At 60.4% G+C, this 57,671-nt stretch carries 37 protein-coding genes, 1 tRNA gene and 1 pseudogene (1 of these 39 cut by a window edge); 24 read left to right on the top strand and 15 right to left on the bottom strand.

The genetic code is table 11. The features are described 5' to 3' along the window. The 5 genes from gatB to RTCK_RS06445 all read left to right on the top strand — a co-directional run. On the top strand, positions 1 to 459 hold the 3' portion of the coding sequence (gene gatB, locus RTCK_RS06465; RefSeq protein WP_142592203.1) for an Asp-tRNA(Asn)/Glu-tRNA(Gln) amidotransferase subunit GatB. 1,044 nt of this gene lie to the left of the window's left edge; the window shows 459 of its 1,503 coding nt (coding positions 1,045-1,503); its start codon lies beyond the left edge, outside the window; its stop codon occupies positions 457 to 459. Positions 460 to 464: 5 nt separating this feature from the next. Beyond that, complete coding sequence (locus RTCK_RS06460; protein ID WP_142592202.1) at positions 465 to 971, top strand: GNAT family N-acetyltransferase; 507 nt, start codon at positions 465 to 467, stop codon at positions 969 to 971. 6 nt (positions 972 to 977) lie between these two features. Then, on the top strand, positions 978 to 1,439 hold the full coding sequence (locus RTCK_RS06455; protein ID WP_142592201.1) for a GNAT family N-acetyltransferase: 462 nt from the start codon (positions 978 to 980) through the stop codon (positions 1,437 to 1,439). A 115-nt stretch (positions 1,440 to 1,554) separates the two neighbouring features. After that, the gene (locus tag RTCK_RS06450) at positions 1,555 to 1,953 is read left to right on the top strand and encodes an NADH:ubiquinone oxidoreductase subunit NDUFA12 (protein WP_142592200.1); all 399 of its coding nucleotides are present in this window, start codon (positions 1,555 to 1,557) and stop codon (positions 1,951 to 1,953) included. 89 nt (positions 1,954 to 2,042) lie between these two features. Then, on the top strand, positions 2,043 to 2,462 hold the full coding sequence (locus tag RTCK_RS06445) for a DUF2155 domain-containing protein (protein WP_142592199.1): 420 nt from the start codon (positions 2,043 to 2,045) through the stop codon (positions 2,460 to 2,462). A 1-nt stretch (position 2,463) separates the two neighbouring features. Here the strand turns inward: RTCK_RS06445 and aat are convergent, their stop codons facing one another. The 6 genes from aat to RTCK_RS06415 form a co-directional block, all read right to left on the bottom strand. Then, positions 2,464 to 3,081: a leucyl/phenylalanyl-tRNA--protein transferase gene (aat, locus tag RTCK_RS06440; protein ID WP_142592198.1), complete on the bottom strand. Its 618-nt coding sequence runs from the start codon at positions 3,079 to 3,081 to the stop codon at positions 2,464 to 2,466. A gap of 7 nt (positions 3,082 to 3,088) precedes the next feature. Next, positions 3,089 to 4,435 (bottom strand): acetyl-CoA carboxylase biotin carboxylase subunit, encoded by a 1,347-nt coding sequence (gene accC / locus RTCK_RS06435; protein ID WP_142592197.1) that lies wholly within the window; start codon positions 4,433 to 4,435, stop codon positions 3,089 to 3,091. Between the two features lie 8 nt (positions 4,436 to 4,443). Further along, the gene (gene accB, locus RTCK_RS06430) at positions 4,444 to 4,914 is read right to left on the bottom strand and encodes an acetyl-CoA carboxylase biotin carboxyl carrier protein (protein ID WP_142592196.1); all 471 of its coding nucleotides are present in this window, start codon (positions 4,912 to 4,914) and stop codon (positions 4,444 to 4,446) included. A gap of 27 nt (positions 4,915 to 4,941) precedes the next feature. Then, positions 4,942 to 5,379 carry a type II 3-dehydroquinate dehydratase gene (gene aroQ / locus RTCK_RS06425; protein WP_142592195.1) on the bottom strand — a complete coding sequence of 146 codons (438 nt, stop codon included), beginning with the start codon at positions 5,377 to 5,379 and terminating at the stop codon, positions 4,942 to 4,944. A 112-nt stretch (positions 5,380 to 5,491) separates the two neighbouring features. Beyond that, complete coding sequence (locus RTCK_RS06420; protein WP_142592194.1) at positions 5,492 to 6,250, bottom strand: DsbA family protein; 759 nt, start codon at positions 6,248 to 6,250, stop codon at positions 5,492 to 5,494. A 196-nt stretch (positions 6,251 to 6,446) separates the two neighbouring features. Beyond that, a complete protein-coding gene (locus RTCK_RS06415) occupies positions 6,447 to 9,245 on the bottom strand; it encodes an Rne/Rng family ribonuclease (RefSeq protein WP_142592193.1) in 2,799 nt (932 codons plus the stop codon). A gap of 669 nt (positions 9,246 to 9,914) precedes the next feature. Here RTCK_RS06415 and RTCK_RS06410 point away from each other — a divergent pair. The 3 genes from RTCK_RS06410 to prfB all read left to right on the top strand — a co-directional run bounded on the left by RTCK_RS06410 (position 9,915) and on the right by prfB (position 15,009). Further along, the gene (locus tag RTCK_RS06410) at positions 9,915 to 11,087 is read left to right on the top strand and encodes an N-acetylmuramoyl-L-alanine amidase (protein WP_235988602.1); all 1,173 of its coding nucleotides are present in this window, start codon (positions 9,915 to 9,917) and stop codon (positions 11,085 to 11,087) included. A gap of 236 nt (positions 11,088 to 11,323) precedes the next feature. Next, positions 11,324 to 13,780 (top strand): penicillin-binding protein 1A, encoded by a 2,457-nt coding sequence (locus tag RTCK_RS06405; RefSeq protein WP_142592190.1) that lies wholly within the window; start codon positions 11,324 to 11,326, stop codon positions 13,778 to 13,780. A 97-nt stretch (positions 13,781 to 13,877) separates the two neighbouring features. Further along, positions 13,878 to 15,009 (top strand): peptide chain release factor 2 gene (prfB, locus tag RTCK_RS06400; protein ID WP_142592189.1). Its coding sequence is split into 2 segments (ribosomal slippage): positions 13,878 to 13,946 and positions 13,948 to 15,009, totalling 1,131 coding nucleotides; the frame shifts between segments, so codons are not numbered across the junction. Between the two features lie 56 nt (positions 15,010 to 15,065). Here prfB and RTCK_RS06395 read toward each other — a convergent pair. After that, entirely contained in the window at positions 15,066 to 15,839 is a 774-nt protein-coding gene (locus tag RTCK_RS06395; RefSeq protein WP_142520982.1) for an NAD kinase, read from the bottom strand. Positions 15,840 to 16,008: 169 nt separating this feature from the next. On the opposite strand from RTCK_RS06395, the gene RTCK_RS06390 reads away from it, so the two are divergent. Then, positions 16,009 to 16,084 (top strand) — tRNA-Thr (locus tag RTCK_RS06390). A gap of 61 nt (positions 16,085 to 16,145) precedes the next feature. On the opposite strand, the gene RTCK_RS20790 is transcribed toward RTCK_RS06390, so the two are convergent. Continuing rightward, positions 16,146 to 16,283 carry a hypothetical protein gene (locus RTCK_RS20790; protein ID WP_185927952.1) on the bottom strand — a complete coding sequence of 46 codons (138 nt, stop codon included), beginning with the start codon at positions 16,281 to 16,283 and terminating at the stop codon, positions 16,146 to 16,148. Positions 16,284 to 16,556: 273 nt separating this feature from the next. Between RTCK_RS20790 and RTCK_RS06380 the strand changes: the two genes are divergently transcribed. Continuing rightward, positions 16,557 to 16,790: a hypothetical protein gene (locus RTCK_RS06380; protein ID WP_142592188.1), complete on the top strand. Its 234-nt coding sequence runs from the start codon at positions 16,557 to 16,559 to the stop codon at positions 16,788 to 16,790. 31 nt (positions 16,791 to 16,821) lie between these two features. Further along, entirely contained in the window at positions 16,822 to 17,805 is a 984-nt protein-coding gene (locus RTCK_RS06375) for an SDR family oxidoreductase (protein WP_142592187.1), read from the top strand. Positions 17,806 to 17,920: 115 nt separating this feature from the next. Here RTCK_RS06375 and RTCK_RS06370 read toward each other — a convergent pair whose 3' ends face one another. Further along, positions 17,921 to 18,661, bottom strand: coding sequence for a DUF4336 domain-containing protein (locus RTCK_RS06370; protein ID WP_142592186.1), 741 nt, complete (start codon positions 18,659 to 18,661; stop codon positions 17,921 to 17,923). A gap of 395 nt (positions 18,662 to 19,056) precedes the next feature. Further along, on the bottom strand, positions 19,057 to 19,506 hold the full coding sequence (locus tag RTCK_RS06365; protein WP_142520943.1) for a DUF4174 domain-containing protein: 450 nt from the start codon (positions 19,504 to 19,506) through the stop codon (positions 19,057 to 19,059). A gap of 182 nt (positions 19,507 to 19,688) precedes the next feature. Here RTCK_RS06365 and RTCK_RS06360 point away from each other — a divergent pair, with 182 nt between their 5' ends. Next, complete coding sequence (locus tag RTCK_RS06360; protein WP_142592419.1) at positions 19,689 to 21,473, top strand: thiamine pyrophosphate-requiring protein; 1,785 nt, start codon at positions 19,689 to 19,691, stop codon at positions 21,471 to 21,473. A 534-nt stretch (positions 21,474 to 22,007) separates the two neighbouring features. Here RTCK_RS06360 and RTCK_RS06355 read toward each other — a convergent pair. The 3 genes and pseudogenes from RTCK_RS06355 to RTCK_RS06345 form a co-directional block, all read right to left on the bottom strand. Next, positions 22,008 to 22,250: a hypothetical protein gene (locus RTCK_RS06355; protein WP_142592185.1), complete on the bottom strand. Its 243-nt coding sequence runs from the start codon at positions 22,248 to 22,250 to the stop codon at positions 22,008 to 22,010. A 413-nt stretch (positions 22,251 to 22,663) separates the two neighbouring features. Then, positions 22,664 to 23,224: pseudogene (locus tag RTCK_RS06350) on the bottom strand (UvrD-helicase domain-containing protein); the annotation flags it as partial. 468 nt (positions 23,225 to 23,692) lie between these two features. Beyond that, positions 23,693 to 24,400 carry a GntR family transcriptional regulator gene (locus RTCK_RS06345; protein ID WP_211181436.1) on the bottom strand — a complete coding sequence of 236 codons (708 nt, stop codon included), beginning with the start codon at positions 24,398 to 24,400 and terminating at the stop codon, positions 23,693 to 23,695. Between the two features lie 78 nt (positions 24,401 to 24,478). On the opposite strand from RTCK_RS06345, the gene RTCK_RS06340 reads away from it, so the two are divergent. The 12 genes from RTCK_RS06340 (at position 24,479) to RTCK_RS06285 (ending at position 52,130) form a co-directional block, all read left to right on the top strand. Continuing rightward, positions 24,479 to 25,450: a C4-dicarboxylate TRAP transporter substrate-binding protein gene (locus tag RTCK_RS06340; RefSeq protein WP_142523268.1), complete on the top strand. Its 972-nt coding sequence runs from the start codon at positions 24,479 to 24,481 to the stop codon at positions 25,448 to 25,450. Positions 25,451 to 25,514: 64 nt separating this feature from the next. Further along, the gene (locus RTCK_RS06335) at positions 25,515 to 26,030 is read left to right on the top strand and encodes a TRAP transporter small permease (RefSeq protein WP_142523267.1); all 516 of its coding nucleotides are present in this window, start codon (positions 25,515 to 25,517) and stop codon (positions 26,028 to 26,030) included. A 1-nt stretch (position 26,031) separates the two neighbouring features. Next, positions 26,032 to 27,312 (top strand): TRAP transporter large permease, encoded by a 1,281-nt coding sequence (locus RTCK_RS06330; protein WP_142592183.1) that lies wholly within the window; start codon positions 26,032 to 26,034, stop codon positions 27,310 to 27,312. A gap of 25 nt (positions 27,313 to 27,337) precedes the next feature. Further along, on the top strand, positions 27,338 to 28,540 hold the full coding sequence (gene uxuA, locus RTCK_RS06325) for a mannonate dehydratase (protein WP_142592182.1): 1,203 nt from the start codon (positions 27,338 to 27,340) through the stop codon (positions 28,538 to 28,540). A 372-nt stretch (positions 28,541 to 28,912) separates the two neighbouring features. Then, complete coding sequence (locus RTCK_RS06320) at positions 28,913 to 29,698, top strand: amino acid ABC transporter substrate-binding protein (RefSeq protein ID WP_142592181.1); 786 nt, start codon at positions 28,913 to 28,915, stop codon at positions 29,696 to 29,698. A gap of 112 nt (positions 29,699 to 29,810) precedes the next feature. After that, positions 29,811 to 30,491, top strand: a complete 681-nt coding sequence (locus tag RTCK_RS06315; RefSeq protein ID WP_142592180.1) for an ABC transporter permease subunit — start codon at positions 29,811 to 29,813, stop codon at positions 30,489 to 30,491. After that, on the top strand, positions 30,488 to 31,246 hold the full coding sequence (locus tag RTCK_RS06310; protein ID WP_142592179.1) for an amino acid ABC transporter ATP-binding protein: 759 nt from the start codon (positions 30,488 to 30,490) through the stop codon (positions 31,244 to 31,246). Before RTCK_RS06315 ends, RTCK_RS06310 begins: the two co-directional genes overlap by 4 nt. Before the next feature lie 451 nt (positions 31,247 to 31,697). Then, positions 31,698 to 32,363, top strand: coding sequence for a helix-turn-helix transcriptional regulator (locus RTCK_RS06305; RefSeq protein ID WP_142523235.1), 666 nt, complete (start codon positions 31,698 to 31,700; stop codon positions 32,361 to 32,363). 485 nt (positions 32,364 to 32,848) lie between these two features. Continuing rightward, positions 32,849 to 48,439, top strand: a complete 15,591-nt coding sequence (locus RTCK_RS06300; RefSeq protein WP_185927935.1) for a carbohydrate-binding protein — start codon at positions 32,849 to 32,851, stop codon at positions 48,437 to 48,439. Between the two features lie 73 nt (positions 48,440 to 48,512). Beyond that, positions 48,513 to 50,240 (top strand): type I secretion system permease/ATPase, encoded by a 1,728-nt coding sequence (locus tag RTCK_RS06295; protein WP_142523237.1) that lies wholly within the window; start codon positions 48,513 to 48,515, stop codon positions 50,238 to 50,240. Beyond that, positions 50,230 to 51,540, top strand: a complete 1,311-nt coding sequence (locus RTCK_RS06290; protein ID WP_185927934.1) for an HlyD family type I secretion periplasmic adaptor subunit — start codon at positions 50,230 to 50,232, stop codon at positions 51,538 to 51,540. The genes RTCK_RS06295 and RTCK_RS06290 overlap by 11 nt, the downstream gene beginning before the upstream one ends. A 35-nt stretch (positions 51,541 to 51,575) precedes the next feature. After that, complete coding sequence (locus RTCK_RS06285) at positions 51,576 to 52,130, top strand: hypothetical protein (RefSeq protein WP_142523239.1); 555 nt, start codon at positions 51,576 to 51,578, stop codon at positions 52,128 to 52,130. A 1,895-nt stretch (positions 52,131 to 54,025) separates the two neighbouring features. Here RTCK_RS06285 and RTCK_RS06280 read toward each other — a convergent pair. After that, positions 54,026 to 55,762 carry a GMC oxidoreductase gene (locus RTCK_RS06280; RefSeq protein ID WP_142592177.1) on the bottom strand — a complete coding sequence of 579 codons (1,737 nt, stop codon included), beginning with the start codon at positions 55,760 to 55,762 and terminating at the stop codon, positions 54,026 to 54,028. 196 nt (positions 55,763 to 55,958) lie between these two features. Beyond that, a complete protein-coding gene (locus RTCK_RS06275) occupies positions 55,959 to 57,176 on the bottom strand; it encodes a DegT/DnrJ/EryC1/StrS family aminotransferase (protein ID WP_185927933.1) in 1,218 nt (405 codons plus the stop codon). Positions 57,177 to 57,671: the final 495 nt, after the last annotated feature.

Raw genomic sequence — 57,671 nt, 5'->3', positions numbered from 1 at the left:
ATCGCGGACTACTTCGAAGCTGTGGCTGCGGGCCGTGACGGGAAGACTGCGGCGAACTGGGTTATCAACGACTTGCTGGGCGCCTTGAACAAAGCCGGCAAAGCCATTGAAGAGACTCCGGTTTCCCCTGTCCAGCTCGGCGGCATCATCGACCTCATCAAGGCCGAGACGATCTCCGGCAAGATCGCCAAGGATCTCTTTGAGATCGTCTGGAACGAGGGCGGTAACCCGGCCGATATCGTCGAGGCGCGGGGCATGAAGCAGGTGACGGACACCGGCGCCATCGAGGCGGCCGTCGACGAGATCATCGCCGCCAATCCGGACCAGGTCGCCAAGGCCCAGGCGAAGCCCGCCCTTGCCGGCTGGTTCGTGGGGCAGGTGATGAAGGCGACCGGCGGCAAGGCCAATCCGCAGGCGGTCCAGGCGCTGGTGAAGGCAAAGCTCGGAATCGAGGAATAGACCGGATGGTCTACTTCGTCCGTACCGCCGCAGAAGGAGACGTGGAGAAGATCCGCGCCCTCCTGGCGGAGACGTTCCATGCGACCTATGATCCGTTTTACGGCCCGGAAAAGGTCGCGCAACTGGTCCAAAGCTGGCATTCGCCGGCGGCGATACGCGCGCGCATTGTGCGGAAGGACGGCGAGTTTCTCGTGGCCGACAGCGGCAGCGACGTCGGCGGAATCGGCTATGCCGCCATGTATCCGAAAATGGCAAAGACCGTGATGCTGCACCAGCTCTATGTCAGGCCGGCCTGCCAGGGCGAAGGCATCGGCCGCGATATCTTTGCGGAGCTGGAAACCTGCTTCCCCTATGCCGAGATCATGCGCGTCGAGGTGGCCCTGCAGAATCTGCGTGCGGTCTCCTTTTACGAGCGCCTGGGCTTCTCCGAAGTCGATCGCATGGAGGAATGGGGCGGTCCCAATTCGGGCCTGCCTGCCGTCGTCCTCGAAAAGCCGCTGCAGAACCTCTGAGGCTACATGGACGATAGCTTGCTTATCCGCAGAGCGCGTGAGGAAGACCTTCCGGCCCTTGTCGCCCTGTTTGCCGCGGACGAGATCGGCGGGCACGGCGATACCACGGATACCGCGGCCTATGACGATTATCGTCGGGCCTTCAATGCGATAGAGGCATCGGCCAACGAGCAGTTGTTCGTAGCCGAGCTTGGCGGCGAGATTGCCGGGACCTTCCAGATCATGTTCAACCGGACGCTGACGGGCCGCGGCGGATTATCCATGATCATCGAGGCGGTCCAAACCCGCGGCGACCTGCGGGGCAGGGGGATCGGCGCCAAGATGATCGAACATGCCATAAGCGAGGCGAAGCGACGCGGCTGCCGCCTGGTTCAACTGACGTCGAACATGGCTCGGAGCGATGCGCACCGCTTCTACGAGCGGCTCGGTTTCGCAAAGAGCCACTACGGCTTCAAGATGAAGCTTTGACGCGGCGTTCGCCCTCCGGAATCGCTGGACATCCCGCTTCGCAGGTTGCATAAGCGGTCGGACAATCCTTCGGCGCACGGACGCGCTGACCCTTGCCAGAGCTGACGAAGAACACATGAAAAATCTCCTGTTGCAGATATTCACCTGGTGGAATGGACAGACGATCGGCACCCGGTTCTTCACCTGGCGCTCCGGCAAGAAGGTGGGTGAGGACGAATTCGGCAACGTCTATTACGAGGGGCCCGAGACCTCGTTCGGCGTTCCTCGCCGCTGGGTCATCTTCAACGGCCCCGCCGAGGCGTCGGCGATCCCGCCCGGCTGGCATGGATGGATGCACCATCGGACGGACGTCCCGCCCTCGCAGGAGGACTACACGCCGCGCGAGTGGCAGAAGCCGCACAAGCCGAACCTGACCGGTACACCGGGTGCCTATCGTCCGAAAGGCTCGCTTGCGGGAGCCGGCGAGCGGCCGCGTGTGACGGGCGACTACGACGCTTGGACGCCGGGGAACTGACACCTGTTTTGGCCACATTCGGCTTCTAGGCAGGAAGGCGCCGGGTGCGCATTCGGCATTTCCGGATCTGACGCGGAATGGGACTGTTGATGAGGACACTCGCTCGCACGCTGACCATCGGAATTGCCTCGGCAGCCATTTCGGTACTGTCGGCCAATGCCGTCTCTGCTGCCCGCATCTCCAACCCCGTCGCCGTGTTCGCCGGCATTGACAAGATCACCGGCCGGATCACGACCTTCGACGTCTATATCGACGAAACCGTTCAATACGGCGCGCTGCAGGTAACGCCGAAGGTCTGCTATTCCCGAGACGAGACGGAGGCGCAACGGGTAGATGGATTCATCGAGGTGGACGAGATCACCCTCGACCGAAAGATCCGACGTATCTTCACCGGTTGGATGTTTGCTGACAGCCCTGGCCTGAACGCGGTGGAGCACCCGATCTACGATATCTGGCTGACCGGCTGCAAACAGGAATCGGACGTCCCGGCGCCGGAAGCCACCAACTGATCTAGAAGGCAAGATGCGGTGATTCCACCGCGTCCTTCAGCCTCACCAGATAATCTTCCTTGGAAATGTCGATCGCGCCGAATGTTCTCAGGTGTTCGGTCGTGAACTGCGTATCGAGCAGCGTGAAGCCGCTGCGTCTGAGGCGTTCCACGAGGTGAACGAGGCAGATTTTCGAGGCGTTCGTGCGGCGCGAGAACATGCTTTCCCCGAAGAACGCCGAGCCCAGCGAGACCCCGTAAAGGCCGCCGACGAGGTCGTCTCCGTCGAATGCCTCGACGCTATGGGCATGGCCCATAGCATGAAGGTCCGCATACAGCTTCCGGATTGTGGCATTGATCCAGGTGCTCGGGCGATCCTGCGCCGGCTCGGCGCATTTCTCGATCACCTGTTCGAACGCGGTATCGATCCGGATATCGAACGGCTCTCTCCGCAGCGTCTTCCGCAGGCTTTTGGAGATGTGGAAGTCGTCCAGGGGCAGGATGCCCCGGACCTCCGGCTCCACCCAGAATATCTCGGGGTCGTCCGCAGATTCGGCCATCGGAAAGAGCCCGATCGAATAGGCGCGCAACAGAATGTCCGGAGTGATCGCCGGATAATATCTGCCGCGCCGCCCGATCATGCCTCTCCTAGTGTGTCTTGTGGCCCGCCAGATAGTTCTCGAGCCAATGGATGTCGTAGTCGCCGTTGGCGATGTCCTGGTTCGCGACCAGGTCCTGGAACAGCGGCAGGGTGGTCTTCACGCCGTCGACGACGAACTCGTCCAGCACGCGGCGCAGGCGCATCATGCATTCGACGCGGGTCCGGCCGTGGACGATCAGCTTGCCGATCAGGCTGTCGTAATAGGGCGGGATCTTGTACCCCGCATAGACGCCGGAATCGACGCGTACGCCAAGGCCGCCCGGGGCATGGAAATGCGTGATCGTGCCGGGTGAGGGCACGAAGGTCCGGGCATCTTCCGCATTGATGCGGCACTCGATGGCGTGGCCGGAGAAGGCGATTTCCTCCTGCGTCACCGAAAGGCCGGCGCCCGAGGCGACACGGATCTGCTCGTGGACCAGATCGATGCCGGTGATCGCTTCTGTGATCGGATGCTCGACCTGCAGGCGGGTGTTCATCTCGATGAAGTAGAATTCGCCGTTCTCGTAGAGGAACTCGATCGTCCCGGCGCCGCGATACTTCATCTTCTTCATGGCATCTGCGCAGATCTTGCCGATCTTCATACGCTGTTCGACGTTGAGCGCAGGCGAATTCGCTTCTTCCCAGACCTTCTGGTGGCGCCGCTGCAGCGAGCAGTCGCGCTCACCGAGATGGATGGCATTGCCTTCGCCGTCGCCAACGACCTGGATCTCGATATGACGCGGCTTGCCGAGGTATTTTTCCATGTAGACAGCGTCATTGCCGAAGGCGGCGAGCGCCTCGGAACGCGCAGTCGAAACTGCCTCTTCCAACTCGGCCTCGGTCTTCGCCACCTTCATGCCGCGGCCGCCACCGCCGGCGGTGGCCTTGATGAGCACCGGAAAGCCGATCTCGCGGGCGATTTCCAGCGCATCCTCCGGCTTCACTTCGCCGTCCGAGCCCGGAACGACGGGAATGCCGAGCTCAACCGCGGTCTTCTTCGCGGTGATCTTGTCGCCCATCAGGCGGATATGCTCAGCCGTCGGCCCAATGAAGGTGATGCCGTGCGCTTCCAGGATGTCCGCGAACTTGGCATTTTCCGAAAGGAAACCGTAGCCGGGATGCACGGCATCGGCACCGGTGATCTCGCAAGCGGCAACGATCTGGTGAATGTTCAGGTAGCTCTCGCGGGACGGGGGAGGGCCGATGCACACGCTTTCATCGGCCAGTCGCACGTGCATGGCATCGGCGTCCGCAGTCGAATGAACTGCGACGGTCGCGATGCCGAGTTCCTTGCAAGCGCGCAGAACGCGAAGCGCGATCTCGCCGCGATTGGCAATGAGGATCTTGGAGATCATGTCTCGTCCTACTCGATGACGACGAGCGGCTCGCCGTATTCGACGGGCTGCGCATCGTTGACCAGGATTTCCGTGATCTTCCCGGAGCGCGGCGCCGGTATCTGGTTCATGGTCTTCATCGCTTCGATGATGAGGAGGGTCTGGCCTTCCTTCACCGTCGCGCCGACCTCGATGAAGGCGCGCGAGCCCGGTGCCGGTGCCAGATACACGGTGCCGACCATGGGTGCGGTCACGGCGTTGCTGTTGTCACGGGCTGCAGGAGCCGCTGCCACAGCCGCGGCCGGCGCAGGAGAGGCTGCTGCGGGGGCGGGGGCCGGTGCAGCGACTGGCGCCTGCACATAGTGCGTCGTGGAGGCACGCGAAACGCGGATACGCAGGTCATCCTGCTCGACTTCGATCTCCGTGAGATCGGTGTCGTTGAGGATGTTCGCGAGGTCGCGGATCAGCCCCTTATCGATGCCGTGATTCTTGTCAGACATGGCAAACCCTGTTCTTCTGTTATCTTGTCAGTCGGTTATGCTTTTCAAGGCGTGCAGCGCCAGGATATAGCTTGTGGGTCCGAAGCCGCAGATGACGCCCTTGCAGGCGCGTGCGATCATCGAATGGTGCCGGAATTCCTCGCGAGCATGCACGTTCGAGATATGCACTTCGATCACCGGCACGGAGATGGCGCGGATCGCGTCGTGCAGGGCGATCGAGGTGTGGGTATAGGCGCCGGCGTTGATCGCCACCCCGACGGCCCGTTCACCGGCTTCGTGCAGCCAGCCGACGAGCTCGCCTTCATGATTGCTTTGGCGAAACTCCACCTGCAGCCCAAGCTCGCGGCCGGCGGTGAGGCAATCTTCCTCGACGTCCTTAAGCGTCTTTCCACCATAGATCCCGGGCTCGCGCTTGCCGAGCATGTTCAGGTTCGGGCCGTTGAGGACAAAGACGGTCTTGGTCATTATCTCGTGTGTTCCATCAGAAGTCAGGGCACCTATAGCCGTCCGGAGCAGGGAGGAAAAGCCCCTGGCCGCTCAAGCGGAGGGCTTTCCCCACCCCCGGCGGCGCCCGGGCTCAACAGGTGCTCTTGCCGCAGGCGCGGATATTGGCGACCTTTTCGCGAATTGCATCCGCTCCCACCGCGCCGAACAGGGGTTCGTCGCCGACCACATAGGTCGGAGTGCCGCTGACGCCGAGATTTGTTGCCAGCTGGTAGGCTTCCCGGACGAGTTCGTCGTTCGGATTCTCTTCCATCGATCGGCGGATATCCGCTTCCTCGAGGCCGAGCGACTTTGCGGCTGCGATTGCACTTTCTTCTGTCGCCATGCCGGTACTGGCGAGAAGCGACCGGTGGAACTCCGGATATTTTTCTGGAGCAAGCAGGCGTACGGCATTGGAAACCCGATGGGCAGCCAGCGAGTCCGGGCCCAGAATGGGCAGTTCCTTGAGCACGAAACGGACGTTCTTGTCTTCCGACAGGATCTCTTCCATGTCGGCAAGCGCCCGTTTGCAGTATCCGCAGTTGTAGTCGAAGAACTCGACGATGGTGACGTCGCCGTCGGGATTGCCGAGCACCATGTCGTTCTTGGACGCGAAGATGGCCTCGTGGTTGTCAGCGACCGCCTCGCCCGCCTGGGCAACCCGCTGGGCCTGCTGCTTGGCCTCAAGCGCCGCCTGGACCTCCAGCATGATTTCCGGATTTTCGATGAGGTAGTTGCGAATGAACGCTCCCATCTCTTTCTTCTGCGCATCATCGAGCGCGGCTGCCGGCGTAAACAGGGTTGCCGCGGTGAACAGGGCGCCAAGTGCGACGGCTTTCGAGCGGGAATGCATGGGGAATCCTCGTGAATGGGCGGTGGCGACGTGCCTAGTGTAGCTTTGAGGCGAAGCTAAGCCGGGTCAGCGGCAATGGAAACGGAAAATCGCCTGGCGGAACCCTTGCGAGGGTTCAATTCTCCGTTGCCGGCTTCTCAGGCAAGCAAAAAGGAATGGCCGCAGAAGTGTGCGGCCATCCGTTTATCCGGCAGGCTCAGAAGAACCCGCGGCGCTGCCACCAGCCGGCTTTCTTCGGTTTTTCGGCCTCGGCATTGGTGTCCTCGCCCGCAGGTTCGGAGCTTTTGACCACCGGATCGGAGGAGGCAATGTTCGACGCCCTGTTGGCGCGAACCGGCTTGCGTTCCTCGTCTGCGGAGATGTTCTCGCCGGCATCCTCGCCAAGTGCGGCCTCGACCTGCGGTGCGACGGCGGCCTGTATGGCAGGCTCCGCCACCGCTGCTGCCTCTTCCACAGCCGCCTCGACCGAAGCGCTCTCGGCGGGCGCCGCCTTCTTCCGGCTCCGCCGCGGCTTGACTGCAGCCACAGGCGCCTCCTCCGCGGGAGCTTCAACTGCCGGAGCGTCGGCTACCGGCTCGGCTGGTGCCTCTGCCGCGACGGAGAGTTCGCCACCCTCGTCTTCCGCCTCTTCGGAAGGCACGTCGTCGCCGTCGTCCGAAGCGGATGCATCCTGCCCGTCCTCGGCCCGGTTGCGGCGCCCACCGCGCTTGCCACGGCGGCGACGCTTCCGCCGTCCGTTCTCGTCGCCCTCGGAAGACGCCTCGACCCCGTCCGGCGCTCCGCCTTCGGTCTCGTCCTGATCGTTCTCGTCCTCGTCGGAGGCTGCGCCGGCATCATCTGCATTTGCGGCGCTTGCTCCGTCCGGACGGTCGCCGTTCCTGTTGCGGCGGCGGCGCCGACGCTTCCGCTTGCGGCCGTTCTGTTCTTCTCCCTGGGAATCGCCGGAGTGGGCAGCGGCCTTGGCCTCTTCTGCGTCGTCCTCGTCGGCATCCTCTTCGATGATGACATCGTCATCGTCGTCCTCGACCGGAAACGCCGCGAACTGCATCAGGCTTTCGATCTTGACAGGATTTTCCACCGGCTCGCCGCGATCGATCGCGAAGTGGCTGGAGCCGATACCGTCGTCCGACTCGATATAGATCGAGACACCGAAGCGCTTCTCGTAGTCCACCACGGTATGGCGCTTCTGGTTCAGGATGTAGAGCGCGATTTCCGGCGTCGTGCGGACCGTGATGTCGTGCGTGGTGTTCTTCAGCAGATATTCCTCGATGCCGCGCAGGACGTGCAGCGCCACCGACGATTGCGAGCGGACATGGCCGGTACCGCCGCAATGGGTGCAGATCTGGGTAGTCGATTCCAGAACGCTCGCGCGGATACGCTGGCGCGACATCTCGAGCAGGCCGAAATGCGAGATGCGGCCGACCTGGATGCGGGCGCGGTCGTTCTTCAGGCAGTCCTTCAGCTTCTTCTCGACGGCGCGGTTGTTGCGCTTCTCCTCCATGTCGATGAAGTCGATGACGATCAGGCCGGCAAGGTCGCGCAGGCGCAACTGCCGGGCCACTTCCTCGGCGGCTTCGAGATTGGTCTGCAGCGCCGTCTCCTCGATGGAGTGCTCGCGCGTCGAGCGGCCCGAGTTGACGTCGATCGCGACGAGCGCTTCCGTCTGGTTCATGATCAGGTAGCCGCCGGACTTCAGCGTCACCTGCGGCTGGAGCATGCGGTCGAGCTGCGCCTCGATGCCCGAGCGCGAGAAGATCGGATGCAGGTCGCGGTAGGGCTGGACCACCTTGGCATGGCTCGGCATCAGCATCTTCATGAAGTCCTTGGCTTCACGATAGCCTTCCTCGCCGGCGACGATGATCTCCGAGATATCCTTGTTGTACAGGTCGCGGATCGAGCGCTTGATGAGCGATCCTTCCTCGTAGACGAGGCAGGGCGCCGTGGATGCAAGGGTCAGGGTGCGGACATTCTCCCAGAGCCGCATCAGGTACTCGAAGTCGCGCTTGATCTCCACCCGGGTACGGTTCGCGCCAGCCGTGCGGACGATCACGCCCATGCCCTGCGGCACTTCCAGCTCGCGCGCGATCTCCTTCAGGCGCTTGCGGTCCTGCGGGTTGGTGATCTTGCGGGAAATGCCGCCGCCGCGCGCGGTGTTCGGCATTAGGACGGAATAACGGCCCGCCAGCGACAGATAGGTAGTGAGGGCCGCGCCCTTGTTGCCGCGCTCTTCCTTGGCCACCTGCACCAGCAGGATCTGCCGGCGCTTGATCACTTCCTGGATCCGGTACTGCTTGCGAGGCTTGCGGACGATACGGTCCGGCACTTCCTCCATCGCATCCTCGGCGCCGACCGATTCGATCTCTTCCTTCTCGCCGTCGTCGTCGTCGTCGTCGTTGGAGCGCCGACGTCCGCGGATGTCTTCCGAGATCGAATCGGTCTCAACCATCGCGGCCATCTCGCCGGAAGGGCCTTCTTCGTCTGCGCCTTCGGACGACTCGCTGGCTTCGGGCTCAGCGGCCTTCTTGCGCGCGCGGCTGCGGCGCGGCTTCGTCTTAGGCTTCTCCGCTGCCTCGACTTCAAGAGGGCTGGCCTCAGCAGCTTCGGACCCGGCTTCGCTGTCAGAGGAGACGGAAACATCGACATGCGGCTGTTCCGCCTCGGCGAGATCCACGGGATCGGCCGATTCGGCATCGGCAATCTTCTTTTGCTCTTCCGCTTCCGCCTGCATCAGGGCCTGGCGGTCGGCGAGCGGGATCTGGTAGTAATCCGGATGGATCTCCGCGAAGGCGAGAAACCCGTGGCGGTTGCCACCATAATCCACGAAGGCGGCTTGAAGCGAGGGCTCAACCCTCGTCACCTTGGCGAGATAGATATTGCCGCGAATTTGCTTCTTGTGCTGGGATTCGAAATCGAATTCTTCAATACGGTTGCCGCGAACGACGACTACCCGCGTCTCCTCTTCGTGAGACGCGTCGATAAGCATTTTGTCTGCCATGTAAGTTCTGCTCCTCGGCGAAACCATGCAGGTGCAAAAAGGCCTGCCGCAAGGACAGGCCTTTCATGCAGAACGGAGATTGCGCCGGAAAAATTGGTTCCCGAGGAATGGCGCCGCGACGACGACCGGACGGCTGAGGGAGCTACCAACTCCTTCAGGGTATCCAGGGTCTGAAACACTTGCCGCGACATGAAAGTCCAAACGAGAACGACGATATCTTAGGGCTCGAGGCCCGGTGAATGCTCCGTGTGAGCGTGGGCGGCGTGCCGCCCGGTATGATTCCGGCCATGGCCGGATGAGATTGCGTATCAGGAACAAAGTGTAAGGACGGCGGATGAACTTCCCGGTGTCGGCGCCAGGTCTCGTTAGCTGGCAGGCCTCCCGGAAGACTGTCCCGTCAACACTTTAGCCCTCCTGCGCCTTGTATGGTTTCTGTGACATAATAGCAAGGGAAAAGCCGGCGGCGCCATATTGTGGATCAAATTCAAGCGCTACTGGAAAGGCTTGATTCGCCTTGCTTCATGCGGCATCTGCGAGGCGGCCACGAGCCTTCATCTTGAGGCTGCAAACAGGGCGGGCGTCAGCAGGGGCAGAACAGGAATGGGCTTTTTACCGGCGAGCGCCGCCAGGATGGGGCGGCTGTCCGTGCGAATCATCGGATTTGTCCTCATGGCATGGTCGGTGGCGGCATCTGCCTTGCCGGGGAGCGCGCATGCTAAGCCCGAGAAGCCGCTGCTCGCCTATGCCGCCCGTATCGCCGGCGACGAGGCGAGAACCCGCATCGTCATCGACTTCGAGGAGAGGCCCGAGTTTTCGGTTCACTATGTCGGCTCTCCGGAGCGCGTCATCGTCGATCTTCCCGCCACGGCATTCGGCTTTCCCCAGGAGGACCTTGGCGCCCGCGGCCTCTTCAGCGACATCCGCTTCGGCGCGATGGACGAAACCAGCGCCCGGATCGTTCTGACGGCGGAGCGGCCGGTGCAACTGAGCCTGGCCGAGGTCCAGGAAGGAGAGAACGGTGAGTTCCGCCTTGTCCTGGATGCGGAGATGGCGACGCCTGAAGTATTCGCCAGGCTCGTCAGCCAGCAGACCTGGGACGAGGAGGCTCGCCCCGATACGTCTCGCTCGGTTTCGCCCGCCGACGACGGTACCTTCATCGTTGCCATCGATGCCGGGCACGGCGGAATCGATACGGGCGCCATCGGCGCGGCCACGAAGACGCCGGAGAAGGAGATCACATTAGCCTTCGCCCGGGCGCTGGCCGAGCGGCTCGGGAAGCAACCGGGGGTAGAGGTTTTCCTGACGCGCGAAAACGATCGCTTCCTTTCCTTGTCTGAGCGGGTGACGCTTGCACGCCAGGCGAAGGCGGACCTCTTTCTTTCCCTTCATGCCGACACCCTCAGCCAGAAGGACATCCGCGGTGCGACCGTCTACACCCTGTCCGACAGGGCATCGGACCGGATGGCGGAAAATCTCGCCGCCCGTGAGAATCTTTCCGACCAGCTTGCGGGCGTGAGGCTGAAGGACGAACCGCCGGAAGTGGCCGACATCCTGCTCGACCTGACGCGCCGGGAGACCCAGACATTCTCCATCGCCCTGGCCGAGAATGTCTTGAAGTCCTTCGAGGGGCAGATCGGCCTCATCAACAATGCCCACCGCTATGCCGGCTTTCAGGTCCTGCGGGCGCCGGACATTCCGTCTGTGCTTCTGGAACTGGGGTTCCTCTCCAATCCGGAGGACGAGAAGCTGCTTGCGGACGAAGATTGGCGGATCAAGGTCAGCGGCCTCCTGACGGATGCCGTTCTGCGCTACAGGGAGCGGACCGTCGCCAATGGAGGGTAGGGCGGAGTGGTCGGTTGCCGGTTTGCAACATCCTTTTCCTCGTAGTGCTCTTGGGCGGAGCGCCCGGTGCAAAGGCCCTATTTTCCTCACATTCCGTCCGTTAGTCGCAACCATGTGATGGTGTGACTCGATCCTGCGGGCCTCGCTGACTTGCGCTGGCCGGATCGGCGTGCAAAAGCCCCACAATCATGCGATGGTGTCCCGGCACCGAATGAAAGCCGAACGGTAGCTTCAATATGATCAGACTTATCGGGTATTTCTTTGGATTGGCGTGCGTCCTTTTCCTGGGCGTCGCCGTCGTCGCCGCGATTTATCTTGCCGGCGTTTCCAGGGACCTCCCCGATTACGAAGTGCTGAGTGCCTACGAACCGCCGGTTGCCACGCGCGTGCATGCCGGCAACGGCGCCCTGATGGCGGAATATGCCCGCGAGCGGCGCCTCTTCCTTCCGATCCAGGCAGTGCCCGATCGGGTCAAGGCGGCGTTCCTTTCGGCCGAAGACAAGAATTTTTACAATCACCCCGGCATCGATATCGCCGGTCTTGCCCGCGCGGTCGTCAACAACTTCCAGAACCTGGCCTCTGGCCGCCGGCCGGAAGGCGCCTCGACGATCACCCAGCAGGTCGCCAAGAACTTCCTGCTCAGCAACGACCAGACGATCGATCGAAAGGTGAAGGAAGCGATCCTCTCCTTCCGCATCGAGCAGACCTATTCCAAGGACAAGATCCTCGAGCTCTACCTGAACGAGATCTTCTTCGGCCTGAACTCCTACGGTATCGCGGGGGCGGCACTCACCTATTTCGACAAGTCCGTCACGGAACTGACGATCGCCGAATCTGCCTATCTCGCCGCCCTGCCGAAAGGCCCCAACAACTACCATCCCTTCCGCAAGGAAGCCGCTGCCATCGAACGCCGCAACTGGGTGATCGATCGCATGGCCGAGAACGGCTACATCGGTCAGGCCGATGCGGAGGAAGCCAAGAAGCAGCCGTTGGGCGTGAAGCCCCGCCGTGGCGGCACGCATCTCTTCGCTTCCGATTTCTTCGCCGAAGAGGTCCGCCGTCAGATCATCGAGAAATATGGTGACGACACGCTCTATGGCGGCGGTCTGTCCGTCCGGACCTCGCTGGATCCGGACCTGCAGGTGGTGGCACGGAAGGCGCTGCACAAGGGGCTGATCCAGTACGACGAGCGCCGCGGTTTCCATGGCCCTGTGAAGCAGATCAGCATGTCTGGCGACTGGGCGGCGGAACTCGCGAAGGTCCCTGCGCTTCGCGACGTCCCCGAATGGAAGCTCGCTGTCGTCACCGCGGTTTCTGCCAAGGAGGTCAATATCACGCTTCAGCCGGCGACCGACGCTGGCGGAAAAGTGGACGAAAGGCGTGAGACGGGTGTCATCCGCGCCGAGAACATGAAGTGGGCCTACCGGGACGCGAAGGGTGAGCGCAAGACCGCCAAGTCGCCGGAAGGTGTGCTCGCGGCCGGCGACGTCGTATTCGTCGAACCCATCTCTGATGAAGAGGGTAGCTACCGTCTCCGCCAGCCCCCGAAGGTTCAGGGCGGCTTTGTCGCGATGGATCCGAATACTGGCCGAGTTCTGGCTATGGTAGGCGGCTTCTCCTACGCCCAGTCGGAGTTCAACCGCGCCACGCAGGCGATGCGCCAACCGGGCTCGGCGTTCAAACCGTTCGTCTACGCCGCCGCGCTGGACAATGGCTATACACCCGCTTCCGTTATCCTCGATGCCCCCATCGAAATGGTCTCAGGCGGCCAGGTCTGGAGGCCGGAGAACTACGGCGGCGGTTCGGCCGGTCCGCAGACGCTCCGCCTCGGCATCGAGAAGTCCCGAAACCAGATGACCGTCCGGCTGGCCCAGGATATGGGCATGGAACTTGTCGCGGAATACGCCGAGCGCTTCGGCATCTACGACAAGATGCTTCCGGTGCTAGCTATGTCGCTCGGATCGGGCGAGACGACGGTGCTCCGGATGGTGTCGGCCTACGCCGTTCTTGCCAATGGCGGGAAGCAGATCAAGCCGACAGTGATCGACCGTATCCAGGACCGTTACGGCAAGACGATTTTCCGTCACGAGGAACGGACCTGCGACGGCTGCAATGCCCCGCGCTGGGCGGAGCAGGAGGAGCCGATCCTGGTGGACAACCGGGAGCAGGTTCTCGATCCGATGACGGCCTACCAGATCACCTCGATGATGGAAGGCGTCGTCAGGCGCGGTACCGCCGCCGGCAAGATCAAGATCGACGACCGTCCGGTCGCCGGCAAGACCGGTACGACCAATGACGAGAAGGACGCCTGGTTCGTGGGGTATACGCCCAACCTCGTTGCCGGCGTCTACATCGGCTTCGATACGCCGGCGCCGCTTGGTCGCGGTGCGACCGGTGGCTCGCTGGCCGTTCCCGTCTTTGCCGACTTCATGGAAGTCGCCGTGAAGCGTACGCCGCCGGAGAAGTTCCACGTTCCGGAGGGCATGCAGTTCATTCCGGTGAACCGCACGACGGGCATGATGGCGTTCGAAGGCGAGCCGGACACGATCGTGGAAGCCTTCAAGCCGGGGACAGGTCCGGCGGATGTGTTCGCGGTGATCGGCGATACCGAATACCTGCCGCCGGAGCAAATCCTCGAGACCTCGCCGCAGGCACAGCAGGCCGTGACCTCGGGCGCGGCAGGGCTGTTCTGAGACGTCCTCCAGGGCGGGCATACGGTCTTTACATCGGTCGCCGGCGCCACTATGTCGGGGCCATCTTCCTAATCAGAAAGAAAGCAAGAACGTAGCCATGCGGGCTGAAATCATCTCTGTAGTCGACGAAATCAAGCAGGCCGTAAGCCTGCTGAGGAGGCATCTTTGACTGGGACCAGGCGGTAAGACGGCTGGACTGGTTGAACAACAAGGCGGAGGACCCCAACCTCTGGAATGACGCGTCCGAAGCTCAGAAACTGATGCGCGAACGTCAGCAGCTCGACGACAGCATCAGCGGTGTTCGGGCGCTGGAGCAGCAGCTTTCCGACAATATCGAACTCGTCGAGATGGGCGAGGAGGAAGGCGACGACGCGATCGTCACCGAGGCAGAGGATGCCCTGAAGGCGCTCCGGACCGAAGCCAACCGCCGCCAGGTGGAGGCCATGCTCTCCGGCGAGGCGGATGCCAACGACACCTATGTGGAAGTGCATTCCGGCGCCGGCGGAACCGAGAGCCAGGACTGGGCGAACATGCTCTTGCGCATGTATATCCGCTGGGCGGAACGTCAGGGCTACAAGGTGGAGGTTCTGGAGGTCCACGAGGGCGAGGAGGCGGGCATCAAGTCGGCCACGATCCTGGTCAAGGGCCACAATGCCTACGGGTGGATGAAGACCGAATCCGGCGTGCACCGGCTGGTGCGCATCTCGCCCTATGATAGCAATGCGCGCCGCCATACGTCGTTCTCCTCGATCTGGGTCTATCCGGTCATCGATGAGTCCATCAACATCGAGATCAACGAAAGCGACTGCCGCATCGACACCTATCGCTCGTCGGGCGCCGGCGGCCAGCACGTGAACACCACGGACTCCGCGGTCCGCATCACGCACATCCCGACCGGGATCGTCGTCGCCTGCCAGCAGGAGCGGTCTCAGCACAAGAACCGGGCCAAGGCCTGGGACATGCTGCGCGCGCGCCTCTACGAAGCCGAGCTGAAGAAGCGGGAGGAGGCGGCTAATGCCGAGGCGGCATCCAAGACCGATATCGGCTGGGGTCACCAGATCCGCTCCTACGTCCTGCAACCCTACCAGTTGGTGAAGGATCTCCGCACCGGCGTCGAAAGCACCGCTCCCGACGACGTCCTGAACGGCGATCTGAACGAGTTCATGGAGGCGGCCCTGGCGCACCGCATCAGCGGCAAGCCCGACGCGGCCATCGCCGACGTGGATTGACCGATGCTGCCACAGCGAATGGGAAAAGGCGCTCCGGGCGCCCTTTCCGTTTTACCTCAGTTGCTGAACTGCTCGGCAAGAATCCGGTCTGACCAGGTATGGTCGGGATCGGAGAGGATTCGTGCCGTCATCTCCTCCGACTGCTCTATCTGCACGCGAAGCACCGACTTGACTTCCATATTGTCGGCCACCGCGTTCACCGGACGCTTGTCCGCCTCCAGGATGTGGATGTCGACCCTTACATGATTTGGCAGCAGGGCGCCGCGCCAGCGGCGGGGCCGGAACGGGCTCACCGGCGTCATCGCCAGCAGCGGCGCTTCGAGCGGAAGTATCGGGCCGTGTGCCGAGAGATTGTAGGCCGTCGAACCGGCAGGCGTGGCAATCATCAGTCCATCGCAGATGAGTTCGCCGAGGCGTTCGCGACCGTCGATTTCGACGCGCAACTTGGCGGCTTGATAGGATTGCCTGAACAGATAGACTTCGTTGATGGCGAGTGCGATCGAACTCGTGCCGTCGGCGTTGGTGGTCTTCATCTGCAGAGGATGAAGCACGTTGTCGACAGCGGCGTCGATCCGCTCCAGGAGGTTCTCCGTCCGGTAGTCGTTCATCAGGAAGCCGACGGAGCCGCAGTTCATCCCGTAGATCGCCTTGCCCGAATTGATGGTCCCATGCAGCGTGTGGAGCATGAATCCGTCCCCGCCCAGGGCGACGATGACGTCGGCCTCCTCGGGAGAGGTGTTGCCGTAGAGCCGTATCAATTCTTCGCGCGCAGCCACGGCCTCCGGGGCTGAGGATGCGCAGAAGGAAAGGCTCTTGCTGGTGGTAGACATGGCGGTTCCCCGAAACTCGGATCTACCTAGCGGGAAAAACCGTTTAGCCACAAGGCCATGGTGAGAGAAAGCAGTACGATCCATCTCTCCCGCATCGCCGCCCGCCGCACGCCCTGAGACTTTTAGCTTTACAGAAAATCAGAATCTGCTAACTCGGCGTCTCGGAAATGCCCTTGTAGCTCAGTTGGTAGAGCACCTGATTTGTAATCAGGGGGTCGCGGGTTCGAACCCTGCCGGGGGCACCATTTCAACTTCGTTGGCTGCGACGGCTGCTAACACCTTGAACGGCAACGCGGTCTCCGCGGTTCAAAACCCCGATTCCGGGTCGTATTGAAGATGCTCCGTGAAACCGGTTTCCGCACAGCTGGTGACGCCGCCAGTGATGTACGTGCCGCTCTCGTTGATCCTCGTCCTGACGCTGTTCATGCCGTTTATGGAGGTCATACCCACCTCTGGCTCTATCGCTTCGGCGATCATTGCATGTGTCGCAGCAGGGCTGTTGACGCGTGATGGGTGCTTGTTGCGATATCCGTCCCGCTACTCGCCATGGTTCCTGCTGTAGCTTGGTACTTCGGGTTTGGTGGCCAGTAGGGCGCGTACGACACTCATGAATGAGCCTCCTGAAACCTTGGTCGCTTAGCGGTGTTCGTCCATCTGGAACTGCCGATCGAAAGAATTCGTCTCACCGACCGCCGAACGTCAGGAAGGCCGAAGCCAGTGACTGAACAGCCGGATTGCGAGAACAAGACCGAAGCGCGCAAGCTTGCCGAGGAATATGTCCGCCTCGGTGGGCGCCGGAAGTCAAAGATCGACGACAACATCACCGACATCCGCAAATGGGAAGCCGATCCTCCGGAGGCGGAAGCGTTCTGGATGGGTAAGATCCAGCCTCTTGATGAGGAGCGGCGCAAGGAGGTCGAGTTCTTCCTGCCAAGCATCAACAACCCATGAACAGCGACTGCTGCAGCATCGGAGCAAGGACATGAAGGTCGATCTGAAGAATGCGGTGGTGGTGATCACGGGAGCCTCCAGTGGAATAGGCGAGGCGACAGCCCTGGCATTTGCGCGGCAGGGGAGCCGTCTGGTCATTGCGGCACGTGATCTGGATGCTCTCAATGCCGTTGCCGAGGATTGCCAGCGTATGGGCGGCGAGGCCATCGCCGTGGAAACGGACGTCACCGATGCCGATGCCGTTAAACGGCTCGCCGAGCGGGCGATGACCTTCGGCAGGATCGACATCTGGGTCAGCAATGTCGGCGTTGGCGCCGTTGGACGGTTCCAGGAGACGCCGATCGAGGCGCACGAACAGGTCATTCGCGCTAATCTGATCGGACATATGAACGACGCTCATGCGGTGCTGCCGATTTTTCTCCAACAGGGCTATGGCATTTTCGTCAACATGATCTCGCTTGGAGGATTTGCCGCAGCGCCGTTCGCCACCGCCTACAGCGCGAGCAAGTTTGGCCTGCGTGGCTTTTCGGAGGCCCTGCGCGCTGAATTGGCGGACCAACGCAATATCCACATCTGCGACATCTACCCCGCCTTCGTCGATACACCGGGCATCAGCCACGGCGCGAACTATGTCGGGCGAAAGATGAGCGCGCCTCCGCCGCTTGTTGATCCGCGAGATGTGGCAAACGCCATTGTGGGCGTTACCCAAGCACCGAGGGCCACGACCACCGTGGGATCGGTCACCAACGCGGCGCGACTTGCCCACCTGCTGGCGCCCAACCTGTCGACCCGGATCCTCGGGCGGTTCATGGCATCTTACTTCAAACGAGCGGATCGTGTTGCACAGAGCAGCGGAAATGCTTTCGCGCCGCCCTCCGAACCTGGCGGTATCGACGGAGGAATGCGATCGCCGAACCGATTGACCAGCCACCCAATCATGTTCGCCATGCTTGCGATCGCGGCCATGGCGGGTGGTGCAGCGGCGGCAGAAGCATTCCGACGACGTCATAGATGAACGCAAGTAGAGCGATGACGTCAGCCGACGGAGGCTAAAGCTTTACCATTTACGGAGGCCTTGAGGTGAACTGGGGCAGGGCATCTAGCAGCGCCTGCCCCAGTCGGACGCGCCATCAAAGCAGCCAGCTCAGAGACCTCTTCAGTTGCTCGCTCGCATTCTGGTCGAATGGTCGGCCATGCGCAAATATGACGGTTGCAGGGTTGAATGCCACCAACCGGCGCCCTGCTTCTTTCGCCGCACGTCCCTTGAGCCTCACGATCGCGCGCAAGTAGATTGGCGCCTTTCCGGCCGGGGCCACAACACCGGCGACCCTTGCCATTCCGCGGAACAGGCCGGGGAGCTTGCGTGGTTCCAGGTTTTGCACCAGGTCGGTCAGGATCAGCGTCCCGCTTGGACGATGATAGAAACAGATCTCGCAGAAGCCGCCGATGCCCGGCACCGCCACCTGATCGATCTCGTCCGCCCACGCCGCAGGTGATCGGGATGAAAGGTCATGATCGAGCCGCACGACCGATTTTTTCACCTGAGCCCGTTGCCCCAGCCCTGGCGCAGCCCAGGTAGTCGCTTGCGGCACATGCCTTTGCCACTCTTCAAGGTAGGTCCAGTGGGCGATATTGGGGGCAACGAAATGACGGATGGGACCCAGCCTCTCGATCTCCTTGTGCAGGTCGACGCTGTACCTCGTGGGCGAGTGGATCAGCAGCGACTTGTCGGCAAGACGCAGGATGGTCATTCGGACGGGTAGGGGTATGACGCCCATGGCCTTCAACGGCCCGCTGTCGACGATCCATACGTCTTCGGCGAGAGCCTTCGGTGTATCAAGAGGCGGATAGGTAACAAGGTCCTTGGACATTTCTCTTCTCTTGGATGGTCTCCTGAACTTGCCGGCCGGGCGACGTTCCAACAGGTCATCTGAGGCCGATCAGGCGGTTGCATATCGGCACCGGCAGACAATATCTCGGACTCGCGGTGCTGTGCATCACTGTCGCGAGATCATCAGCCTCCTGGTGTCGATGGATTGGCAGGCGTCATCGCCGGACCGGCTGGGGCGGGATCATCGGAATTGGGAGGAGTTGTCGTCGAAGACGTGGTCGGGTTATCGGGAGAACGGTCGGCCTGCGCCCATAGAAGCACCGCCACAAAGGCAACCAGTAGCCCCGCAATCCAGGCGCCCACGGATGATCGCCTGCGAAGTGTGCGAGGTCTATCAGCGGCAGAGGCCTGCTCTTCACTTCTCTGATTAGCCATTCAGGTTTCTTCCTCGCGCGTGGCGTCGATCGCCGAACGCTCAAATCCCTTCTTCTCCCCCGACGTCGCGGAGAGGGCCTTTTTCAGATCCGCCACCGTGAGAGGTACGTCGGACCTAAGGATGACGGTCCCATCTCGTTCCACCAGGAACAGTTCAAACTTACCGCCGTCAGCCTGCAGTTCGCGCCGTAGATCGGCGACTGGCAGTGCTTGAGGTTGACCATTGACCATCGATGGCTCGCCGTCGGCGGCGATACATAGAACAACAGTATCCATTTCCCGCAGAGCATCTTGATCGACTTTCAGCAGGTCAGTCTGCCATTTGCGAACAGGAGCAAGATTGTCCTCGAATATGACTAGCGCACGCTTATCCGGAGCGACACGAGCCACGGATCCCGCTTGCGGGGCTGGTACTGCGCCGAAAATCTCTGCCAGCAGGGACTGTAACATCGTGCTTCCTCCTTTGGCTCTAACACCACTCCCTAGCCGCAGTTCCCCAATCGGAACAACAGGGGGCGTCCATGACCAATTCTGCTCTTGATGGCACCTCTGCGCACCGTCGGAACCTAGGGAACATACAAACTGGCGGTTGGTTTGCGCTCCGAGCTCCCAATCACGCAGAAGGTGTTCCAATGTCTCAGACTGTCAGCGACTTTATCGTGTCTCGTCTCCACCAATGGGGCGTTCGCCGGATGTTTGGCTATCCGGGTGACGGCATCAACGGGGTGTTCGGCGCGCTCAACCGTGCCGACGGCGCGATCGAGTTCATCCAGGCGAGACATGAGGAGATGGCGGCCTTCATGGCCGCTGCCTATGCGAAGTTTTCCGGTGAGCTTGGCGTCTGCATCGCGACATCGGGTCCAGGTGCTGCTCACCTCGTCACCGGCCTCTATGATGCGAGGCTCGACCATCAGCCGGTCCTTGCTATCGTCGGCCAGCAGGCGCGTGCAGCACTCGGTGGGCATTATCAACAGGAGCTCGATCTTGCCTCGCTGTTCAAGGACGTTGCTGGCGATTTTGTCCATCAGGCATCCACCCCGGCCCAGGTGCGGCATCTGGTCGACCGGGCGGTTCGAATTGCGCTGGGAAACAGAACGGTAACGGCGCTCATCCTGCCAAACGATCTTCAGGATATGCCGTATGAAGAACCAACTCGTGAGCACGGGACCCTGCATTCAGGAGTAGGCTACCGCGCTCCGAAATCGGTGCCCCATGATGCTGACCTCGACGCTGCGGCCGAAATCCTGAACCAGGGCAAGAAGGTTGCACTTCTTGTTGGCGCAGGGGCGCTTGGAGCTACGGACGAAGTGGTGGCGGTCGCCGATCGTCTGCAGGCGGGGGTCGCCAAGGCGCTTCTCGGAAAGGCCGTTCTTCCAGACGACCTGCCCTGGGTGACGGGATCGATCGGGCTGCTCGGCACCCAGCCGTCGTCGGAACTGATGAAGGAATGCGATACCTTGCTAATGGTCGGGTCTGGCTTTCCCTATGCCGAGTTCCTTCCGAAAGAAGGGCAGGCGAAGGCGGTGCAGATCGATATCAAGCCGGAGATGCTGTCGCTGCGCTACCCGATGGACGTCAACCTTGTAGGAGATGCAGCGGAGACCCTGAAGTTGCTTCTGCCCCGGCTGCAGCAGAAGGAGTCGGACTGGCGTACTCAGATTGAGCGTAACGTGCGTGACTGGTGGGAGGTGTTGGAAAAGCGCGCGCAGGCGGAGGCCAACCCCGTCAACCCACAGCTTGTGGCATGGGAGTTGTCGTCGCGTCTTCTCGACAAGGTAATTATCACCAGCGACTCCGGCTCCTGCGCCAACTGGTTCGCGCGCGATGTGAAGATGCGCCGAGGCATGATGGCATCGTTGTCCGGTGGTCTTGCATCCATGGGTGCTGCGGTCCCTTATGCCATCGCAGCCAAGTTCGCGCACCCGGAACGTCCGGTCATCGGCCTTGTCGGAGACGGCGCCATGCAGATGAACAACATGGTTGAACTGATCACAGTCGCCAAATACTGGAAAAGCTGGAGCGACCCCTGCTTTGTCATCTGTGTCTTCAACAACGAAGATCTCAACCAGGTGACCTGGGAGCAGCGCGTCATGCAGGGCGATCCAAAGTTCGATGCCTCGCAACGCATTCCGGCTGTCCCCTATCACAGGTTTGCAGAATTGATCGGCCTTGGCGGGATCTTTATCGACGATCCCAAGCTGGTCGGGGAAGCCTGGCAAGCTGCCATTTCGGCTGGTCATCCTGTGGTGCTGGAAGTGAAGACGGATCCGGAGGTTCCTCCGTTGCCGCCCCACATTGACTTCAAGCAGATGAAGTCGATGACACAGGCACTGTGGAAGGGTGATCCACACGGGAGCAGGGTGGTAAAGGGAACGGCGCGTCAGGTACTCAACACTATTCTGCCGGGCAAGGACTAGGTCTTAACGACCTGCCTAGCTACCGACAACGGGCCGCGGCACGATTCCGATACGGCAACCAACGCGCTTCGAGCACGAAATGGCCTCTAGATGCTTGTTGCACCGGCCGGTGCTGCGGGCGTCCCACCAGCGGAGACAATGGACGTGCCGTCCACACCCGCCAATCATACCTTTTGGCGGGATGTTAGTGCCTAAGATGCACCTCAGCAGATGATGAGCGTGTCCTCGCCGGCAATCAATCGATACCTTCCGGCGCGTGCCGCTTTCCGTCAGGGAACGGAGCATTTGGAGAGAGGATGACACCTGCCGGTTGTGGCCGCTCTTGGTCACCCAAGAAGATCATGCTGAAGACGATGGCAAGCAGTGCTCCCGCTACGGCCAACAGCAGCAATCGTGAAAACCAGACATTCACCGATCAGACCTCAGGTAACGAATGGGTAGAACCGTCGACCGTAGATGATGTTCCTTTGAGTGGGTCTGGCCCTCCAGGGCATGACCGGTCGCGCAGGTGTGGAGGGCTGTCTGCCCCAGACGTCACCTGCTTGGAATGGCCGGCGCTCCGAGCTGCACAGCGCTCCTCCGTTCCTCAATGAAGCGATCACAGGCGGCAACCAGCGCCTCCCTTTCCTGCACGCCCTGCCGGAATGCGGTTACCATCATCAGCAGGACGTCCTGGCCGAGTGGAGAGGCCGGATCCACGCTCTGTTCGGCGCACCAGTCTTCGCAGGCACCTCGAACGGCTTCGGCTTCCTGGGGAGAGACATCATCGTGTTCCACGCGCTTGTTCCTTCGAGTGATCCGCTTGCAGAGCAATAAATGGAGGGTGAACTGTTCGGTTCCAGCTTTTATGAGCGAAAGGAATGACATGCAGCAACGAGAGAAGCAGGATCGCAAGTCTCCCTTACAATTCGAACATTGCGGAAACGAGCGCAGAAGAATCGGTATCGATTGCGACCTGAAGCTCAACGTTCAGAGTTCCGGCAACGTTCATTCTTGAAACCCGGCGGCCAGAGCAGGCAAAGACCGATGCCACCTAAGGGAGGGTGCGGTACCGGTCAGATTGAAGGGACCCACCCAACGCAAGCCTGCCGCGCAGTTCCAGCTTGCCCGTCTGTTCGACGGAACCCTGGGACGCACACATCCAGTTGACATCGCTGACCTTGCGGACCCGGTCACCTGTTGCCGTTGCCCCAGTTCACGGCCCAGGGATAGGACGACTTCAGAACGTCAACAATTAAACTCTCCGAATTGACGACGCGCGAATAGATGGCGAGGCAGGTGCCCTTTGTCGGGAAGCGGCTCTCCATCTTCGAAAAGCCGAGCTCGTGTCGGACGAGGTTCATCAGGTCGGCAGAATCCTCACGGTCATGGATGCTGAAATCGACGGCCAGGCCGATCTGCTCTGCGTAGATGCGCAGGAGCTTTGCTCCTATGCCGTGGAACGTCCCGGCCCAGGCAAGCGCGCCGGTCATGATCGCCGCGTTCTCCCCCAAGACCTGCCGACAGATCCGCTCGACACGACGCGTCATCTCACCGGCAGCTCTGCGCGAGAAGGTCATCAGCAGGATACGGCGGGGATCAGCGCCATTGACGATGAGATGCGCAACACGATGGGCAAGCGTGTTCGTCTTACCCGAGCCTGCTCCGGCAATGATTAAGAGAGGGCCGCCGACAGCGCCATCAGCAAGACCGATGCCATGCTCAACGGCCTCCCGTTGCCGGTCATTCAGTTTCTCAAGATAAGCCGTCATTCAGCCCCTTCCAATCGTGCAGGCCTGCAGACAGGCCGAACAAAGAAGGAACATACCTCCTCCGGCGGCGGTGGCAAAGATGAAATCCGCTCGAACCTAAAACTGGCGAAATCCGGTCACGTAGGTCCAAGGCTGCGGACGCATCTCGCCAATGAAGGTCGCTCCATCGTCCACCAAACCTGCCGCTGTAGGAGCAAACGCTCGTCTCTTCGCCGGCTGATTGGCCACAATCACCAACAATGGTCCGATCGAGGCAATCGCTCTTCTCGTCCCGCCAGACCGAAACCGCGTGCACTCGCCCTGTGAACGATCATCCTGACGACCATAATAACGGACCGCTGGAGCAGGCGCTTTGGGGTAAAGTGCCTGCTGAGGGACATAGGATCGCGCTGAGGCGAAGGCCGGCCAGTTCCGCAGCACTGATCGTACAGCGGTTCCCTCAACGCCGTTTCCTGGCCTCAGCTCCGATCATTCGGTGAAGTAATCGTATTTCTCTTCCGCAAGCATAGGCAGCGACTTGAGGATCTCCCGCAAGTGCTCGTGCATGGCCGTCTCGGCCTTATCCGGCGCTTTCGCCTCGACCGCATCCAGGATCTTGGAATGCTGCTCGATAATGATCTCGATCGGCGTCGCGTTCGGCAGGGACAGATACCGGACACGATCCATCTGTGCCTTCAGGCTGTCCAAAACCCGCCATGCGTCATCACAGCCGACACTTGCCGCGATCACCTGGTGGAACAGCTCGTCCAGGCGCAGGAAGCCGGAATGATCGCCTTTAAGCGCCGTCTTGCGCTGCTGCTCGACGATCTCACGCAGTTCGCCGATACGTTCAGTTGAAGCCTGGCCAGCCGCCTTGCGCACTATCGCGACTTCGATCGCTTCGCGCAGGAACTGGGCATTCTCAACCTCCCGCTTTGAAATCAGTCTGACAAAGGTGCCCCTTTGCGGGCGGATCTCCACCAGCCCGGCCTCGCTGAGCTTGATGAAGGCCTCGCGGACAGGCTGGCGGGAGACGCCGAGATGCCCGGCAAGCTCCGCTTCCGAGAGGGCATGTCCCGGCCGTAGCTGAAGCTGCACAATTGCATTGCGCAGCAGCTCGTATACCCGAGCGCCGACACTGCTCGGGCGAGCAAGCGGCGTCTGGTTCGGCAAAGTGGCGAAGTCGAATCCGGTCATCATATTGACTCTCTGTATACTACCATACTAGTCTGCGAAAGAGGCTGGAGGGCCTGGCCGTTTTCAAGGGAGGACATCATGAGACTGATCACCGTCACCACTTTGCTTGCCGGCGCCATCGCGCTGGCTTCCCCAGCACTATCTGCTGATTATACGCTCAGCATCAATACCGCACTGACGACCGATGACCCGCTCTACAAGGGGCTGGAGAGCTTCCGTGATTCCATCGCGCAACGGACAGGCGGCGCAATTGAGGTAAAGCTCTTTCCAAACTCGCAGCTCGGACCGGACGAGGACGTCTTAGAGCAGGCTCGTGCCGGCGCTCCTGTCGCCGTGGTTGTCGACGGCGGGCGCCTTGCCGTATTCCAGAAGGAGTTTGGCGTCCTGGGTGCGCCCTATCTGGCGTCCGGCTATGACGGCATGCGCAAGATCGTAACCTCGCCGATCTTCGAGGAATGGGTCACGAAGCTGAAAACCGCGTCGGGCCATCAGGTCCTGTCCTTCAACTGGTGGCAGGGTGAGCGCCAGCTGTGGACCAACAAGCCGGTGACCACGCCAGCCGATCTTTCCGGCAGCCGCATGCGAACACCGGGTGCACCGGTCTGGATAGAGACGATCAAGGCCATGGGTGCTACTCCAACGCCGATGCCGTTTGCCGAAGTCTATTCCGCCTTGCAGCAGAGTGTCATTGATTCCGTGGAAGCCCAGCTGCCGGCGGGCCAGGGGGCAAAGCTCTTCGAAGTGACGAAGGAGCTGACCAAGACCGGGCATATCAACCTCATCACCGGTCTCGTCACCAGCTCGATCTGGTTCGACAGCCTGCCCGCAGAACTCCAGACTGCCTTGCGTGAAGAAGCTCTGAAGGCAGGTGACGTCGCCTCCTACGGCACGCAGGATGCGCTCGCAAAGATCGAGGAAGACCTCAAGGCCTCGGGAATGAACATCGCGGAAATCGACGTTACGCCGTTCCGCGAGGCAACCGCAGGCGTCTACGAGACGCTGGGCTATGCCGACCTTCGCGAGCAGCTCCAGAAGATCGCCGCTCAATAATCAAGGTATTAACAAGGGGTGCCTGTGCGCCCCTTTCTCCTTTGTCCAGATAGGTCATTACCCCATGCTCAAACGCCTGGCGCAGCTTGAGTTCGCAATCGCGGCGCTCATCCTCGGTGTTATCGTCGTGCTCGTCTTCCTTGCAGCCGTGATGCGGTTCTTCGGATATCCGCTGATCTGGTCGGTGGATATGGCGCAACTCCTGTTTATCTGGCTCTGCTTCTTCGGGGCGGCGCGCGCCATGCGGGAAAAGGGACATCTGGGCATCGACCTTCTCATCCGCCGCCTGAAGCCGCGCCACCGGCTGTGGCTCGAATATGGGCTGTCAGTAGTGATCCTGGTGTTTCTCGGTTTTCTTGCCGTGGAAGGCTACCGGCTGACGGTCATGAACAGCCAGCGGCAATTTGGCGACAGCGGCCTTTCCTATGCCTGGGTCACCTCGGCTGTTCCAGCCGGCTGCCTGATGATTGCGGTGGCCCTCCTCAACAACATGGTCAGGACATGGCGCCGCCGGGACGATGGCGAGACGCTCGTCTATTCGCGCACCGATACCGACTTCAACACCCCGACGGAACTTTGACATGGGCCTGATCACGCTTCTTTTCTTCGCCTTCATGATCGTCGGCATGCCGGTGGCCTTCGCCATCGGAATTTCAGGCTTCGTCTTCTTCCTCAATGATCCGGTGATGCCGATCTCGATTGCCGTCCAGAAGATCGCCACAATGAGCCAGAGCTTTCCACTCTTGGCCGTTCCCTTCTTCGTCTTTGCCGGGCACCTGATGAACGAGAGCGGCATCACCGACCGGCTCTTCAGGTTTTCCTATGTCGCCGTCGGCTGGATGGCTGGCGGCCTAGCGCAGGTCGCCATCGTGCTTTCCACCGTCATGGGCGGCGTGTCCGGATCGGCCGTTGCCGATGCGGCCATGGAGGCGCGGATCCTCGGGCCGACGATGATCGCCAAGGGCTACGGCAAGGGCTTCTCCGCCGCGGCGATCGCCGTCGGATCGCTCATCACGGCCACCATCCCGCCCAGCATCGGCCTCATCCTTTACGGCTATGTCGGCAATGTCTCGATCGGACGTCTTTTCGTCGCTGGCATCATTCCCGGACTGCTGATGATGATTGGGCTGATGACCACCACCTACCTCGTCGCCAAGCGGCGCGGCTATGTGGTCGCCAATACCGAGCGCCCCACCTTCAAAGCTCTGGCATCCGCTGTCTGGGGCGCCAAATGGGCGCTGTTCTTCCCTATCGCCCTGGTGCTGACGATCCGCGGTGGCGTTTTCACCCCATCGGAAGTCGGCGCCTTTGCAGTGGTCTACGCCTTCCTGGTGGGCTTCCTCGCGCACAGGGAGCTCAACGTCGAAAAGGTGAAGCGGGCCTTCGCCCACGCCATCTCCGATATCGGCCTGATCATGATCATCATCCTGATGTCAGGCATGGTCGGCTTTGCGATCATTTACCTGCAGGTGCCGCAGGGTATTTCTTCGTGGATGCTGGCCGGCATCGAAAGCCCGGCCGGAATCGTCCTCCTCATTCTCGTATTCCTGCTGATTGCCGGCTGCTTCATCGAGAGCACGGTCCTGGTCCTGCTTCTGACGCCGATCTTCGTGCCGATCGTCACCCAGGTTGGCATAGACCCGGTTCATTTCGGTATTTTGATGATGAGCATCGTCACCCTGGGCGGGATGACGCCGCCCGTGGGCGTCGCCATGTACGCGGTTTGCTCGCTGATGAACGTGAAGATCGAGGAATACATGATCGAGTCGCTGCCATTCGTGGCGACAATCATCGCACTTATTGTCGCCCTGCTGTTCATGCCGGGCCTGGTTCTCTGGCTGCCAAACCTCGCTTTCGGCTGATGCGCAGCTCTTAAGGATTTAAACGATGAGACAGACATGGAGATGGTTCGGGCCGGTCGACAAGGTAACGGTCAGGGATGCTCGACAGGCTGGGGCAGAAGCCATCGTTTCGGCCCTGCACCATATTCCCTACGGACAGGTTTGGATGCCTGAGGAGATTGCCCGCCGGCAACAAGAGGTTTCGTACGACAAAGCTGGCGAGCCGACGGGTCTTCACTGGGAAGTGGTAGAAAGTCTGCCGATTTCTGAGGAGATCAAGACGCAGACGGGAGACTGGCGCAAGCACATCGCGAACTATATCCTCTCGATGGAGAACCTGGCGCGCGCCGGGATTGAGGTGATCTGCTACAACTTCATGCCGGTCCTGGACTGGACGCGGACGGATCTTGCCTGGCGGGTAGGGCATGGCGGCACAACCATGCGCTTCGAATTGGTGGATTTCATCGCCTATGACCTGTTTATCCTTCGGCGTGACGAAGCGGAGGGCGATTATCCGGTAGACCTGCGGGAGCAAGCGGAAAGCCGCTTCTCGACCATGACGCCGGACCGGCGCCTCCAGCTTTCCAGGAATGTCAATGCGGGACTACCCGGTGCCGCCGCCCAGCCTTCGCTCGATGACCTGAAGGCTCAGCTGGCCCGCTACCGCGCCATTGATGAGGACCGGTTGCGCGTCCACCTCATCGATTTCCTGTCAGAGATAGTTCCCCATGCGGAGCGGCTTGGCGTAAGGCTCTGCTGCCACCCGGACGATCCGCCCTTTCCGCTGCTTGGGCTTCCCCGCATTATGTCGACCGAAGCTCATTTCAACGCCATATTAGAAGCAGTAAGAAGTCCGGCAAGCGGTATCACCTTCTGCACCGGCTCCCTAGGCGCACGAAGCGACAATGATCTGCCCGGGATGGTGGATCGTCTTGGTGACCGCATACACTTTGCGCACCTGCGCAACGTCAAGCGCGAAACTGACGGCATTCCCTGCTCATTCTACGAGGATGAGCATCTGGCCGGCGACACGGATATGGTCGGTGTCGTCGCGGCCCTTCTGCGCGAAGAGCAGCGGCGACGCGGGGAGAAACGCAGTGATAGCGTAATCCCCTTCCGCCCCGATCACGGTCAGGACATCCTCAACGACCTGGAGCGTGGGGCGCAACCCGGCTACCCGGCGATTGGGAGGCTGAAGGGGCTCGCGGAGCTCCGAGGTGTGGCCGCCGCTCTTGTGTCTCGGGTTTAGGGGCGCCGTTTACCTGATCCGCAACATACTGCCGAGCGATCTCTTGCACCTTACGGCGGCGAGCATGATGGCCAGCAACAGACGCGCAACTCGTTCAAGGAACACAGCACGACATAGGCCGTGGCTGAGCGCGGAGCTGTGCCGGGAAGTGCAGTCGTCGAGTTTCCTCACCAAAACACCGGCAGGGGCGTTTGACTGAGAATAAGGTCTGTTGATTGCTGTCCTCGAACATGTAGGCTTTCACAGCGAGGCGGACCGCGCCTGAGAAAGCAAATTATTCTCCCTTCCCGTTTTCAGCCGCAGTTTCTTTTCCTCCCAGCGCTTCTATTTTCTGCGATCAAGGGCCACCAGTTCATTGGAAGGACAAAACATATGAACCTCTTCAAGACACCCCTGAAACTCGGTGCTGCGGCCGTTATCGTCCAGGCGGCGGTTCTTTTTCCAGCTCTGGCAGGGGAAAATCTGGACAAGATCAAGGCGGCTGGAACGATCCGGATCGGTACGGAGGGCACCTATGCGCCTTTCACCTTCCATGATCCGTCGGGAGCGCTCGTAGGCTTTGACGTGGAGATCGGTGAAGCGATTGCCGACAAGCTTGGGGTGAAGGCCGAATTTGTCGAGGGCAAATGGGATGGTCTAATCGCTGGGCTGGATGCTGATCGTTATGACGCCGTCATCAACCAGGTGGGCATCACCGAAGCGCGCCGGCAGAAATATGCCTTTTCCGAACCCTATATTGCCTCCAAGGCTGTGCTGATCGTGCGAGACGACAATGAGGACATAAAGGGCTTTGACGATCTGAAGGGTAAGAAAGCGGCTCAGTCACTCACCAGCAACTACGGCAAGATGGCAGAAGAGGCGGGCGCCGAACTCATCGGCACCGAAGGCTTCGACCAGTCGATCCAGCTCGTATTGACTGGCCGAGCCGACGCGACCCTGAACGACAGCCTCTCATTCCTCGACTTCAAGAAGCAGAAGCCGGACGCGCCCGTCAAGATCGTCGCCGAACAGGCAGAAGCGAGCTATTCCGGGATTCTGCTGCGCCAGGGCGATGACGAGCTTGTTGCCGAGGTGAACAAAGCACTAGACGCGATAAAAGCCGACGGCAGCTACCAGAAGATTTCGGAGAAATACTTCGGGCAGGATGTGTCGAGGTAGGCACTCACCTCCGCCAGCGCAGTCTGGCCGCTGCGACAATGTCCGGCACTTAGTGCCGGGCGTTTCGCTTTCTTAAAGCACCTAACCCTACTGGAATGCAGAGGACCCACCCGTGCCTCATTGGCTTCAACTGATGATGGACTCGCTGCCGACACTCCTGTGGGCCGGCATTCGGTTCACAGTACCGCTGACGCTCCTATCCTTCGCCTTGGGCCTCGCGCTCGGGCTTCTCACTGCCGTCACGCGACTCTTCGCCGCGAAGCCACTGATGATGATCGCCCGCTTTTACGTGTGGGTTATTCGTGGCACTCCTCTTCTGGTCCAGCTCTTCGTGATCTTTTACGGCCTGCCTAGCGTCGGCATCCTGCTCGACGCCTTTCCTGCAGCGCTGATCGGCTTCACGCTGAATATTGGCGCCTATTCATCGGAGATCATCCGAGCCGTCATCGCGTCCATACCGAAGGGGCAATGGGAGGCAGCCTACTCAATCGGCATGACCTGGCGGCAGGCAATGGGGCGCACCATCCTGCCTCAGGCAGCGCGCGTCGCCGTCCCCCCGCTATCCAATACCTTCATCTCTCTGGTGAAGGACACCTCGCTTGCAGCGGCAATCACTGTTCCGGAACTCTTCCAGTCCGCCCAGCGGATCGTTGCGACAACCTATGAGCCGTTGATCCTCTACATAGAGGCAGCCCTGATCTATCTCGCGTTAAGTTCGGTTCTGTCTAATCTGCAGGGCAGACTGGAGCGGCGCTTCTCCCGCTACGGCGGAACGTTGGAGGCGCTGCAATGATCGAGCTTACCAGCATCTCAAAGAGCTTCGGCGGAACGCAGGTACTCGACAATGTCAGCCTCAAGGTTGCCGAGGGTCGGGTCACGGCTCTGATCGGCCCTTCGGGCGGCGGCAAGAGCACGCTGCTTCGCTGTATCAACCTGCTTGAGATCCCGGATGCCGGGACCTTGCGCCTAGGTGAGGCTGCGGTTGAGTTCCATCCTGGCCACAGGGTGGGGTGGGATGCGCTCCAGAAGATCCGCCGACAGACGGGCATGGTCTTCCAGAACTTCCAGCTCTTTCCGCATCGCACGGTACTGGAGAATGTAATGGAAGGTCTGTCGACGGTGCTCAGATGGCCCCGTGGAAAGGCAGAACATCATGCGCGGGCTCTGCTTGTTAAGGTGAATATGGAACACAAGGCGAATGCCTGGCCGGCAACGCTGTCAGGGGGCCAACAACAGCGCGTGGCGATTGCGCGTGCACTGGCGATGTCGCCGCGCGTGTTGCTTTGCGACGAGCCAACTTCGGCCCTCGATCCCGAACTCGCCACAGAAGTGGTCGAAGTCCTTGGCAAGCTCGCGGGTGAGGGGACAACCATGGTGATTGCCACACATGACCTGAGGCTCGCGTCACGAGTCGCAAACGACGTCGTCTTTCTGGAAGCCGGCAAAGTCGTTGAGCAGGGCTCCTCCGATCTTATCTTCGGCGCAGCAGTGGAAGCTCGTACTCGCCGCTTCGTGTCATCCATCAATGTCGCGCAGCAGGGGGCTTGAAGAAATCCCTGCTACTTTCGAAGTTGTGCTGGTTCGTGCGTCCACCGCGACTACGCCCAAGCCCTTCCTGGTGATTTTGCCTCACCTCTCGAAGCCAACCGTCCATCTACTTTAGGTTAGGGGGTTGCTGCTTTAACAATGGCCGCAAGAAGGCTAGTGAAAGACCATGCCATGCCGAAGATAGCGGCGGGTGATCCGATCCAGGCGCGGCTCGACAAGCCCGGGCGGCCAGTTTGGCGGCTGGTGTGCTGGCATCCGTCCTTTGTCCAGCGAATTGCAGCACCAGCTTAACCTTCGGAGGCAGCTTTGCTGATGCCGCGGAAGGCGCAGATCTGGATGTTACGGATCTGGAAAATCATAGCCGCCGGTTAACGTTAAATTAAACATAAGCTGGATTCGTGGCGCCTAATATATATTCTGCTTGAATACACGTTGGGGTGGTGGGGCAGTCATGCAGGGCGCGAAGGTATCGATTGTCAGTGACAGCGCAATACTAACGGCCGCGCTGGAACAGTCGATCAGCTCTACATTCGGCAGTGTACGGCACGTATCGTCTGTAGTAGAACTCCTGCGCGCACCCGATTGGCAACTAACTGTTTCAGTTCTGGATGCGGCAGATCCAAAAGTCGTGACGCATCATCTCATGTCTGTTTCAAATAAGGATGATCTTGCGCGCATCGTTGTGTTAATGCGGGGCAACCAGACGGTTCTCGACTTCCGAGACCTGCTTCCCTTTGTTGGCGCCCTGATGCCGAACGGAACTTCCCTTGAGGAAATCAATCTTGCCGCCCGTATCGTACAACCGGGGTTGAAGCTGCTCCCGTCCGACGCCTTCTCGCTGCTGTATAGCGCGCCTCGACACGCGAAGGAGGACGGGCCACAACCGGTAAAGCTCCTGACGGAGCGGGAACTGGGGGTCCTGCAGCTACTGGCCGAGGGATGCAGCAATAAGACGATCGCACGTCGGTTGAATGTCAGCGATAGCACCATTCGGGTGCATGTGCGCGCGATCCTGAAAAAGCTGAAGATGCAAAATCGCACTCAAGCGGCACTCTACGCTATCGGCAATCAAGCCGAGGGAACTGCCGGATCTCGCAGTCCCCGGGATCAGGACTAACGTCCTTTTTGGCGCGTAACGCCGCGCCCCCTCATGACATGTTGATAAATGAGTTGCAGCGCAAACGAAACAACCCGTCGTTTAGCGCCATATCGGTGCGCTCCGCGCCTAGGCTGCCGAGTGCAACATCCAATGGCTCATAGGCTATTGGACTGTAGATGAGATGTAAGCTGCTTGTTCCAAGGAACAAGCACTCATTCGGACTATCAACAGAAACAGGTCGCGAAAGTAGAAGCGTTCGCCGGCTGAGCTAGCTCATCGTGCTTAGTCTTTCCTCCGTGACCCTACCACAATTCGGCTAGAACATGGCAAAACGGAGCCCGAAACGTGTCTAATCTAGGGCGCTCGTCTAAACGCCTAGGCCTTATTCGTCCTGTTAACGCCTTTTTAAGCAGTTGTGCATTCAGCCCCCACCGCAAGAATGACCCCGCGCAGCAATGACGCTGCGACGTCGCAGGGCGCGCACAAATCCATGGAGGGGTCAGATGGACACGAAGGACTATTCCGACAAACGCAAGCAGTCCGTAGTGGCCATGGTCTCGCCACTGGGCGTGGGAGCCAATGAACTTTCCATAGGCAAGAGCTTCAGCGTCGATATCCCGATCGATGGCGTTCATCAGTTCGCCTTGTCCTATGCCAATGGGCATAGTCAAAGCCACGCCTTGACCGTGACGATCGACGGAAAGGAACCCCAGCTCGTCGAACTGCAGCCGACCGGATCGTGGGCAGCCTATTCAACTGCGGTCGTCTCCCTCGATCTGAAGGCAGGGGCGCGCATCCTGTCATTGACCTCTCTCAACAATTCGGGCGCCGAGATTGCCAGCCTTACCCATCTGGGAGCCGTCGGCGGCCGCACCCTCGGCTCCTACCTCACCTCGGGCGCGCTGGCCGGTCTGAACGTCGCGGCCGTCGGCGCTGTCGCACTGACGCTGAGCCCGAGCGTTCAGAACGCTTCGGAGCCTCCGCATCCGGATCCGCGCGACGAGCCGTCTTCGACCGAAGCGCCACGGGAAGGCCCGCAGCACGAAAGCGCAGCGCCAACGCCCATGCAGCCTTCACCCGTTGCCGCAGCCGACGAGGCCGACCCCAGCACACCGAACGAGGCAGAGGCTGGGTTGACCACCGGAAGCGTTCCGGAAGAGGAGGAGGCAGGCGGAAAGCGGCAGGTCCGCTTCCTCGCCACCGCCGAACCCAGCGTCTCCTCCCGTGCCGACATCGTCGTTGACATAGCAACGCCAGAGTTAAATTTCGAGGCCGTCGAGGCCGTCGAGGCCCCCGCGCCACGGGCGCAGCCGATGAGCTCGCAGGCAACGTCGCAAGAGGATCCCGCCCAGGCGCTGGATGTGCCGCCGCAGACTGATCTGGATGAACAAACCCCCGATGACATTACGCCAGCCGTCCCGGAACCCGCCCTGCCTGAGCCTCCTGCGGCGGCACAAGTTCCCCTGCGGCTGGAAGCCGAAAGCGCAGTTCGCGGAAACCTCGGAACCGGCACCACGACGGATGAACCTTCCGCGGTCAGCCTTGACACGGCTGCAACCGGCGACATCCCCAACGCCGATGCGGCGAGCGGTGACGCCTATCTCGATTTTTCCGGCGTCGGATCGAACCACAACATCGGGTCGGGACAATATGTCGAATGGACATTCGACGTGGCCGAGGGTGGCTACTATGATCTAGCCTTTGGCTATGCCTTCTTTTCCAACGGCGCCACCAACCGCCCGATGCGCCTGGACGTCAATGGCCAGGTATGGGATCGCATCTTCGACTTCGCCAGCACGGGCGCCAACACGACCTATAGCGAAGCGACGACACGCGTTCTGCTGGAAGCTGGCGTCAACACCGTTCGACTTACGGCAAACGGCTTCAGCGGGCCCAATCTCGACTATCTGGAAATTCGCCCGCCCCACGCCGGGAAGATCGTAATTCAGGCAGAGAGCCTCCTCAATCCGGCCGTCGCCACCGCGCCGACGACCGAAAATCGTCTGATCACGCTCGATTACTTGGAAGGCAAACCGACGGCGGAACTATTCCGTGTCGGTGCCGAAGGCGACGCCTATCTCGACTGGGCCGGCGGTACGGCATCGCAAACCCTGATCGTACCCGTGACGGCAGCTGTCGCGGGAAGTTACCAGATCACGATCACCTATGCCAATGGCGGTGCAGCACCAAGACCGCTTGAACTGCGCGATGCCGATGGCCAAGTTCTCGGGACCTTCAACTTTCCCCCGACGGCGGCACCGGGCGCCTATCCCGAGTTCTACGATGACATCTCGGCACGTGTGCGTCCGAGCGATGGAAATGACGCCGGCACGGCGCCCGATCCGACCGGCTTCGAGGGCTGGCGTGCCGAGACGCTGACGGTCAGCGTCGAGCTGCAGGCGGGGCAGAATATCCTCACCTTGGTTGGCGCCAATGGGCCCAACCTCGACAAGATCGAGTTCAACCTCGTTTCCCCCGGAGAACCGGAGGAGACCAATACGGCGCCGACCGCTGAAGATCGCAGCGCTTCGACCAATGAAGACAATCTGATCGTCATCGACGTCGCTGACCTGATTGACGATGCCGACGACGATTCCCTGACCGTCACTGCAAGCGTACCGGCCGCCCAGGGGAGCGTCGTCGTGTCCGGCACCCAGATCGTCTTCACGCCGGCCCCTCATTTCCATGGCCCGGCAAGCATCACCTATGTGGTGTCTGACGGGACGGCGAGCGCCACCGCAACCGTTTTAGTCAATGTTGCGCCCGTCAACGATGCGCCCGCCCTTGCCGGCGACCTGGATGATCAGGACCTGCCAGCATCGGGAGGCACAGTGGCGCTCGATGTGCTGACCTTTGTCGACGTCGATGGCGACGCTGTGACGCTGGGCGCACGCCTTGCCGGAGGAGGATCTCTGCCTGAGGGAATCACGATCGTGGGAGGCGCGCTCGCCGTCGCAGAAGACGTGCCGGCCGGCAGCTACGAGATCGAGATCTTTGCCACCGACGGTATCCTGCAATCGCAGCCGGTGACGTTCACCGTTGCAAAGGCCGCGCCTGCCGCGGAGCCGGAGCCATTTTCACCATATGTCCTTCAGGCAGAAGACGGGGTCGTCATCGATCAAATCGACAATGTGGCGGCACCGGCCAACGACACCCAGATTCGCGACGCCGACAATCCGGAGTCTCCGGGCGGAAAGGTCCTCGACGCCAGCGGCCTGCGCCCAGGCTCGACGGGAACGGGATATGTCGATTTCGGCTCCAATACAGGCTCGGCAGGCGATTCCCTGACCCTGAACTTCGAGGTTGCTACCGCCGGCACCTATACGCTCCACTTCCGTTACGCTAACGGCGGCACGGCGCCACGCCCGCTGGCCCTGTCGGTCAACGATAGCTCAGAAGGCACCCTCAATTTTGCCCACGCCCAGGGAACGGCTGACCCGTGGAGCCACTGGATGCTCCAGACCGTCTCCGTCAATCTCTCGGCCGGTCCAAACAGCGTGGTTCTGTCGATACCGGGAAATTCGCTCAACGGACCGAATATTGATGCCGTGGCGATCACGCAGCCCGGCGGCACGCCCTCCTTCTTCATGCCCGTCATCACCAGCGCTGCGATTGCAAGTATCGTGGAAAACACCACCTCGGTCCTCGATGTGAACGCGGTCGATGGCGACGGCGCAGCACTCACCTATAGCTTGACCGGTAACGGTGCCCACGATGCTCTCTTCCAGATCGATCCGGTAACCGGAGCACTGAATTTCCAGGAAAGCCCCGATTTCGAGGCCGCCGCGGGCGGCGACACCACGTACCAGGTGGAGGTTGCCGTTGGTGATGGCACCTCCACCGTCACGCAGCTCATCACTGTCTCGGTCACCGACGTCAATGAAGCGCCGGAAGAGCTTTCCGTCACCGGCGGACTGAGCCTGGCCGAGAACGCGCAGGCCGGTACGGTCATTGGCACTGTTGCCGCAACAGATCCGGATGGAAACGTCCTGTCCTACACCGTCAGCGACGACCGCTTCGTGGTGGATGCCGGTGGGCAGATCATCGTCGCAGAGGGCGCCAGTTTCGACTTTGAAGCAGAAGCCAGCATCCAGCTGCAGGTCACCGCTTCCGATGGCGAGCTGTCGACTGCCGAAACGGTCACGATCGCCGTTATCGACGTTGCGGAGCAGGTCGCTCCCCGCAATGTCGTCTTCGACGCAGCCACACTCACCTCCTACAGCACGCAGGACCGGGGAGCCGGAGCGAGTGTCGCCGACGAAGGTGCCACCCTTCATCTGGACGGCAATCTTTGGAAGCGTGCGCCGATCGGAGGCGATTACGTCATCACCACCGGCACCAAGCTTGTCGCGACGGTGACAATCGGCGACACGCTGCCGGAGATCCTTGCCATCGGATTTGACGACGATGATTCGCCCTTCGAAATGTCGGACGGTTCCGTCTACCAGATCGGCGGCAGCCAGGGCCAGGCAGGTTTTATCGACCTGCGCAATGGTGCGGGCAGCCCGGGACAGACAATCCAGGTGGCCATTGATCTGTCGGCGCATGCGGGCAAGACGATCAGCTCGCTGGTCTTCATCGCCGATGATGACTACGCAGGCGATGGCATCGGATCGGTCAGCTTCAAGAATGTTCAGCTGCTCGACGGTGACGCGGCAGGGGAATCCAACAATGCGCCGGACGTCTTGGCAGGCGGTATCGCAGACGTGACCTTGCCCGAGCGCGGGCCCCTGGAGATTGACCTGCCCTTCATCGACCGGGACGGCGACAACCTGACCTACACGGTTACGGTCGTTGATGCTCTCGGGAATCCGATGCCGAGTTTCGCAGGCCTTCAGATCGTCGAGGGAAGCCTGGTCGGGCAGCTCGACGTCGCCCCTGGAAATTATTTGGTGACGGTGACCGCCAGCGATGGCCAGGCTCAAACCTCAGACAGTTTCCAGTTGACCGTCGAGGACGTCAACGACGCCCCGGTCGTCGATGCGAACGCCGCCTTCGAACCCTTCTTCGGCAAAGTGGGTCAGGAAATCGAGGGTATTGACCTCTATCTCTTCGCAGATGCCTTTTCCGATGCCGATAATGAGCAGCTGGTGCTTTCCGTTGAAGGCTTACCTGCGGGTCTAAGCCTCAACGAAGAGGGCGTGATCGTCGGTACGCCGCGCGAGGCTGCCAGCATTATCACCATCGTTGCCACAGATCCTCACGGGGCACGCGCCGAATTGCAGTTGCCTTTCCTCATCGCCGGTCCAACGGTCGGTGACGTCATCACAGTCGAAGCAGAAGCCTTTACCGGCCTCGGCCAGGCGAGCGGCTTTTACGCCGCTGCCGCGCCGGGTGCTTCGGGTAACCAGGCGATCCGGACAAATCCGAGCCAAGCCGGCAGCATCTCCACCAACCTTTCGCAAAACGGCATTGTCGAAGGCTGGTACGAGGTCACGATCACCGTCTACGACGAGACAGACGGGACGGCGCGCTTCTCCCTGAAGATCGGGGACACGGTACTTGCGCAGAACTTGGCGTTCGACGAGGCGGGAACCTTCGACAATCCTTCGCTTGCGCGCGGCAATGCCGGGCAGGCAGGCAACCTGAAGACCATTACCTTCACCACTGCCGTCTTCGTCGATGCAGACGCGGTCGCGCAGATCACCGGGCAGTCCGACGCCGGTGAGTATCTGCGGATCGATAAACTGACCTTTACGCAGGTCGAGGCACCGGAGATCGCCCCCTCGGCCGTCTCGCTTGATCCCAACCTCGTGAACGAAAACGCCGCAGGCGCCGTTATCGGTACCCTGTCTGCCACGGATCCAGACGGCGACACATCAGCGCTCACCTATTCGACGACCGACGCCCGCTTTGTCATCGAGGGCGACCAGATCCGGCTGGCCGACGGAGTCAGCCTCGACCATGAAGCGGCCGAGACCGTCGCCGTCACCGTTATGGTCACCGATGCCCAGGGGCTTCAGACCACGACAGACCTGACGATCGCTGTGGGCGACGTGAATGAGGCACCGGTGCTGCTCGACGGCACTGAAATCGCTGATGTCAGCTTTGTGTCTGGCGCCGGAGGTAGCATCGATCTTGCTCCTCTTGCCTTCACCGATCCCGATGCCAATGCGGAGCTGACGGTTGTGGCAAGGCTTGCCGACGGCAGTGGTCTGCCGGAAGGCTTCACGCTTGAAGATGGGCAGTTGCAGATCGCTGACAGTGTTGCAGCGGGTGTCTACACCCTCGAAGTCTTTGCGAGCGACGGGGACTTGGAGTCGAACTCCGTCTCCTTCACGGTGACGGTCACAGAACCGGGGGCTGAACCGGAGGAACCGTTCAGCCTCCTGATCCAGGCCGAGTCCGGGCTGGTGACGAGCTTCGACACCGACAGCAACAATACTGACACTGCCATCCGCGATGCCGACAATCCCGAGACCGGCAACAATGCGAGCCTGATTGACGGCTTGCGCCCGGGCTTCACCGGAACCGGCTATCTCGATTACGGCGACACCGCCGGCGACCGCGCCGCATATACATTCGAGGTGCCGGCAGCCGGTGCCTATGAAATCAAGGTGCGATACGCGACGAATACCGCTCGTCCTCTTGATCTCGTCGTCAATGGCGCAGCACCGGTCCAGATGGCCTTCGTCGCCACCGGCACCAATAGCCAGGGCCCGGCGGAGGGCTTCAACAACTGGGGCTTTGAAACGATCACCGTGCAACTCCAGGCCGGCAGCAATACGATCTCCTTCGCTATTCCTGCTGGGGCCAATACCGGACCCAACCTCGATTCCTTTGAGATCACCCGCATTCTCAACAGCGGCGATGTATCGGCCGATGAAGACGGCAATCTCTTCCTGTCAGGCCCAGACGGCGTCCTGACCGGCGCCAACAAGGACTCCATCAATTTCAACATTGCTGGACGCGACGCCGACATCGTCAAAGTCGAGGTGAGCTTCGATGGCGGAGATACGCGCGTCACCGTCCTTCCCGATGCCGATGGAGATTTCGTCGTTGATGGCTCCGGCCTTGCCACCGGAAGCTACCAAGCGACAGTCTATGTCACCGACGAGGCGGGCAATGAGGCGTCCACCTCCATGCCCATTCAGGTTGGCGGCGATGTGGTGCCGCCCTTCCTCTTCGAGATCGAAGGAGAAGAGCTCGACGTCAGCGATGTTGAAGCCACGCCAGGCACACCTGCCGATACGGTTGGCCGCACGCCCGACAACAACGAACCTCAGGCAACAAGCGCCAACAGCGGGGCTGGTCTTGCCTTCGACGAGTTTGGCTTGCGGCCGGGCTACGAAGGGGCCGGTTATCTCGACATGGGCAATGACGTCGGCGATAGCGCGTCGTTCAGTCTTGAAGCACCTTCGGCCGGCACATACCAACTGACCATTCGCTACGCCAATGGCGGCACCACGACCCGGCCGATGACAGTCGATGTGGGAGGTCGCGAATACACTGTTGATCTGCCGTCAACCATTCCACCGGGGGGCACCGTCGACCAGGGCTGGTCGAGCTGGGCCGAAGTCACGATCGACGTCGAACTTGCAGCCGGAAGCAATACGATCGCGTTCAGCAACACGATTGCCAACGGGCCTAACATCGACAACATCACCGTCAGCCGCGATGGCAGCGAGCCGGTCGACACACGCGAGCAGATCCGCTTCGAGGAGATCATCAAAATCAACTTCGAACCGGCGCCCGGCTCGGGACAGTTCGCACCGCCAGCGGGATACCAGACGCCATCAGGCTACGTCGCCGACACCGGCGCCGGCTATGGCGATCGCGACAACGGCTTCACCTATGGCTGGGTCGACGTGGAAGGCGGTACAGTCACGCACAATGCGCTCGCCCAGCCCGACGGCTCCATGCGCTACAAGGACGACGTTGCTGAGGCCAGCAACCTTCAGAAGACCTATGCCCATTTCGAATATCCGGGGGCATCGGCCGCGACCAATGAACGCGCGTGGGAAATGGCGCTGGAGGACGGCACCTATCAGCTGACGATGTCCATCGGGGACACGGGCGGTGCCTATGACAGCAATTACGTTATTAATGTCGAAGGCCAATCCTTCATGCCCGGCTTCACGCCGGCCAATCTCGAGGGTCAGTCGCCAACAGGAAGCGCCTATAACAGCGCGCAGGATGGCGAGGGCTTCCGCTCCACGCTCGTCACCGGCATCGTCACCGTAACGGACGGCCGACTGACCATCGACTCGATCGGAGGCTATAACACCGAGATCCAGTACCTGGAGATCGAGAAAATCCCCGACCTGACGCCCGATGACGGCCGAAGCGCTGATCTCGACTTTTCACTGTTCGCCGCACCCATGGCCGATTCGCTCGATGGCCAGGTGCCGATCAGCATCGGTGAAGATGGTTCGCTTCCGACCGGGATTGATCCAAGCTCGAGCTTCGTCGTCGCGGTTCAGCTGCAGGCGGACGGCAATCGCGGCCCTAACATCGCCCATGTGGAAAATATCAAGCTCGTCGAGACGCTGACCGGTGTGGAGGTCGAAATCGACGTACAGATCAGCGGTGGGGCCGACTCGCTCACCATTCGCCCACTTGAGCAACTGAAGGAAAACACGAGCTATACCCTCAAAGTGCAGGACGTGATGGACCTGGGAAGCATCACGGACCCCAATGGTGCCCTGCGCCAGTTCCAGGACCTGACCACGACATTCGTAACCGGCGAGGCGCAGGAAGATGTGCCGCGGGAAGTGGCGTTCAGTACCCAGACGCTGCCCAACGGGTTCGCCGATGGCGCAGGCGGCTATACCGCAATCGAGTTCGGGCCGGACGGCAAGCTTTATGTCGCAACCATCACCGGCGAGATCCATCGCTGGGACGTCAATGCCGACGGCACCATCAACAAAGCTTCGCAGGAGACCTTGAGTCACGACTATCTGGACGTAGGCAATGGCGAGCGCCGCGGCATTGTCGGCTTCGTCTTTGACCCCGAAGACCCCAACACGATCTGGATCACCGACAACGCCCCGATCCCGCGCGAGTCCAAGGCCTTCGACACGCCGGAATTCTCCGGGCGCGTGAGCAAGATCACCTTGGGCGATGGCGGCTCTTTCGAAGGTGTACAGGCCGAAACCTACATCTGGGGCCTGCCGCGCTCCGGCGGCGACCACCTGACCAATAGCCTCGAATTCCGAGCCAACCCGAATGCCGGACAGGCAGGCGAACCAGATTATCTGCTATATCTCAGCCAAGGCTCAAACTCTGCCGCCGGTGCACCCGATGCCGCTTGGGGCAGCCGCCCCGAACGTCTGCTCAACGCTGCGATCCTCGAGATCGACCCAACCCGTACCGCGCCAAACGGTGGGTTCGATGTGCGTACCGAGCCGGTCGATCTGGAGGACGTGCCGACGACGACCTTCCCGGCAAGCCAATTCAACGACGACGGTACTTATCCTGGCTCATACAACCCATTTGCGGCCGACGCCGTCCTGAAGATCTACGCCACGGGTGTGCGCAACGCCTACGACCTGGTATGGCATTCGAACGGTCATCTTTACGTGCCCACCAACGGGACCGCCTCGGGCGGAAAGACGCCGCAGGACCCGACCCAACCAGGTCTCGACACCGTCATCAGCAACTCGCCCAAGCAATACGACTACTTCTTCACCGTGGAGGAAGGGAAATATTACGGCCACCCCAACGTGCTGCGGGACGAATACGTTCTGAACGGCGGCAATCCGACGTCCGGTCTCGATCCCAACGAAGTCGTCGGCGGCAATGACGGCAATCGCAATACCGATGGATATCAGACGGGTGTGGAGACTGACGAGAACTACGACCTCGATGGCGTCTACAACCTTGGTTACAACCGCTCGCCAAACGGTGCGATCGAATATACCGGCAATGCCTTCGGCTCGAACCTGAAGGGCGCGATCCTCTTTGCCCAGTTCTCGACCGGCGACAATGTCCGCATGATCCGTGTCGATGCCGAAGGCAACATCATCGGCGACGATGTGCTGCGCCGGCCCGACGGATCCGTGATTGACGATTACATCGATCCGCTCGATATCATACAGAACCCGGTCACGGGACAGCTTTACCTCATGACGCTCAACCGCGGCACCGGAGCGAGCCAGCTCATCCTGCTCACACCAGCACCCGGCGGCGTCACTGCAGACCTCACCGCAGACGAGGGTGGGAACCTGGCGCTCGTAGCCCTTGATGTCAGCGATCCCCTTGCTGCCGTCTTCCAGGTCAATGGCCTCGACAGCGACATCACCGCGATCCGGGTGTCGTTCAATGGCGGCCCCGAGACCACCGTGACTCTCGACGGACAGAACCGCTTCACCGTCAACCTCGATGGCCTCACCGGCCCCGTCACCGCTCGCATCAGGGTGACTGACGATGCCCTTAACGAGGCAGCCACCACGGTTCAGTTCACGCCGGGCGATGAGCCGACCACGCCGCAATACGTGACGCTCGTAACTATTCAGGCCGAGGATCGTACCCCCGGGGACGGCACGTCGGTCACCGTGCCGACTGGAAGCAATGCCCAGATCCAGATCCGCGACGCCTTCAACCGCGAAACCGGTTCCGGCGTGAATGGGGAAGGCTATGTGGATGCCTTGCGCCCAGGAGCCTACGGCACAGACGGCAATACCGACAACCTGGACGGGACGCCTGGCGGCTATGCCGACTTCGGCTCCACCAATGCCGACTATCTCACTTTCACCTTCGCCGCAGACAATGCCGGCAGCGCAATCTTGAAGTTCCGCTATTCCAACGGCGCGGCCGCCGACCGGCCTCTTCAGCTCGAAGTCAACGGTTCCATCGTCAAGCTACAGTCCTTTGCGCCTACGGCGACCGGACCGGACGTCGATGGCTGGACACTGTGGTCAGAGGTTGAGATCCCGGTCACGCTTGCCGCTGGTCAGAACACCGTCACGTTGCGTTCGGTCAGCGCCACCGGTCCCAACATCGATCAACTGGTGGTTCTGGTCCCGGCAGAGGAGGAAACCGTCCCCAATGATGGTGAGGTGGTCGTCGATGGCGTCGCTTATCTTCGCTACGAAGCGGAGAACGCCGAGCTCGGTGGTGCACCGGCAGTCGTTTCGGAAGATCGCGACCAGTCAGGCGACTTCGTAGACTTCCTTGGGCCAGACAGCGAAACCATCACCTGGACTGTAGAGGTCGGTGCGGCAGGAACCTACGGCATCGATATCCTTTATGCGCTGGGAGCAGGCAAGGTTGCCCGGCCGATGACAGTCTCGGTTAACGGGCAGGTTTTCGAGACCCTGCCGTTTGCGGCAAACAGCAATACCGCAGAAACCGTCTGGGGCGCCCAGTCGGCGAGCCTCCAGCTCGCCGCCGGGGTGAACACGATCACCCTTACCGCACCGGGGGGAGTCGGTCCCAACGTGGACCAGCTCCGCATCACGAAGGAGCCGGTCGCCGTCTTCGAACCCGACTATGTCGATATTGCCGGCAGTGGCCGCATCGAGCTGGAAACGCAGGGCGGTTCGGCACAAACGATCAACGGCAGCACCGTGGAATTCTTCTTCACTGTCGATGCGAACGGCGTCTACAAGCTCGACACGGCTGCCAATGCCAATGCGGCTAATGGCCAGGGCCTCACATGGTTCCTCAACGGCGTCGAGGTGGATGAAAGCGCCTTCCCCGGAACCGGCACAGCCGGGGAACAGTCGGTTTATCTCGAACTGGAAGCCGGCACACAGTACCGGATGCGGATCGTATCGGATGCACCTGGAGCAAGCGCGCTCGACTACCTCGACATCAGTCCTGCGCCGGGTAATGCCAATGCCGATATCGGCGTCCAAAGCCTCGATCCTGCCTATTTCGAGAACCGTCTGCACTTCAGCTACCTGGAGAATCCGGACGCTGTCGATCCTGATGCCCCCGACCGGGACTTCAAGGACACGGGGACCGTGCGGATCAGCAATACCGGCACGGAACCGTTGAGCTTCATCGACTATGAACTTGATGGTCCCTTTACCCTCGCCGACCCCTCGATCTTTGAGGGGCTGGTTCTGGCACCGGGACAGGCGATCGACGTGACCGTTCTGTTCAATCGTGCCGCCTATACCCCGCCGACATCCAACATCGACGGAACCTCCACGGTCTTCACCGGCAAGCTTGAGGTCATCACCAATGATGCCGACGATCCGGTGACAACGATTGATCTTGCGGGCTTTTGGCAGGCTCGTGACGAGGGCGGGCATGAGCCGAACGTCAACGAAGTCTGGAAAATCTTCGGCTTCGGCAACGTCATTGACGGGCTTCGCCTAACGGGCGGCGGCGAAAATTCTGCTCTTTCCACGAATGACGTTTTCGCCAAAACCGATGAGACCGAAGTGCTCTCGCCTTACTGGAAATTGGCTGACGGCGTCTCGGAAGCCAGGATCACCCACATCGCTGCCTTCCACGGCACTGGTGGCGCCACGGTTCACATCCACAATCCAGGCAACAAGGGCCAAAACGTCCTGCTCTGGAACCACGAGGGCGTAGACAACCAGCGTCTCTTGCCCAACGCCGGTAACGACACGAGCTACGCTACGACCACGATCGGCAATGGCCGCATCCCAGACAACTGGGTCGGCAACGAGGTCTTCGGCATCTCCGTGGCCGGTCTTTCGACCGATCCCCGGCTCAACCCACGCGGCGACGTGCTCGTTCAAGGGGCTCAGCAGGGGCACACGGTGAAGATGTTCCAGGCCCTGGATGCCGACGGGAACGTCATCCCCAACGTCTATCTGGGGATCATGGACTACACCGGCATCAACTACGACTATAACGACAACATGTTCGTGATAGAGGGCGTCGAGCCTGTCGGGTTCGGCCAGGATCTGCGGGTCAGTGGCCTCGATGATGCGGCCGCAGATGATCGTCTGGTCTTCACGAATATCGATCAGCCGGCCAACACCCAGCAAGCCTTCCGCAACGAGGCCACCTTCACTATCAGCAATGACGGCTTTGCACCCCTCAACATCAGTAGCGTAATCCTCGCAGATCCTGCCAATTTCCAGATCGTCGGAAACGTACCTTCCACCATCGCGGCCGGCGCAAGCGCACAGATCACCGTGCGTTTCATCGGCACGCATTCGGGTACTTCGTCCGGTGCGGATCTTTTTAAGTCGACCCTGACCATCACCTCGGACGACTTCTCAGATGCGGTCAAGGTCATCCAGCTGGCGGGTCTGGCGCAGGAGTTTTCGGAGAACAATTCCGAACCAACGGTCGCCCAGATCGTCGAAGCCTTTGGCTACAGCACCGACATCGCGCAGGGCGAGCTCGCCGGAGGCGGCGTAGTCGAGACCGTTGGAGACGAGGTCCTGCTGCCCTATCTCCAGCGGCTGGACAACTCCCGGCCGGTCGAGGTGATCCAGATCGCCGCCTTCCTCAACCAGGGTAATGTGGCACGTCTGGGCTTCCACGGGCTCAATTCATCCACGGTCACCAACCTCTTTGCCAATGACGACCAGCAGGGACAGACGGTTCTGCCCGATCAACTGGTTTCCGGAGGCGGAGCGGGAGCTGCGGTGGCGCGCGGCACGATCAACCAGAACGGTCCGTTCGGGATCTACATCTCCGTGGATGGCCGGCCCACCTATTCTTCCTGGAGCGATCCGGAAGCCAACAAGATTGACCCCAATTTCGGTCACCTCGTCGGCGACAGTCAGGGCCACCTGATCCGATACTTCCAGGCGCTCGATGCCGAGGGCAATGTCATCGAAGGGACCTATATCGGTATCCAGGATTACCCAGGCGCCGGCAATTACGACTACAACGACCACATGTTCGTCATAAAGAACGTCAAGCCGTACGAACTGACGGCGGCAAACGACGCCAATGGCGACGATATCAATGATGCACTGCAACTGGACGGCGACAACGACGGGACGGTCAACTTCTTCGACCCGAACACGACGCCGCAAGAACCCGAAGAACCGGAAGAGCCAGGCGGCGAAAACCGTGGCGACTACGTATTCGGGATCAATTTCGGAGGCGGCGCCATTGCCAACGATCCGGTACTCGGTGTCGCACTGGCAGCACAGAACGACCCGCGCGTCACTATTGCCGGCAGCGTCAATCCGGGCGCGGGCACTGATGATCAAGGTAACCCCAACGGAGCGAACGCAACGTCGGGATCAGCCTTCAAGACCTATGAGGATGGATCCAACTGGACGGCGACCATCCAGGTACCGAATGGCACCTATGTGGTGGTGCTTCATACTCAGGAAACGTACTGGAATACTGCCGGGATGCGCCAGTTCGACGCCTTCATCAACGGTCAGCAAGTCATCAACAATCTTGATCCCTTCGCAGCCGCCGGCGGCGATGATCCGATCGCGGTGGAAGCCGTCGTCACCGTGACCAACGGCCAGATCAGCATCAACATGGTCGCTGACATAGACAACGCGGCACTGAACGCCGTGACGATCTATGAATATGCCGCACCCGGCTCTGCACAGCAGCCTCTTCTGGGAACGCCGTTCCTGGTCGATGGGGACGGCATCACGATCGATGCCAGCAACTACGATAATGGTGGCCAAGGCGTCGCCTACAATGATCAGGCGGGCCTACAGGGCGGCAACAATGGCGGCCGCGCCGGCAGCGATGTCGAGCAGACCTCCAGTGGCGACATTGGCTGGATCCAAAACGGCGAGTGGCTGGAATACACGGTCAGCGTCGAAACCGCCGGTGCCTACAACCTTGCGCTGATGCTTGCCAATGGTGGCGGCGCGGGTCGCTCAGCGACGGTCTCCTTCTATCGGGATGGGGAAGCAACGCCCTACGTCACCAAGGTGATCGACAACCCGCAAATGGCAAGCTGGAGCACGTTTACATCGCGCTCCAACGGTACCGTCGGTCTTGAGGCGGGCGAGCAGGTGATGCGCGTGAGCTTCTCTGGCGGTAGCCAGGACTACCGGTCCGTCAGCCTGACGCCTGTCGCACCTGCGCAAACCCCGTATGGAGGAGCTGCGCCGTCCTTCGCCAATGGTGTGCTCACCGTAGACGCCTCCAACTTCGATGAAGGTGGACAGGGGGTCGCCTATAACGACAACCCTGGTCTCGACGGCGGTGTTGCCGCCACGAGCTTCCGCCCTGGACGTGCCGTGGAACTGGTCGGATCCGGTATGGATGTCGGCCATGTTAAGCCGGGTGAATGGGTGGAATATACGATCAACGTGCCGGCGGCAGGCGTTTACTCCTTCACGGCCAATGCCAAGACACCGGTCACCGGTGCCAACATTGCCGTTTCGCTGAATGGGACGACGCCTCTTGGTACGGTTACGCTTGCGGACGGTCACGCAGGTGGAGCGAATTTCTCCAGTGCCGCCTTTGCGCAAAGCGGGGCAATCCAGCTCTCGCTGGGTGCGGGCGTGCAGACCTTGCGCCTGACCTTCGACGGCCCCTTGGCCAGCAACGGCTATGTGCTGGACCTAGCCTCCTTTACCCTGGTGGCGCAACCGACACAGCAGCCCGTAGGTGGCATAGCGCCAGTCCTGGACGTTGAAGGACTGACAATTGAAGCTCTCGACTACGACGAGGGTGGCCAGGGCGTCGCCTACAATGACGCAGCCGGTTTGCAAGGAGGAACCAACGGCGGAAGAGCAGGCTCGTCGGTGGAGGTCACCAGCGGTGGCAATGTCGGCTGGATCGGCAACGGTGAATGGCTGGAATACACCATCAACGTGGAAGAGGCCGGTTCCTATGAACTTAGCCTGTCCATGGCCGTGGGTGAGTCAGGTGGACCAAATCGCTCGGTGTCCGTCTCCTTCACCAATGGCTCGCAGATCGATGAGGTGACTGTCGAGACTCCAAGAACCGGGACGTGGTCGAACTTCCAGGAAACCGATACCGTCGTGGTCGATCTTGATGCGGGAATCACCGTCGTGCGCTTGACGTTCAGCGGGGGAGCTCAGGACATCTCGTCCTTTACACTCAACCCGGTCTCCTCCTCCGTGGCGGCAGCCATGCTCGTGTCAGCAGCCGATGAGCCCGCTGCTCTTGTCCCACCGGAAACGAAAGTCGTGCCAGATTTCGTCCCTGATGCGGAGGAGATTGATGCCTCAGCGATCCATGTCAGCAACTTCGACTTGATGATGTGAGTGAGACCGGCGGCGGGTGGAGCGCCGCCGATCCAACGAAAGGCGAACCATTCAGCGTAAGGGTGAGAAGAGTATGTTCTCCAGTTCTACCAGACCTTCCGTTTCCGGTGCCATCAAGGCGTGTCGATCTGCCTTCCTGGGCATCTTCATCGTCAGCGCAGTGCTCAACGTGCTGATGCTGACCGGGCCGATCTTCATGCTTCAGGTCTATGACCGGGTGCTGGCGAGCGGCAGCGTTCCAACCCTCCTCGTTCTCTCGGCCATCACCATTGGCCTTTATAGCCTCAGCGGGCTATTGGACATCTTGAGATCAAAGGCGCTGCTGAGGGTCAGCATGCTCGTCTACACCCGGCTTACGAACCCGGTGCTGCGGGCCAACATCCGGCTGCCCGTGCTGCTGGGGGGCAAGAGCGCGGGCCTTCACCCGAACCGCGATCTAGACACGATACGGCGATTTCTCGGCTCGCCTGGGCCATCATCGATCTTCGACCTGCCTTTCATGCCCTTCTACTTCCTGTTGATCTTCGTGATGCACAGCGCCCTTGGCTTCCTGGCGCTTGCCGGCGGCGCTCTCATCTTCCTGCTTGTGGTCTTCAACGAGTATTCGTCGCGGACCACAACGAAGGAGGTCGGCCAAACGACGGCGGCCCAGTCGAAGGTCATGGAGACGGCCCGCAGAAATGCCGAAGTGATCGGGGCCATGGGGATGACGGGTCGGCTATCGCAACGATATGGCGAGCTTGTTACTCCCTATTTCTATGCCCAGCAGCAGGCCACCGACCGCAGCAACTTCTATTCCTCGACGATCAAGCTCCTGCGCATGATGCTGCAGTCAGCGATGCTGGGGCTGGGGGCATATCTGGCTATCCAGCAGGAGATTTCCGGCGGCGTTATGATCGCCTCGTCCGTCATCATGGCACGCGCGATCTCACCGATCGAACAGGCCGTTTCACATTGGCCCTCTTTCGTGGCAAGCCGCCAGGCGATGGGACGGCTCAACCAGGTTCTGTTGCAATGCGACGTCGATCGCGGGCTAGAGGGACTTCCGCTTCCCAAGGACGAGCTGTCGATCGAAGACATGGCCACCAGTGCGCCGGCGGAGCCCGTGGTGCTGTTGCAGGACGTGGCTCTGAGGCTGAAGGCTGGCGACGGACTTGGTGTGATCGGCGGCTCCGGTTCGGGCAAGACAAGCTTTGCACGTGCACTGGTCGGCGTCTGGCCGGTGCTGAAGGGGGCGATCCGGCTCGACGGCTCTACCACCGATCAATGGACGGAAGACGAGCGCGGGCGTTTCATTGGTTACCTGCCTCAAGATGTGGAACTCTTCGACGGAACGGTCGGTGACAATATCGCACGCTTCGATAAGGACGCTGACGTCGTGTCCATCGTCGCTGCGGCCAAACTTGCAGGTGTTCACAATCTGATTGCGGGACTTCCTGACGGTTATAATACGATGATCGGCGACGGCGGGGCCAGGTTGTCGGCCGGGCAGCGGCAGAGGATCGGTTTGGCCCGTGCCCTCTTCGGCAATCCCTTCCTGATCGTGCTGGATGAGCCCAACTCAAATCTGGACGTGGAAGGGGAACAGGCGCTGAGCCGCGCGATCCTGGAGGTTCGCCAGCGGGGCGGCATTGTCGTGGTGGTGGCGCATCGAAGCAGTGCACTATTGTCCGTCAACAAGCTGCTGATCATCCAGGGTGGCCGACAGGTCGCGTTCGGAGACAAGGATCAGCTGTTGACGAATGTCTCCATCCTCAACGGGTCAATGCAGTCGGGAAAGGCGCTGGTCAATGCAGTATAATGCCCTGGATCATGTGATCAGCCGGTCAATCAAACGGCAGATCGCCCTCTCCCTCACCATCGCTGGCGTGTTTCTAGGAGGCTTTGCGGCAGCCGCCAATTGGGCCGAAATCAACGGCGCGGTGATGTCGAGTGGCAAGATCATCGTCCTCGGTCGTGCCAAACAGGTCGAGCATGCCGATGGTGGGATCATCGCCGACATTGTTGTCTCTGAAGGAGACAAGGTCGAAGCCGGTCAGCTTCTGTTCCGGCTTGACGGAACCATGGCACAGGCCAATCTCGGGATCATCGAAAACCAGCTCCTGCAGCTTCTGGCGCAGGAATCACGGCTTCTCGCAGAGCAGGCCAATCGCGACGATATCGACGTGCCGGAGGATTTCGCCTCCGTTCCGCAAGAGCGACGCGCGCTCCTAATCGAGGCGCAGAAGGAGCTGATGGCGGCAAGAGCCGCGACGAGAGCAAGTCAGAAGGCGCAACTTGCAAAACAGGTGGCGCAGCTCGAGGAGCAGGTGTCAGCGCTGGAAGCCCAGAGGGATGCCGTCGATGACAACATAGTCCTCGTTGACGATCAACTGAGTCGTTACACAAAGCTCAACGACCGTGGTCTGATCATGCACTCGCAATTGATTGCGATCCAGCGGGAAAGGGCGTCGCTCGGCGGGAGCCAGGCGGCGCTTACGGCGGAGATCATCGAAACCCAACAGGCCAGGACCCAGGCGGAACTGAAGCTGGCGCAGATCGACGAGGCCTTCTACGAAAGCGTTCTGACGGAACTTGACCTCAAGCGGGCCGAGATCGCCAAATTTTCCGAGGAGCGCATCGCCGCGCAAGACAAGATCCGGCGTCTGGACATCCGTGCCCCGATGACGGGCTCTCTTCACGAGCTTAACATTCACACGATCGGCAGCGTTGCTGCGCCTGGCGAAACCCTGGTGAGCATCATCCCCCACGATGACGAGCTCATTGTTGAAGCAAAGCTATCACCCACCGACATCGATCAGGTCCATAGTGGCCAAAACGCACGTATCCGCCTCACCAGCCTCAGCCAGCGGGTCACGCCCGAACTGCTGGCAAGCGTCATCGATATCTCGGCTGACCTTACGCATGACCAGCAGACTAATACCTCCTACTACCTGGCCAGGCTACGCATCCCGGATGACGAGCTGGACAAGGTCGGCACGCAAGTCTTGAAGCCGGGCATGCCCGCAGAGGTTTTCGTGCAGACAGAAGCACGTTCTATCCTGTCCTACTTAATCAAACCCATTACCGATCAGATTACGCATGCGATGCGCGAGGCCTAAGTAGGGCCCGTTCCGAACAAAGCAGGAGAATTATCATGTCGCGTAGCGAATTGAATGCAGGTTCGGACGTGTTCGACCGCGATGTTCACGCCATAGCAGCCAGCCTCAACGATATCGGACCCGCTGAAACTGGTGCTGGTAATCTTCCGGGGCGGCCAGATGGTTTGGAACAAATATCACCGGTCATCCTTCAACGGCGCGCATCGCGCGGGCTGGAGTCCAGGTTGAACGATGAGCAACGCCCGCGGCTATTTGAGGGCGAGGATGGGCGGCGTGCGATTGAGCAGAGACTCGATTGCCTGGACGCCCGCCTGGAGGGCATTTCCCGCTCGGTTGAGTTCAGCGAAGCGTTTTTGAGCTTACGGCTGAAGCAGCAGCTCCAAGAGGTTGTGCAGACAAGTGTAGCTGGACATGTAGGTCCAGAGCGTGGGTCAGCGCTTCGCCGCTGGGTGAATGTGCTCCTGATCTTAATTGGTGCGGCATCATCAGCCTTGTTGGTTGCCGAAGTCCACAACGACCACGCTACCGGATTGGTCGATTGGACGAGGTCCCAGGTGGAGGCGATGCGGGATAATCTGAAGGCCGACTAACTCCCCCCAAACTGGTCGCAGTCATCGGTAGGTTTAGAGGCTCAGTCCCGGGTAGAGACGAAGCAGAACCCTTTGTTATTCAATTCTGTTAATGATCCTGAACATTGCGAGTCATGGCGAGAACGCGCGGTAGATGCTGGCTAGGCCTCGCGTGGCGCTGGGAAACGATTGATGAAGAGCAAACTGGCAGCAGCGCCTCTGGCTGTGCTTCTACTGTCGGGCTGCGTTGTTGGACCTAATCACTCAGCACCAGCAATAACACTGCCGATCAAGTTTCAGTAGGTGGGAATGCGCCAAGGCTGCAACGGCCTTAGCGACGGTGGGCGCTGCACCCTGGACTTCACCGAAGCGCCATCCGGCGGAGCGACCTGAACCGAAGCGAAAAGCCGTTCCAGTTGTCAGGTCACACGCGTTGATGATCACCGCCAGATTGGGCCGCCGAACACGGTCAACGGTCGGTCAAACACTGATCCGACGCTTCAGTGTCGCTGGTTATAGATGAAATCTCGCGACCATCGGCCCTTTCCTCGGCCACGAGCGGCGCGGCTTCCAAAACAAGAGGAGACACGCCATCCTCGACTTCAATGAGGCTCGATCTAGCCTGGTCGAATACTGTTGCGACGAGGATTTCGGGATCGATTACGCGGCGCGCCTGCTCATAATGAGGGATTGCCCTTATGGACGATCATCAGCGAATGCAATCACTTAGCGGTATTTAGCAAGGGTCCTTTGTAGCAGAATTTTTAGCAGTCATCGGCCCGCGTCTATTGAAGAAGGGCCGCCACTCTCACCGTTCTTACCACCGCAAGTCGGGGTGCTGTTCGGCTATCAAGTGCGGCGATGTTTGCCGGCTGAAAGGGACGGGAGCCTCGGCCGGGCGCACGGTAACCGCCTGCGACTTCCGAACCTGTAAGGATAGAAAATCCGTCATCGGACAGTATGACAGCTGGTTGGCGGCGGCCAGAGAAGGGCTGCTGAGAAGATCTCTGCGTCTCGTCATATCGGTTCACGATCCGCCGAAACTGCTTGAGACGGTCGAACTTTGTAAAGGGGACTTAAGCTTCTGCGTCTAAGATCCTGTCGATATCAATGCTTGCATTGCCAAGCACATTCAGCGCCCACTGACGAGCCATGCCGGATTGCGGGCCATAACGGCTTCACAGTTCACCATGCTGTTGGATAGCTCTTGCCCGATGTGATCCTTGCGCAGCAATTCAAGACATTTGCCGAAGGCCAATACGGAACAGCTGTCCGATGGGCCAGAAGAACTCATAATGAGTGGCGAGATTATTGGTCCAATGGGACCTCAGATCGGCCTCGACCCATCTTACATTGTCGCTGCCAGCCTCGACCATGGCCTAAAAGCTGCACGAATGCGCGTATGATCGTCGGCTGTCGCCGTTTGTGCAGCAATGGCTGAGGCTTGTGGGTGGTTGAGATATGGACTTCGAATACGGCGGGACCGTCTTTATGTCCGCCTACATTAACGACAGCGAGTACATCTATCCCTTCCCGGAGGTCATTTCACCGATCGATGGGCACCTGGTCAACTGCCACCATCAACAAATCCTTACTCTATGTTGACGTCCGTGGCGGGACCGGTTTCCATCACTGCAAACGCGAGTGGCACGCCGGCAACAGCGGCATCGCCCATCGAATTGACATTCGACGCCAACGGCAAGCTTATCGCCCGATGAGCATCGAGCCGAAGCCCTGAGCCTCGATGAAGCCACATTCAACGGCCTCACGCTAGTCTAGACATCGCCGGATCCACCCGGCTTGCCCCCTAGTTCAACGTTAGGCCGGCGAAGAACATCTGCGCCTCGCTCTCATCGCGGGCGAACCAAACGTTCGGGGTCGGGCCGCCCTCGACCTTGCCGGCGGGGCCGCGGCCATCAACAGCCGAGCAGATGTTCGAATTTGAACGTTGCTTCCGTGACACCGATTCCTACCAGCATGCACTTGGCTTTGGCCGACGCGACCCGGGGCAGTTTCGACAACCGAGACGCGATATGTCGGCTCGTGCGGACCGCGAGCGCTATCGCGGAGAGGGTAGGGTTGGCGTGGCCCGAAGTCGGAAAGACTGCGCTCCCAGCGACATAAAGATTGCGCGACCCGAACGCGCAGCAATTCTCGTCAACCACGCCGTCTTGCGGGGTGGCCGCCATGCGTGCAGTTCCGATCTGGTGCACTCCGTCACGGGCATGCTCCAAGACATAGTCGACCTGCTGCTCCTTTGGGCAACGCCAGATCAAGTTTCCCAGCCGGTTCTTCGAAAGCCAATCGGCCAACATTGAATGCGCCCGCACGACCGGCTCCGCATCAGAGCGCGAGAACTGGAGATTGATTGCGGCCCGGTGGCATCCAGTTGGATCACGGCGCGAGTCGAGTTGTATCCGCGAGTTCGGATTGGGCAGATGCTCTGCATTGTAGTGCAAGGCATAGCGGCGTCCAGGATTGCGGAGATGAAGACCCGGGAGTCTCGGCTGAGCAACAAGGCGACGATATAGGAATGGGGGTAGGAAGCAGACAGCTGAAGGGAAGCCGCGTATCAGGTTTACGACGTGAGGCAGGCGTGCGATCTCGCGATTGCCAACGTTGAACTGGCGGATAGCCTCGCTCACCACCAGTCGCCCCAAAGGCGGGTAGGTAAGGACAAGATAAGCAAGGGAAAGGATCGCATCCCTGTGCGCCGGATCGCCGAACTCTGGGGTAACAGGCCAGAAAGCGATGTTGGTCAAGCTCTCCTCTAGTTGGATGTCGCGCGAAGCGACGAGACGGCGGCGGGCATAGGCGCCGCCCTCGGGACGAAAGAAATCCATGCCTTTGTCGAATGAGGCGTTGAACATCTCGATTTCAGCGAGCTGGCCGGAGAGGTGCCCCATGTAGCCTCGCCCCAAGGGGCCATCGTCACCGCCGAAACGCAACGGCGCGCTGATTTGGCCCGATAGCAGGAGGCGAGCGGTTTCGACACCGCCGCAGGCGACGAGGAAGACCTGCGCCCTCACCAATCCCCGGTTCCCGCTCCTATCGACGACGGTCAGCGCTTCGACTATGCCACTCTCGGAAAAGTGCGGCTCGGTTACTGTAACCCCAAGACGAACGTCGATCATTGCCGATGATCGGATCGCCTCTTCATAAGCGCGTCCGAAGTTAGGCTTCTGGCTGTAGCGGACCAATCCATCGCTGCGAAACTCAGAGGACCCTTTCGGCATTCCGTCGATGCTGGCTTGGAACTGCGGCATGCCACATTGCGCGTATTCACACGCATCCGGAAGATAGCACGCGAAATCATCGTAGCTGATGGGCCAGGTTGCGCCTGTCACCGTCGGTCGGCTTTCGAAGTCGATGGGATCGAGAGGAATGCAGGCGGCGCCCCACAGATTCGAGGTTCCACCGAAGCTTCTTTGCACAGCGATGGAAAGGTCAGCGTGGCTGCAGCGATTGACTAAGGTTGCATCGGAGAGCTCCTGGATGCTGGGATCGGGCTCCATGACGCCGCTTTCGAGAAGAAGCACATGCTGACCGTTGCTCGCGAGCTCCAGCGCTGCCGTTATTCCGACCGGGCCCGCGCCGATGACGCAGACGTTCCAAGTTTTGTCGAAGAGGCTTTCTGTTCCCTCAATGAGCACAATATGCCCTCCCAGCAATGGTTGTATTCGACCTCACAGCATCCGGGGCGCGACGGATACTGACGCCGGAGCTGACTTGCAGGCAGCAGCGACAAGACAAGTATCGGCGCCAGGGTCACAGTGCCTCCGATCTGAGCCCTTCATTTCCACCGTGCGTCGTCCACGGAATATCGAATCCATTTCGCCGAAACGGACCCTAATGCTTTACAAGTTTGCCTAGCGCCTCGCCCAGGTCAGCAGCATAATCCGGCGTGACTTTCGGATGTGTCGGCAGCGTGATGGCCGATCGGACCATTCGCGAGATGTTCTCTGATCGCCCTGGAGTGTCGCTGAATGTAGGCGTTTCATGAACGTTGGGATAGGACGACAATCCGACATGGAACCCGCTCTTGATCAGTTCCCTGTAAATCCAGTCTCTCTTGCTCGGTTCGACGACGATCGGATAGTTTATGAAGCATGAGCCAGAGCGCGTGGCGGCCGACGTCTCGGCCGAGATCATTTTTTCACCTACCCATTCGTCATAGATGGCCGCGATTCGTCTTCTGTGAGCGAGGTTTGCCTTGACGGTGGAGAACTTCCTGCTCAATTCCCGCAGCGCTCCAAGCGATGGGCGGCTCCGGATCGTATCGTCAATGGAGGTGCTTTCAATGCGCGTGAAGGTGATCGGGTCGCTGTTGTTGTCGCTTTCTCGAACTTTTCTTTGAAAGAGCGGCATGATCACTCGAGAAAAGAGCGGATCACGGGTGGCGACATCATATTTCACAACTGCGAGCATGTGCCGCCTGTAATGCTCCGCGCGGAGGCGAGGAAAGGATGACACCTCGTCATTCAGAACCTCGCCGAGTTCAGGATTGGTGGTCGTCACCGCGCCGCCCCAGATGTAGTTCAGCGTCTTGAAACCCGACATGCTAAAGACACTCGCGTCCGCGCACGTGCCTAGAGGAGCGCCGCCCTGCTCTCCGCCGAGAGCAATTGCGCAATCGTCAAACAAAAGGATATCTCGCCGGCGGCAGAGGTCTCGGACATCTTCAAGGCGATCCTGGTTGACGTGATAGTGCGTCAGCAGCACGCAGCAGACTGGATTATCCAGCAACGTAACAAGATGATCGATATCGATATTCGTAGAGCTCGGGAGTGTATCGACGAAGACGGGTTGACAGCCTGCAAACCTGATCATGTTTACGACGTCAGGAATTGTATAAGGCAGCATGACGACGTGGTTACAATCCCCACGCCGCGCCATCTTTGCGAGTAGATAAAGCCCCGCTCTGGCTCGGCCCAAGGCCGTAACGTGGACGTCGTCATCAAGAAAGGAGCGGAACTCTTCCCGGAAACGATCTTCATGGGACGGATTCGCGTCGAAGAAGGGTCTGATATAGCGAATAGGATAGATTATTTGTTTCGGAACAGTCATGGTGTCCTCGGATCCAGCCAGCGAGAACATAATCTTACGAAGTCCACCGCATCTGAAAACTCCATCAATAGGCACCACTCGCGCGCCAAATGGCTTACATGCTAGCGAATAGGCGTAGTGGATCCCTCCTTCGATGCAGGGCGCCTGATCCAATCGAAGACAGGGCTGCGGGAGCCACAAATCCGCTCGCCTATCAAGATAGAATGGCTTTTGGGCGTCCGGTTCGCATCACGTCGGCGCTCGACATACGAGCTTTTCTCGCCCGGTAGATGAGCCGCGCCCGCCAGAGCGAAGGGCTTAGCCGGCGCGCCTCCTCATCTCCTTGAGGAATGTCAACAGTTCTTCGTTCGCGGCCTTGCTTAGCACCAGATAATCGCAGACGTCACTTATCGAGATGAGAACCTCTGCTCAATCCAGCCAGAACTTGACGGCAGTCGCGACCAGATCCTGCACGGCAAGCTCGACCGCGTGCTGGTAGAGCATTCAATGGGATGG

The sequence above is a fragment of the Pseudorhizobium endolithicum genome (genome assembly GCF_902153245.2).
GTDB classification, from domain to species: domain Bacteria; phylum Pseudomonadota; class Alphaproteobacteria; order Rhizobiales; family Rhizobiaceae; genus Neorhizobium; species Neorhizobium endolithicum.
The sequence above is the reverse complement of the archived record's forward strand: the minus strand, read 5'-3'. Positions and strand labels throughout refer to the sequence as shown.

Excerpts from the sequence above, each read along its gene's own strand:
- RTCK_RS06460 (WP_142592202.1), top strand. The coding sequence starts at position 465 with ATGGTCTACTTCGTCCGTACCGCCGCAGAAGGAGACGTGGAGAAGATC.
- RTCK_RS06455 (WP_142592201.1), top strand. The coding sequence starts at position 978 with ATGGACGATAGCTTGCTTATCCGCAGAGCGCGTGAGGAAGACCTTCCG.
- RTCK_RS06450 (WP_142592200.1), top strand. The coding sequence starts at position 1,555 with ATGAAAAATCTCCTGTTGCAGATATTCACCTGGTGGAATGGACAGACG.
- RTCK_RS06445 (WP_142592199.1), top strand. The coding sequence starts at position 2,043 with ATGAGGACACTCGCTCGCACGCTGACCATCGGAATTGCCTCGGCAGCC.
- aat (WP_142592198.1), bottom strand. The coding sequence starts at position 3,081 with ATGATCGGGCGGCGCGGCAGATATTATCCGGCGATCACTCCGGACATT.
- accC (WP_142592197.1), bottom strand. The coding sequence starts at position 4,435 with ATGATCTCCAAGATCCTCATTGCCAATCGCGGCGAGATCGCGCTTCGC.
- accB (WP_142592196.1), bottom strand. The coding sequence starts at position 4,914 with ATGTCTGACAAGAATCACGGCATCGATAAGGGGCTGATCCGCGACCTC.
- aroQ (WP_142592195.1), bottom strand. The coding sequence starts at position 5,379 with ATGACCAAGACCGTCTTTGTCCTCAACGGCCCGAACCTGAACATGCTC.
- RTCK_RS06420 (WP_142592194.1), bottom strand. The coding sequence starts at position 6,250 with ATGCATTCCCGCTCGAAAGCCGTCGCACTTGGCGCCCTGTTCACCGCG.
- RTCK_RS06415 (WP_142592193.1), bottom strand. The coding sequence starts at position 9,245 with ATGGCAGACAAAATGCTTATCGACGCGTCTCACGAAGAGGAGACGCGG.
- RTCK_RS06410 (WP_235988602.1), top strand. The coding sequence starts at position 9,915 with ATGGCATGGTCGGTGGCGGCATCTGCCTTGCCGGGGAGCGCGCATGCT.
- RTCK_RS06405 (WP_142592190.1), top strand. The coding sequence starts at position 11,324 with ATGATCAGACTTATCGGGTATTTCTTTGGATTGGCGTGCGTCCTTTTC.
- RTCK_RS06395 (WP_142520982.1), bottom strand. The coding sequence starts at position 15,839 with ATGTCTACCACCAGCAAGAGCCTTTCCTTCTGCGCATCCTCAGCCCCG.
- RTCK_RS20790 (WP_185927952.1), bottom strand. The coding sequence starts at position 16,283 with ATGACCTCCATAAACGGCATGAACAGCGTCAGGACGAGGATCAACGAG.
- RTCK_RS06375 (WP_142592187.1), top strand. The coding sequence starts at position 16,822 with ATGAAGGTCGATCTGAAGAATGCGGTGGTGGTGATCACGGGAGCCTCC.
- RTCK_RS06370 (WP_142592186.1), bottom strand. The coding sequence starts at position 18,661 with ATGTCCAAGGACCTTGTTACCTATCCGCCTCTTGATACACCGAAGGCT.
- RTCK_RS06365 (WP_142520943.1), bottom strand. The coding sequence starts at position 19,506 with ATGTTACAGTCCCTGCTGGCAGAGATTTTCGGCGCAGTACCAGCCCCG.
- RTCK_RS06360 (WP_142592419.1), top strand. The coding sequence starts at position 19,689 with ATGTCTCAGACTGTCAGCGACTTTATCGTGTCTCGTCTCCACCAATGG.
- RTCK_RS06345 (WP_211181436.1), bottom strand. The coding sequence starts at position 24,400 with ATGACCGGATTCGACTTCGCCACTTTGCCGAACCAGACGCCGCTTGCT.
- RTCK_RS06340 (WP_142523268.1), top strand. The coding sequence starts at position 24,479 with ATGAGACTGATCACCGTCACCACTTTGCTTGCCGGCGCCATCGCGCTG.
- RTCK_RS06335 (WP_142523267.1), top strand. The coding sequence starts at position 25,515 with ATGCTCAAACGCCTGGCGCAGCTTGAGTTCGCAATCGCGGCGCTCATC.
- RTCK_RS06330 (WP_142592183.1), top strand. The coding sequence starts at position 26,032 with ATGGGCCTGATCACGCTTCTTTTCTTCGCCTTCATGATCGTCGGCATG.
- uxuA (WP_142592182.1), top strand. The coding sequence starts at position 27,338 with ATGAGACAGACATGGAGATGGTTCGGGCCGGTCGACAAGGTAACGGTC.
- RTCK_RS06320 (WP_142592181.1), top strand. The coding sequence starts at position 28,913 with ATGAACCTCTTCAAGACACCCCTGAAACTCGGTGCTGCGGCCGTTATC.
- RTCK_RS06310 (WP_142592179.1), top strand. The coding sequence starts at position 30,488 with ATGATCGAGCTTACCAGCATCTCAAAGAGCTTCGGCGGAACGCAGGTA.
- RTCK_RS06305 (WP_142523235.1), top strand. The coding sequence starts at position 31,698 with ATGCAGGGCGCGAAGGTATCGATTGTCAGTGACAGCGCAATACTAACG.
- RTCK_RS06300 (WP_185927935.1), top strand. The coding sequence starts at position 32,849 with ATGGACACGAAGGACTATTCCGACAAACGCAAGCAGTCCGTAGTGGCC.
- RTCK_RS06295 (WP_142523237.1), top strand. The coding sequence starts at position 48,513 with ATGTTCTCCAGTTCTACCAGACCTTCCGTTTCCGGTGCCATCAAGGCG.
- RTCK_RS06290 (WP_185927934.1), top strand. The coding sequence starts at position 50,230 with ATGCAGTATAATGCCCTGGATCATGTGATCAGCCGGTCAATCAAACGG.
- RTCK_RS06285 (WP_142523239.1), top strand. The coding sequence starts at position 51,576 with ATGTCGCGTAGCGAATTGAATGCAGGTTCGGACGTGTTCGACCGCGAT.
- RTCK_RS06275 (WP_185927933.1), bottom strand. The coding sequence starts at position 57,176 with ATGACTGTTCCGAAACAAATAATCTATCCTATTCGCTATATCAGACCC.